Raw genomic sequence first — 56,715 nt, forward strand, 5'->3', positions numbered from 1 at the left:
GCAGGCAGCTATTAATTTGATAGTAAATGTAACCAAGGCACCTGCCGCCTGCTGTCCGCCATGACGCCTCCTTCCCCCGCTGTGTCCTCCGCCGTGCCTGCCGCACGGTTGGCGGGCCTGCCGCCGGTGGTGGGCGAGGGCACGGTGGTGCTGGTGCTGGGCAGCTTTCCCGGCGCAGCCTCGCTGCGCGCGCAGCAGTACTACGCGCACCCGCAAAACCATTTCTGGCGCATCCTGCAGGCGCTGTGGCCGCAGCATGTCCTGCCCGGCCCTGAGGACTACGCCGGGCGCTGTGCCTGGCTGCTCGCGCGTGGCTTGGGCCTGTGGGACGTGTATGGCGCCTGCGAGCGCGAAGGCAGTCTCGACAGCCGCATCCGCAACGCCGAGGTGAACGATTTCGCCGGCCTGCGCCCACGTTGTCCGCGCCTGGCGGCCATCGTCCACAATGGCGGCGAGAGTTTTCGCCACGCGCGCGCCACGGCGCAGCTCGGCGTGCCGGTGCTCAAGCTGCCATCCACCAGCCCGGCGAATGCCTCGTGGAGCTTTGAGCGCAAGCGCGCAGCCTGGGCACAGGCCCTGGCCGCGCACGGACTCCTTTGACAAGAAACGAATGGCCCGCAAGAAAAACACCACCGCCGAACTACCCGAAGTCAGCGTCTCCGACGATGGCGAGGTGCGCCACCTGCACCTGGGCACGCCCTGGATCCAGGGTTCCATGCGCATTGATGCGCCCTTTGACCTGGAGCTTGAATACATCCAGCGCATGATGGCCTGGCTGCTGTTCATGGAGCCCGAGGCCGTGCGCAAGGGCCATGCCATGCAACTGGGCCTGGGGGCAGGCGCCATCACCAAGTTCTGCCACAAGAAGCTGCGCATGTGCGCCACCGCCATCGAGCTGAACCCGCAGGTCCTGGCCGTGTGCCGCGCCTGGTTCAAGCTGCCGCCCGACGGCCCCAAGCTGCGCGTGGTGTTGGCCGACGCCGCGCAGGAAATCCGCAACCCGATGTGGCTGGGCACGGTGGACGCGCTCTGCGTCGATCTGTACGACGACAACGCGGCGGCCCCCGTGCTCGACAGCGCCGAGTTCTACGCCGACTGCCGCGCCCTGCTGAGCGAGGGCGGCTGCATGACGGTCAATCTGTTCGGCCGTGCATCGAGCTTTGCACAGAGCGTGGAGAAGCTGGCGGCAGTGTTTGGCGAGGATGCCCTCTGGGCCTTCAAGCCCACGCGCGAGGGCAACACCGTGGTGCTGGCCCAGCGCACGCCCAGCCGTTTCAAGCGCGGCGAGCTGGCCGCGCGCTGCGCAGACATCCAGGAGCGCTGGGGCATTCCCACGGCCAAGTGGGTGCGCGGCTTCAAGCCCCTGGCCGACTGATTCTTCATCGTTTTCTGCCCACACACCATGCCTCCCCATTCCCACCGTTCCACGACCGCACAGGACAGTGCCCACGCCAAGCACCACGGCCCTCTGGATTGGCGCCGCGTCGTTGAGTGGCTCAGTGCCGATGGCGTGATTTCGCCCGATGAGGCGCAGCGCACCATTGCGCGCTGTTCGCAGGCAGAGAGCCGCCAGAACCCCCTGGTGCGCCTGGCCAACGTCGCCATGGAGCGCGCCAGCGACGGCAAGCCGCTGGACGTGGACATGCTCACCGAGTACCTGGCGCAGCGCAGCGGGCTGGAGTACCTGCGCATCGACCCGCTCAAGGTCGATGTGGGCAAGGTGGCCGACACCATGAGCGCCACCTACGCCGAGCGCCACAAGGTGCTGCCGGTGCAGGTGACGGCCAAGGAAGTCGTGGTGGCCACGGCCGAGCCCTTCATCACCGACTGGGTGGCCGAGGTCGAGCGCCAGGCCAAGCGCACGGTGCGCCGTGTCATTGCCAACCCGCAGGACATCCAGCGCTACACGGCCGAATTCTTTGCGCTGGCCAAATCCGTGCGCGCCGCGCAAAAGGCGGGCGGCACCACGGTGTCCAACAGCTTCGAGCAACTGGTCGAGCTGGGCAAGACGAACAAGCAGCTCGATGCCAACGACCAGGGCGTGATCCGCGTGGTGGACTGGCTCTGGCAGTACGCCTTTGACCAGCGCGCCAGCGACATCCACCTGGAGCCCCGGCGCGAGCAGGGCGTGATCCGTTTCCGCATCGACGGTGTGCTGCACCCGGTCTATCAGATGCCGCTGGGCGTGATGGCCGCCATGGTCGCGCGCGTCAAGCTGCTGGGGCGCATGGACGTGGTCGAGAAGCGCCGCCCACAGGACGGCCGTATCAAAACGCGCAACCAGCGCGGCGACGAGGTGGAAATGCGCCTTGCCACGCTGCCCACGGCCTTTGGCGAGAAGATGGTGATGCGTATCTTTGACCCCGACAACGCCGTCAAGGGGCTGGATGCGCTGGGCTTTGGCACGCACGATGCGGGTCGCTGGGAATCGCTCATCAAGCGGCCCTACGGCATCATCCTGGTGACCGGCCCCACGGGTTCGGGCAAGACCACCACGCTGTATTCCACGCTCAAGCGCGTGGCCACCGAAGAGGTCAACGTCTGCACGGTGGAAGACCCGATCGAAATGATCGAGCCCAGCTTCAACCAGACCCAGGTGCAGCCGCAGCTCGATTTCAGCTTTGCCGAGGGCGTACGCGCCCTCATGCGCCAGGACCCCGACGTCATCATGGTGGGCGAAATCCGCGACCTGGAAACCGCCGAAATGGCCGTGCAGGCCGCGCTGACCGGCCACCTGGTGTTCAGCACCCTGCACACCAACGATGCCCCCAGCGCCATCACCCGCCTGCTGGAGCTGGGCGTGCCGGCCTACCTTATCAGCGCCACGCTGCTGGGCGTTCTGGCCCAGCGCCTGGTACGCACGTTGTGCAAGGAGTGCAAGGAGCCCGACGACCAGCTCTCGCCCGAGGTGCTGGCCGAGGCGGTCAAACCCTGGAAGTTCAGCGGCACCTTCCAGCCCTACCGGCCGGTGGGCTGCATCGACTGCCGCATGACTGGCTTTCGCGGGCGCATGGGCTTGTACGAGTTGCTGACCGTGACCGAAGCGCTCAAGCAAGGTATCACCGCAGAGCCCTCCATCGATGGCTTGCGGCGCCAGGCCGTGCAGGATGGCATGCGACCGCTGCGCATGGCCGGTGCTCTGCGGGCGGCGCAGGGCATCACCACGCTGGAGGAGGTGATTGCCGCCACCCCCAGCCCCACTTCGTACTGAGGGGTGTTGCCGCGATGAATGCCGCTGCTCCCTTTCTCACCTCCCTGCCGCCACAGCACCCGCAACGTGCGCTGCTGCACAACGAGATCCATGCCCGCCCGCCGGAGGCCATCGAGGCGCCGGTGGCCAGCACCCACATCGTGATGTGGACCGACGCCGCCGCGCGCGAGGTCAGCCGTGCCCACCTGGGCACCTTGCTGCGCAACCACCACCAGCCCCAGCCCGATGCGGACACCACGCACCTGCGCGTGGACCTGGGGCCGGTGCGCATTCGCTGGGAAATGCACACCGAATTCGTGACCTGGACCTTCACCGTCCCGCTGCGCACCGAAGGTTTTGGCGACAGCGAGCCGGTGGGCGCGGCCCACAGCGTGCCGCGCGACTGGCTGGCCCAGTTGCCGGGCCATTGCCTGTGCGGCCTGAACCTGTGGGTGCTGCCCACGCGCGAGTTCGGTTCGGGCTCGCTGGTGCGGCATGTGCTCAATGAGGACGCGCTGGTGGCCTCCACCGTGGCCGATGGGCATGGCGAGGTCTATACCGACTTTGCCATCCATCCCGACGGCTACTCGCGCATGGTGCTGCTGGCGGGTGGCATGACGCCCCGGCGCCTGGGCCGCCTGGTGCAGCGCCTGCAGGAAATCGAAACCTACCGCATGGCCGCGCTGCTGGGCCTGCCCGCCGCGCGCGAGGCCGCCCAGGTGCTGGCGGGGGCCGAGCGCGAGCTGTCTGGGTTGGCCGATGCCATCCGCCTGGCCAACCGCGACGATGAGCCCGCGCTGCTGGACCGCCTCACGCGTTTGGCCGGGCAGGTCGAGAGCCAGTACGCCGCTACGCATTCGCGCTTTTCGGCGAGTACGGCCTATTTCGAGCTGGTGGATCGCCGCATCGCCGAGATTGCCGAATCGCGTCTGGCGGGTTTGCAGACCATCCGTGAGTTCATGGACCGGCGCCTGACCCCCGCACGGGGGACCTGCGACTGGGCCGCGCGGCGCCAGGAGGCGCTGTCGCGCCGCGTTTCGCGCATCAGCCAGTTGCTGCGCACGCGCGTGGAGATCGAGCAGCAGCAAAGCAGCCAGGCGTTGCTGGCCAGCATGAACCAGCGCCAGGACCTGCAGCTCAAGCTCCAGTCCACGGTGGAGGGGCTGTCCGTCGCCGCCATCACCTACTACATCGTTGGTCTGGTGAGCTATCTGGCCAAGGGGGCGCAAAAACTGGGCTGGCCGTTGTCCCCCGAAAGCACGGCTGCCATTGCCATTCCGGTGGTGGCGTTCAGCGTGTGGTGGTCGCTGCGCCGCCTGCACCACCGCATGTTCAAACACTGATATTTTTCACCATGCCCCGCATCCAGTTTGCGCTGCCAGAACGCTTTGTCTTTGCTACCGAGCTGCAGATCTACATCAGCCACGTCAACCAGGGCGGGCATCTGGACAACGCCCAGTTGCTCACCCTGGTGTCCGAGGCGCGCGTGCGCTTCTTCCAGGCCCTGGGCTACCGCGAGGCCGGGGTCGAGGGCCTGTCCATCGTGGTGGGAGACATCGTTGCGCAGTACAAGTCCGAGGGGTTCCACGGCGAGGTCATGCGGGTGGAGATGTTGCCCTCGGACTTCAACAAGTACGGGTTTGACATCGTGTACCGCATGACCGAGAAATCCACCGGTCGCGAGGTGGCGCGCGGAAAGCTCGGGGTGGTTTTCGTGCACCCGCAAAACAAGACTGTGGCCCTGGTGCCGCCGCGCTTCATGGAGCGCATCGCTGCACTCCATGCGGGCCTAGTGTCCTGAGTTGGAAATTCGTTTCACAAAAAAGGCCGAGAATCGCCGCCATGCTGCGTTGCAAATCCGCGCGATAGCTACGGCTGTCGCTGTGGCTTGCGCCTTGCCTGGCAACGATTTCGACATTTTTATATCTTCAACGAATCTCCAGCTCAGGACACTAGCGGGGGCTTGAGCGCGCAGGGCGCCGATCCGCTATTTCCTGGCCTTGCGTCCGGCCGCACCACCGTCCTGACCGCCGCCCAGGCGTTGCGCCACGGTCACACCAGGGCCGCCGGTGTAGGGGTCGAGCCTGCGGCCCATGGCCTGTTCCAACTGGTCCAGGCGGGTCTGTGCGGGGGGGTGGGTGGAAAGGGCCAGGGTGAACATGGGGTTGTCGGGCGTGGCCGTGCGCAGGTTTTGCAGCACCGACACCAGGCCATAGGGATCGAACCCGGCGCGGGCTGCCAGGGCCACGCCTTCGCGGTCCGAATGGAACTCGTCGGTCTGGTCCAGGCCGCGGGCGTACAGGTTGCGCCCCAGGGCAAACAGTTGCGAGGCCACCAGGTTGCCCACGGCGTTGGTCTTGATCTGCGATGCCACCAATTGGGTCACCACGCCGGACTGGGCGGTCTTGCGCATGGCGTGCAGGTGGTGCTTGGCGGTCACATGGGTGATCTCATGTGCCAGGATGCCCGCCAGTTCGGCCTCGTCGGCGCAACTGTCGATCAGGCCCTTGGTCACGAACACGTAGCCGCCGGGCGCGGCAAAGGCGTTGTAGCCCTTGTCGTCCAGCACGACGAAGGTCCAGGGCAGGTGGGGGCGCGTGGACTGCAGGCTGATCCAGCGCCCCAGTTGGTTCACATAGTGTTGCAGGCGCATGTCGGGGTGCAGCGGCTTGCTGCCCAGCAGCACCGAGGCCAGCTGGCGGCCGATATCGATCTCGCGCGCCTCGTCGATGTTCTCGACCGAGCGCGACAGCAGGCTGATCAGGTCGTCGCCCTGGGGCTGGGCGCTCTGGCCCGTCACGGCGCCCAGCAGGCCGCCGCCCGACGAGCCACCACCCAGTGAGTTGAGCAGGTTCATCACCCCGCCCTGGGCCAGACCAAGAGCGGGAGCCAGTGACAGCGCAGCGTACAGGGCGGTGGTGCGCAGGCGACTTTGCAGGGAGGAGGGGGCAGTCATGGGGGGCTCCTCAATTGGCATAGGTGGAGTCTGTGGAAGGAGCCGTATTGCCCGAAGCCGGGCGCGGCGGTTCAGGCAGCGCTTCCACGGAACGCGGCTTCAAGGGGGCGGTGCTGGCAAACTGGCGCGCCTGGTCGGCGCTCAGACGCATCTTCTCGGCCTGGGTCACAGCAGCAGGGTTGGGCTGGGCGTTGGCGATGTCCTCGGCGCTCAGGCCGCGGATGCCCACGGTAGCGGTCGCCGTGGTGGTGCTGCCCCCGCCGAACAGGCCGCCCACGCTGCGCAGACCGCTGGCGGTGCTGTTGCTGCTGGCTGTGGCCGGTTGTGAGCCCAGGTCGAACATGTGCACCCAGCCTTCTGTGCCCTGCGGGGTGCGTACCTTGACCCAGGAACCCTTGCGGTCTCCGGTGCGGGCCACGCTGCTGTCGGCCGCCAGGGCGCCCCGGCTGGCCGCCTGGTCTCCCGGCGCTTCGCGCAACTCGGTGGCGCGCTTGATGGTGGCCTCCTGGGCCTGGGCCGAGCCCCACAGCAGCCCGAAAACCACGAACACCCGACTCAGGGCCTGCCAACTCGACGGTTTCATTGGAATCTCCACTTATGATCGCTTGCGCCCTGCCAGCCAGGCTATCGGACGGGGCAAGCCATTGTGACGGGGGATTGTTATGGATTTGGGCATTGCAGGCAAATGGGCCTTGGTGTGCGGCGCCAGCAAGGGGCTGGGGCGGGGTTGCGCCGAGGCCTTGGTGCGCGAAGGGGTGAACCTGGTCATCAATGCCCGCAATGCCGATGTGTTGCAGCAGGCTGCTATTGATTTAATAGCTATTGGCGATGATTCGGAGGGCGCTGGAGCCGTAAAACATCCTAAACCTCAGGTGCTGTGCGTGGCCGCAGACATCACCACGCCGCAAGGCCGCGAGGCCGTTTTCGCGGCACCCGGCGGGCCGGGCAAGGCCTTTGACATCGTGGTGACCAACGCCGCCGGGCCTGCGCCAGGGGATTTTCGCGACTGGGAGCGTGAGGCCTGGCTGCAGGCGCTGGACGCCAACATGCTGACGCCGATCGAGCTGATCCGTGCCACCGTGGACGGCATGGCCGAGCGCGGGTTTGGGCGCATCGTCAACATCACCTCCAGCGCCGTCAAGGCGCCCATCGACATCCTGGGTCTGTCCAACGGAGCGCGCAGCGGGCTGACGGGCTTTGTGGCCGGTGTGGCGCGCAGCCCGCTGGCGGCGCGCGGGGTCACGATCAACAACCTCTTGCCGGGCAAGTTCGACACCGACCGCCTCGCCTCCACCTTTGCCGCTCAGGCCGCGCGCACCGGCCGCAGCCTGCAGGAGGTGCGGGCCGCGCACACCGCGGCCATTCCGGCGGGGCGCCTGGGCGCAGCGCGGGAATTTGGCGCGATCTGCGCCTTTTTGTGCAGCGTGCATGCGGGCTACATTACCGGCCAGAACTGGCTGGCCGATGGGGGCGCCTATCCGGGCGTCCATTGACGGGGCCATGGTGCAGCACAAACGCCACAACGGGGGCCGGGGGATGTCCATCCAACAGCAGATTTTCTCAGTGCGCAGGGCACCATGGGTGGCGCTGGCCCTGGCTTGGGGCCTGCAGTCGGTGGGGCTTGCAGCAGAGCCGCCGCAATACCAGTTCCGTGTGGTGGGCGGGCTGGCGGGGGTCAGCCAGTACACGCAGTGGGAAGAACCGTTCTGGAGCCGTGAGCTTCCGCGCATGAGCGGTGGGCGTTTCAAGGCCGACATCGTGCCCTTTGACCGGGCCGGTGTTCCGCGCGACGACATGCTGCGCTTGTTGCAACTGGGCGTGGTGCCGTTTGGCACGGTGTTGATGGGGTCCATGACGGCCAACTACCCCCAGTACACGGCGCCTGACCTTGCCGGTTTGAACCCGGACAGCGCCAGTCTCAAGCTCAGCGTGGCGGCATTCCGGCCGTTTCTGGAAAAGAGCCTGCGCGAACAGCATGGGGTGCAGCTGTTGGCGCTGTATGTCTATCCTGCGCAGGTCGTGTTTTGCAAGAAGCCGTTCGCGGCCCTGGCTGACTTGTCGGGCCGCCGCGTGCGTGTGTCCTCGGCCGCGCAGGCCGATTTTGTGGGCGCCTTGGGCGCCACACCGGTGCACACCGCGTTCGCGCAGATTGTTTCCAGTGTGCAGGCGGGCAGCATCGACTGCGCCATCACCGGCACGCTGTCGGGCAACGGGCTGGGGCTGCAGGCGGTCACCTCGCACATGCATGCCATGCCCTTGAACTGGGGCGTGGCCCTGTTTGCTGCCAACCTCAGTGCCTGGGAGGCCCTGCCTGCGGACCTGCGCACCCTGCTGCGCAAGGAGCTGCCCTTGCTGGAGGCCGCCATTTGGGAAGAGTCCGAACGCGACACGGCCCAGGGCATTGCCTGCAACACTGGGCAGAGCGCATGTACCAAGGGTGTCAAGGGCAACATGGTGCTGGTGCCCATCTCGGCGCAGGATGAGCGCAAGCGCCAGGACATTTTTGTGTCCACCGTACTGCCGCGCTGGCTGCAGCGCTGCGGACAGCGGTGTGCCGATATCTGGAACAAGACCATCGGGCCTGCCCGGGGATTGAGTGCTCCCGACCGACAATGACCCGCTTCCCACCTGAACGGATCAAACCAGCCCTCTGGCTGCTCGTCGCCTTGTTGGTGGCGGTGCTGGCCGGCGCGACCGCGTGGCAGGTCTGGTCCCTGCGCGAGAGCGCGGTGCGCACCAGCGAGGAGACGGTGGAGCGTTTCGTGTCAGGCGCCGAGGTGGCGCTCAACCACAACATGTTGTCCATCGACCTGTTGCTGTCGGGTGCCCAGGACATGTTGCAACTGCAGCCCAGCGCCGATGTGCAGGCCGAGAGCCGGATGCTGGCTGTGGTGGCACGGGGCAATCTGCTGGTCTCGCGGGTGGCTGTGGTGGACGCCCAGGGTCGGGTGCGAGCCTCGTCCGAACCTTCGGGTGCTCTGCAGGAGATGTCGCTGCCCACGGCTTTCCTGGCCGGTGTGGTGTCGTCGGCCGCGCAGCGGCTGTATATCAGTACGCCCGTGCTCAGTTTTGCCACCACCCAGCAGGTGCTCTACTTTGCCCGGCCTTTGGCCGGACGCGACGGGCAGCGGCTGGCGGCCGTGGCTGAGGTGCCCCTGGCCAAGCTGGCCAACGTGCTGACGCAAGGGCATGAGGTGTCGGGCCTGGAGATTGTCTTTGAGCAGAACGATGGGCGCCGCATGTTGGCCCTGCCCGATTTGCCCGAGGCGGGGCCGATCCCGGCGCTGCGCAACGATGTCCCTTTGCCCGACCGTGCATGGAACATGCCTGCGCGCATCAGTGGCAAGCCCGCATTGGTGGTGTCGCGGCAATTGGTGTATCCCAACCTGCGGGTGTCGGTCAGCCTGCCCGAGGACCAGGCACTGGAGCGCTGGGAGTATGAGCGCAACATGGTGGCGGCTGCGGCACTGGTGTTTTGTGCCATGGTGCTGGTTGCTGCCGCGGTGACTGTGGCGGGGTTCGATCGCATGGCCCAGGTGCGCAAGGACATTGCCGATTCCAAAGCCTTGCTGGACCAGGCGCTGGAATCCATGGTCAGCGGCTTTGTGCTGCTCGATGCGCAGCAACGGGTGGTGCACTGGAATCGCCGGTTCATCGAGTTGTTTCCCTGGATGCGTGGCGTCATTGCGCCCGGCATGTCCTTTCGCAAGGTGTTGGAGCAATCGGTGGTCCACCACCTGCCTGCGGGCAGCGACGCCGAGCGCCAGCAATGGATAGCGCTGCGCCTGGCGCAGCAGCGGGAGGGCACCGGCGCGCACGAGCAGGTTTTGCCCGATGGGCATTGCATCCATGTGCTGGAGCGCGCCACCCCGGAGGGCGGGTGGGTCATCACCTACCACGATGTGACCGATCTGCGCCGAGCCAATGAGGAAATCGAGCACCTGGCCTTCTACGATCCTTTGACCGGTCTGCCCAACCGCCGTCTGTTGCTGGACCGGCTGGGCCAGGCACTGGTGCTGTCCCAGCGCTCGGGCAAGGTGGGCGCCTTGCTGTTTTTGGACCTGGACCACTTCAAGGCCCTCAACGACACCTTGGGGCACGAAGTGGGCGACGAGCTGCTGCAAGCGGTGGCGCAACGCCTGTTGGCCAACGTGCGCGTGGCCGATACGGTGGCTCGCCTGGGGGGCGACGAGTTCGTGGTGATGCTCAGCGACCTCTCCACCAGCACCCAGGAAGCCGCCGCCTTGGCCCAGCGGATCGGTGAAAAGATCCTGCGCGGCCTCTCCGAGCCCTATGTGCTGCGTGGCCATGTCCACCAAGGTGCGGCCAGCATTGGCGCCACGCTGTTTGGCTCCAGTGCGCAGTCGGCCATCGAGTTGCTGCGTCAGGCCGACATTGCCATGTACCAGGTCAAGGCGCGCCGCGGCAATGCGCTGTGCTTCTTCGATCCGAAGATGCAGACCGCCATCAACGACCGGGCCCAGCTGGAAGCTGACCTGCGCCAGGCGCTTATCACCCAGCAGCTGGTGCTGCATTTTCAGCCCCAGGCCAGCTTGCAGGGCGAGGTGGTGGGCGCCGAGTGCCTGCTGCGCTGGCAGCACCCCCAACGCGGCATGGTTCCGCCGGGGCAGTTCATTGCGGTCGCCGAAGAAAGTGATCTCATCCTGCACATCGGGCAGTGGGTGCTGCACAGCGCCTGTTCCCAGCTGGCACGCTGGCAGGATCAGCCGCAGTGTGCGCACCTGCAGTTGTCGGTGAACGTCAGCGCACGCCAGTTCCGCCAGAGCGATTTTGTGCACCAGGTGATCGAGACCCTGCAGGTCACAGGCGCACGGGCGCACCTGCTCACGCTGGAGTTGACCGAGTCTCTGGTGCTCGACAACGTGGAAGACGCCATCGACAAGATGCACCAGCTGCGTACCAAGGGTGTGCGTTTCTCGGTGGACGATTTCGGCACCGGCTACTCGTCGCTGGCCTACCTTACGCGCCTGCCGCTGCACCAGCTCAAGATCGACCAGTCCTTCGTGCGCAACCTGGGGGTTCGACCTTCGGACGATGTCATTGTGCAGACCATCATCGGCATGGGCCGCAACCTGGATCTGGAGGTCCTTGCCGAAGGCGTGGAGACCGAGGCGCAAAAGGCCCTGCTCATTGCCCACGGCTGCGATCTGTATCAGGGCTACCTGCTGGCGCGCCCCATGCCGGTGGCCGATTTCGAGCGCATGCTCAACAGCGGCGCCGCCTGAGCGCCGACTCCGGGCGTCAGCGTCGCGAGGAGACGACGATTCCGCCCACGATCAGCGCAAACGCCAGCGCATGGTAGGCACGCGGTGCCTCGCCCAGGAAGGCTGCCGACATCAGCGCAGCAAACAGCGGTGTGAGGTTGGAGAAGAACCCCGCAATCGCTGGCCCCGCACGCTGCACACCGATACCCCAGCAGCGGTAGGCCACCACGGCCGGCCCGATGGCGATAAAGGCCAGAGCAGCCACCAGCGGCCAGCCCCAGGTGATGTGGCTGGGGGCCAGCGCCCATTCGGCTCCGGCAAAGCCGCCCGACCAGAGCAGGCCGAAGACCATTTGGGCCATCAGAAAGGCCGCCCAGTCGCCACGCACGCTTGCGGGTTCGCTGGTGCGTACCAGCAGCCAGCTGTAAAAGGCCCAGGACACCGTGGCCAGCAGCATGAACACATCGCCCGGTACCAGCCGCAGCGACAGGAGCTGGCTCCACTCCCCACGGCTCAGCACCAGCAGCACCCCGGCCATGGACAGCGCGGCGCCCACCAGTTGCTGGCGCGTGACAGCGGCGCCAAAGCACAGGGCGCCCACGGCCAACATCCAGACCGGCATGCTGGATCCCACCAGGGTGACGTTGATGGGTGTGGAGGTCTGCAGCGCCAGGTACTGCAGTGCGTTGTAGGTGCCAATGCCCAGAAGCCCCAGCAAGGCATAGCGCCGCCAGTACGGCCACACCGGGCTGTCAGGGCGCAGCACCCCATGGGCCAGCGGCAGCAGCAGCCCAAAGGCCAGCAGCCAGCGCAGAAAGTTCAGCGTGATGGGCGGCACCAGCTCGTGCACCAGCCGCCCGACCACGGCGTTGCCCGCCCACATCAGCGGCGCAATCACCAGGAGCACGGCCGTGCCTGGGGTCAGTGTGTGTCTCATACCGCCACTGTAGCGGGCTGCGGCGCGCAAGGCTTGCAGAAACATGGCACGATGCCAGGCATCATTGCCAGAATCCCGAACCACTGCAGGAGAGTGAACCCCATGAGCCTCGCCGTCCAGATCCGCCAGCCCGGTGGCCCCGAAGAACTCCAGCTCGTTGACGTGCCCGTGGGCGAGCCCGGCCCCGGTCAAATCCGCATCCGCCACCATGCCATCGGGCTCAATTTCATCGATGTGTACCACCGCACCGGCCTGTACCCGCTGACCATGCCCGCAGGCATCGGCATGGAGGGTGCGGGGGTGATCGAAGCTGTGGGTGAAGGCGTGACCCACCTGCGCCCCGGTGACCGCGCTGCCTATGCCAGCCAGCCGCCCGGTAGCTATTGCGAGGTGCGCGTGATGCCCGCCCAATGCGTCTGCCGCCTGCCCGATGCCATCGATTTTGCGACCGCCGCAGGCATGATGCTCAAGGGCCTGACGGCGCAATACCTGCTCAAGAAAACCCTGCCCGTCGAGGGGCTGCATGCGGGCGATTACGTGCTGTTCCATGCCGCCGCAGGTGGCGTGGGGCTGATCGCCTGCCAATGGGCCAGGGCCCTGGGTCTGCAACTGATTGCCACCGCAGGGACGGACGCCAAATGCCGCCTCGCGCTGGACCATGGTGCGGCCCATGCGATCAATTACCACACCGAGGATTTTGTCGCGCGGGTCAAGGACATCACCGGTGGCCGGGGCGTGAAGGTGGTGTACGACTCTGTGGGCAAGGACACCTGGGACAAGTCGCTGGACTGCCTGCGCCCCTTCGGACTGATGGCCAGCTTTGGCAATGCCTCGGGCCCGGTGCCGCCCTTTGCCCCTGGTGCGCTGGGGGCCAAGGGCTCGCTGTACGTCACGCGCCAGACGCTGTTTACGCACATCGCCACGCGCGAATCCACCCAGGCCATGGCCGACGAACTGTTCAACGTGGTGGCCAGCGGGCAGGTGCAGATCCGCATCGACCAACGCTACCCGCTGGCCCAGGTGCAACAGGCACACCGCGACCTGGAGGCGCGCAAGACCACAGGATCGACCATCCTCTTGCCCTGAGGTTTGCGGATCAGCAGACGAGGCTACCGTGTCCGGTGGTGATCCAGGGTTGTTGGTTTGGCGGAAGCTGTGAGATTCGAACTCACGAACCCTTGCGGGTTGCCGGTTTTCAAGACCGGTGCAATCGACCACTCTGCCAAGCTTCCTGAACATGAACGCTGCAGCAAGTCCCAGCGGCGGTATTTGCGCCTGTGGCCTGCGAGCGATAAGCCCGCTATTTTAACGGTGTCTATCGGTGGATTGGACGCTTGCTTTCTCTTTGATAATGGCTTGACCGTCACTGCGCGCGGCCTTTGACTCGTAGCCATGGTTACCGTTGCGTCCATCGGGTGGCAATCTGGAGGTTTTATTGATGCAGCACACCGTTGTGAATGATTTTGCCGATTGCTTGCAGGCGCTGGTCCAGAGAGACACCGGGGCGACTCTGTCTGCCCAGGGACTGACCGAGGTGCAGGCGCTGTTGCAGGGGCGGCTGGCGCAGTCTTCGATGCCAGTGGCCGAGGCGGGCGCGCACGAGGTGACCTTGCTGCTTGCCGATCTGCGCGGCTTTGCGGTGCTGGCGGCCACGCGGCCTGCGCAGGAGGTGGTGGCGGTGCTCAACCGATGCCTGGCGCGGCTCAGCGCGGTGGTATTCCGGCACCAGGGCACCATTGAGCAGTTCCTGGGGGATTCGATTCGGGTGGTATTTGCCGACACCCCGGAGCAACAGGACCATGTGGAACGTGCGCTGGTGTGCGCGGTGGAAATGCAGCTGGCCATGCGCGACCTGAACCTGGAGCATTTGCGCGAGCACCTGCCGCAGGTCTATCTGGGCATAGGCATCAACACGGGCACGGTGATGGCGGGGCGCTTCGGGTCGGACCTGTTCTCGCAGTACACCGTGATCGGTGAAGAGGTGAACCTGGCTTCGCGCATCGAGGCGTTCAGCCTGCGCGGGCAGATTCTGATGAGCGAGTCCACCTACCAGCGCTGCTGGAACCTTGTGTCGGCCACCGCGCCCATGCAGGTGTGGGTCAAGGGCCGCAGCGAGCCGGTGGACATGCGCGAACTGGTGGCCATTCCGGCACGCCGGCTCAAGGTGCCGCGCCAGGAATTCCGCCGTAGCCACCGCGCGCAAACGCGGGTGCCTTGCCTGTGCCAGTTGGTGGAGGGCGATGACGTGCAGCCGCGCATCATCCACGCCACCATTCTGGACATGAGCTACCACGGGCTTATGCTGGAGCTGCCCGAGCACATCAATGTGCAGCGCGTGCTGCAACTGGAGTTTGAGCTGGCCCTGGTGGATTACCGGGCGGTGGGCGTGTATGCGCGGGTCATCAAGATCAAGCAGGAGCGCGGCCGCTGGATTGCAGGGATGGAGTTCACCGACATCAGCGAGGAATGTCGTCCCAAGGTGCAGATGTTCGTGCAGTTGCTCGTTGCTTCGCGCTGAGTGCGCCGTCCGCCGCAGCGGACGGCGCAGCCCCGATCAGCGCGCTGCCATGCGCGAGGCGCTGCTGGCCACGGCCAGGGCCGTCATGTTGAGCACGCGGCGCACGGTGGCGGCGGGTGTGAGGATGTAGGCCGTGGCGGCCGCGCCCATGAGGATGGGGCCCACGGTCACGCCGCCACTGGTGGTGGTCTTGAGCACGTTGTAGAGGATGTTGGCCGAATCGATGTTCGGGCAGATCAACAGATTGGCCGAACCGGTGAGCGTCGAATCCGCCATGTAGGTGGCACGGATGTTGGGCTCCAGTGCGGCATCGCCGTGCAGTTCGCCGTCGCACTCGATCTCGGGGTGGCGCGCCACGAACAGGTCGCGCGCCTCGCGCATCTTGCGTGCCGAGGCGCGCTTGGACGAGCCGAAGGAGGAGTGCGACAGGAACGCCACCTTGGCCGGCAGGCCGAAGCGCTGCACTTCCTTGACCGAATGCCAGGCGATGTCGGCCAGTTGCTCGGCCGTGGGGTTCTCGTTCACATAGGTGTCGGCGATGAACAGCGGGCCGCGGTCGGTCATCAGTGCGTTGAGGGTGGCGTAGTCGGCCACGCCGGCCTCGTGGCCGATGATGCTGTGGATGCGCTCCAGGTGCGTCTCGAAGGTGCCCACCAGGCCGCAGATCATGGCGTCGGCGTCGCCCAGCTTGACCATCAGCGAGGCGATGATCGTGTTGGATCGGCGCACGGCAGCCTTGGCCACCTCGGGCGTGGCGCCGTTGCGCTTCATGATCTGGTGGTAGGTCTCCCAGTACTGGCGGAAACGCGGGTCGTCCGAGGGGTCGCAGACCTCTACGTCCACGCCCGGCTGGATGCGCAGCCCGGCCTTGGCGATGCGCGCGGCGATCACGGCGGGACGGCCAATCAGGATGGGGCGGGCGATGTGGTCGTCCACCGCGATCTGCGCGGCGCGCAGCGCGCGCTCGTCCTCGCCGTCGGCATAGGCCACGCGCTTTTGCGCGTCGGGCAGGGCCTTGGCGGCGTTGATGACCGGGCGCATGAGGATGCCGGTCTGGTAGACGAAGCGCGAGAGGCTTTCCTTGTAGGCCTCCATGTCCTTGATGGGGCGCGTGGCCACGCCGGAGTCCGCCGCCGCCTGGGCCACGGCGGGCGCGATCTTGAGGATCAGGCGCGAATCGAAGGGCGTGGGGATGAGGTAGTCCGGCCCGAAGCCCAGCTCCTTGCCGGCGTAGGCATTGGCCACTTCCTCGCTGATGTTCTCCTTGGCGAGCTGCGCGATCTGGCGCACGCAGGCCAGCTTCATGGCTTCCGTGATCTTGGTCGCGCCGCAGTCGAGTGCGCCGCGGAAAATATACGGGAAGCACAGGACGTTGTTGACCTGGTTCGGGTAGTCCGAGCGGCCCGTGGCGATGATGCAGTCGGGCCGCACGGCCTTGGCCAGCTCGGGGCGGATCTCGGGCTCGGGGTTGGCCAGCGCCAGGATGATGGGTCTGGCCGCCATGGTCTTGACCATCTCGGCCGTGAGCACGCCGGGGGCCGAGCAGCCCAGGAACACGTCGGCGCCGTGGACCACGTCGGCCAGGCTGCGGGTCTCGGTCTTCTGCGCGTAGCGCGCCTTGGACTCGTCGTAGCCGCCGGGGCGGCCTTCGTAGATCACGCCCTTGGAGTCGACCATGAAGACGTTCTCGCGCTGCACACCCAGGCCCACCATCACGTCCACGCAGGCGATGGCGGCCGCGCCCGCGCCGGAGACGGCGATCTTCACCGCGGCGATGTCCTTGCCCACCAGCTCCAGGCCGTTGAGCAGCGCGGCGCTGGAGATGATGGCCGTGCCGTGCTGGTCGTCATGGAACACCGGAATGTTCATGCGCTTGGACAGCTCGCGCTCGATGTAGAAGCACTCGGGCGCCTTGATGTCTTCGAGGTTGATGCCGCCCAGCGTGGGCTCCAGGCTGGCGATGATCTCGATCAGCTTGTCGGGGTCACGCTCGGCCAGTTCGATGTCGAACACATCGACGCCAGCGAACTTCTTGAACAGGCAGCCCTTGCCCTCCATCACCGGCTTGCCGGCCAGCGGGCCGATGTCGCCCAGGCCCAGCACGGCGGTGCCGTTGGTGATCACGCCCACGAGGTTTCCGCGCGAGGTGTAGTCGAAGGCTTTGGTCGGGTCGGCCTGGATGTCCAGGCAGGGGTAGGCCACGCCGGGAGAATAAGCCAGGGACAGGTCGCGTTGGTTGGACAGGGGCTTGGTGGGCGTGACGGCGATTTTTCCCCGGCTGGGATTGCGGTGGTATTCGCGTGCTGCGTCACGCAGGGCGGATTCGGCCGCCGAGAGATTCTGGGTCATACAAAGAGCTGGAAAGCCAGGACGGTTGAGCGATGGACAAGCGTAGCTGATGCGGGCGCGGCCACAAGGGCCTGGCCATGCCGATAGGGCATGACGCCAATGTACCCCCTGGAGCCATGGCTGCAAGGGGCAGCGCCAGCGTGCCGTGGGTTTTCGGGCAGCGCGCGGGCCGGGCACAGGTGGGTGCGGGCTTGGCGTGGGGCGCCCGGTTCGCGAAGGTGTCGCGCGGGGCGCCAGGAAAAAACGACCACGGCTGTGGTCAGGGCGCACAGGATAACGGATTTAAAGCACGTGCGTTCACAAAGGTGCCGTGGCACACCTGCCGCAGCAGGGGTTCAGCGGGCCGCTGGTGGGGGCGGCTTGAAGCCCATGGCCTGCATTTCTTCGGGCGACAACTCCAGCTCCGCCACCTCGGGCTGGCGCGGTTCGACGGTGTTGCGCCGCTCGTAGCTGGCGGCGGGCCCAACGTCCTGCTGCCTGCGGTCAGCGCCCGAGCGGCGGTCGGTGGTGGCCTTGCGTTCGTCGGCGGGTGGGGTGGACTTGGTCATGGCGGTGCTCGCGAGAAAACGCTGTTTTCAGTATGCCTCAGTCACGCGCGCTTGGGTAGTCAAGCCAGCAGATCCAGCAGACTGCGCGCGATCACCTGGGTGGCGCGGCGCAGGTCGTCCAGCTCCAGGCGCTCGTCGGCGCGCTTGGCATGGGATTCGAGCACGGTGCGTGGCCCGGCGCCGTAGATCACGCCGGGGATGCCGCGCTCTGCGTACAGCCGCACGTCGGTGTACAGCGGCGTGCCCACGGCGGGCGGCATGTGGCCGAACACCGCCTGCCCGTGTCTTTGCAGGGCCTGCACCAGCGGCGCGTTGCCGGGCAGCGGTGTCATGGCGCGGGCCAGCAGCAGGCGCTGGATGTCGGCCCGCGCCGCACTCTCGCCGTGGTGGCCGCGCTCGGCGTTGAAGCGCTCCAGGGCCTGGGCCATCACGCTGCGGATGCGTGCTTCCACCTCGGCCGGATTCTCCTCGGGGATCATGCGGCGGTCCAGCTTGAACTGCACCTTGCCGGGGACGACGTTGGTGTTGGTGCCGCCTTCGATGCGGCCCACATTCAGGTACGGGTGGGTGATGCCCGGCACCTGCGAGCGCACCTGCCGGTAGGCCTGGTTTTCAGCGTACAGCGCGTTCAGGATGGCGACGGCGGCTTGCAGTGCATCCACCCCGGTGTGCGGCACGGCGGCGTGGGCCATGGTGCCGTGCACGGTCACCTCCATCTGCAGGCAGCCGTTGTGCGCGGTGACCACCTCGTAGGAAAAGCCCGCCGCAATCAAGAGGTCGGGTTGGGTCAGGCCGTGCTTGAGCAGCCAGCCCGGCCCCAGCTCGCCACCAAACTCTTCGTCGTAGGTGAAGTGCAGCTCGATGGCGCCCTGGGTGGGCCGGGCCACGGCCTCCAGCGCGCGCACGGCGAAGGTGAAGCTCGCGAAGTCACTCTTGCTCACGGCGGCGGCGCGGCCGTAGAGCTTGCCGTCCTCGATTTCGGCGCCGTAGGGGTCGTGCGTCCAGCCCTCGCCGGGCGGCACCACGTCGCCGTGGGCATTGAGCGCGATGGTCCTGCCGCCATCGCCATAGGGGCGGCGCACGATGAGGTTGGTGATGGACTGCATGCCGCAGGCCTGCACCTCGGCGGCGGGCACGGGGTGCTTTTCGGCGTGCAGGCCGTAGCCGTGCAGCAGCTCGGCCGTGCGTTCGGCGTGCGGGGCGTTGTTGCCCGGCGGCGTGTCGGTGGGCACGCGCACCAGGGCCTGCAGGAAGCGCACTTCCTCGTCGAAATGCTGGGCTATCCAGGCGTCGAGCCGGGCGTAGATGGCGGTGTCGGTGGGAGAGGTCATGTCGGCTCCATGCATAGCTGCAACAACAGGTGGTTGAAGGCCTCCACGGCCAGTTGCATGTCGTTGTGGGTGGTCGATTCGAGCGGGTTGTGGCTGATGCCGCCGTTCTCGCCGCGCACGAAGAGCATGGCCTGGGGCAGGATCTCGTGCAACTTCATGGCGTCGTGCCCGGCACCGCTGGGCATGCAGTGCACCGGCAGGCCCAGTGCGGCCACGGCGCGCTCCCAGCGCTGCTGCAACTGCGGCGCGCTGGGCGCGGCGCTGGCGCGCATGGTCTCCTCCAGCGTGCAGCGCAGACCGCGCCGCTGCGCGATGCGCAGCAGTTCCTGCAGCACGTCCTGCGCCAGCGCATCGCGCTGCGCATCGGTGGGTGCGCGCAGGTCCAGCGAGAACTGGCAGCGCCCCGGCACCACGTTGATGGAGCCGCCGGGCACGTTGAGCAGGCCGATGGTGCCCACCGAGTCGCCGTCGCGCGCGGCGCGCTGCTCCACGTACAGCGCCAGTTCCGCCACGCCGGCGGCCGCATCGCGGCGCCGGTCCATGGGCGTGGTGCCCGCGTGGCTGGCCATGCCGACCATCTCGCCCACATAGCGCACGCTGCCGTTGATGGAGCTGACCACGCCCAGGGGCAGGTCGAGTTCGCACAGCACCGGCCCCTGCTCGATGTGCACCTCGACAAAGCCCAGGTAGTGCGCCGGGTCGCGCCGCAGCCGGGGGATGTCGTCCACGCACAGGCCCGCCTGCTGCATGGCCTCGCGCATCGTCACGCCGTTGTCGTCCTTCTGCTCCAGCCATTCGGGCTGGAAGTCGCCGATGAGCGCGCCCGAGCCCAGGAAGGTGGCCTTGTAGCGCTGGCCTTCCTCCTCGGCGAAGGCCACCAGTTCGATGCCGAAGGGCAGGCGGCGGCCCGCGCGGTGCAGCTCGCGCACGCAGGCCATGGGCACGAAGATGCCCAGCCGCCCGTCGTACTTGCCGCCGTTGCGCACCGTGTCGTAGTGCGATCCGGTCAAGAGGGTGCTTGCCTGCGGCGTGGCCGCGTGGTAGCGGCCCACCACGTTGCCCACGGCGTCCACCTCCACCTCGTCGAAGCCGCATTCGCGCATCCATTGGCTGATCGTTTGCGCGCAGGCGCGGTGGGCCTCGGTGAGGTAGGTGACGGTGAGCTGCCCCTTCTCGGCATAGCCGGGGTCGGAGTGCTGGGCCAGCCGTTCGTGCCAGTCCCACACATCGCCGCCGATCAGCGGCTCGGCGTTGAACTTGTCGTTCAGCCGGATCTCGGCGATGCGGTGGATGTTGCGCAGCGCCTCGGCGCGCTCGACGTCGGGGTGGTTGTCCAGGCGGCGCGCGAAGGTGTCGATGATCTGCGTCTTGTGGAGCCCCGTGCCGCGCGGCCCGCGCACGGCCAGGATGAAGGGAAAGCCAAAGCGCGCGTTGTAGTCCCGGTTGAGCTGCTGCAGTCGCGCAAATTCTTCGGGCGAGCAGTGCGTGAGGCCTGCCGCGCTCTGCTCCTGCGTGGATTCGGCCGTGAGGCTTTGCGCCACCATGGCCTTGCCCGCCAGTTCGGGGTGGGCGCGGATCAGCGCAAGCTGCGCCTCGGTGCCGGCCTGGCGCACGGCCTGCGCCATGGCGTGCTTGAGGTGCGCGAGCGAGCGAAAGGGCCGCTCGCGCAGCGCGGCCTGCGCGATCCAGGGCGAGTGTTCGTAGATGCCGTCCAGCAGTTGCAGCGCCTGGTCGGTGTGGGCGGTGTTGAGTTGTCCGAGGCTCAAGGGCACTGAAATGCTCCTAAAATGATAGCTTATTGCGCTTTATTCGTAAGCGCTGGAGGCATATTTTGTTCAAATTGCTGGGGCAGGATAGTGGTGCTGCCAGTGGTGCGCGATGTCGATGCGCCGCGCCACCCACACCTGATCATGGCGCTGGATGTGGTCCAGAAAACGCTGCAGCGCCGTGATGCGCCCGGGGCGGCCGAGCAGGCGGCAGTGCATGCCGATGCTCATCATCTTGGGCCGATCCAGGCCGGCGGGGTCGCCCTCGGCGTAGAGCGCGTCGAAGGTGTCCCGCATGTACTGGAAGAACGGCTCGGCGTGCGAATAGCCCTGGGGCAGGGCAAAGCGCATGTCGTTGCAGTCCAGCGTGTAGGGCACGATGAGCTGGGGCACCACCGTGCCATCGGTCCGGCGCACCTGCATCCAGAACGGCAGGTCGTCGCCGTAGTAGTCGCTGTCGTAGGCAAAGCCACCGAAATCGGCCACCAGGCGGCGCGTGCGCGGGCTGTCGCGGCCGGTGTACCAGCCCAGGGCACGGGTGCCGGTCAGGCGCTCGATGATGGCCATGGCCTCCTGCAGGTGGGCGCGCTCCACGTCCTCGGGCACGTTCTGGTAGTGGATCCATTTGAGGCCATGGCAGGCGATCTCGTGGCCCAGCTCGGTGAACGCTGTGCAGACCTCGGGGTGGCGCTGCAGCGCGGTGGCCACGCCGAACACCGTGAGCGGCAGGCCGCGCTGCTCAAATTCGCGCAGGATGCGCCAGACACCCGCGCGCGCGCCGTATTCGTAGATGCCCTCCATGCTCATGTGCCGCTCGGGGTAGCTGGCCGGGTTGAACATCTCGGAGAGGAACTGCTCCGAACCCGCGTCGCCATGCAGCACACAGTTTTCGCCGCCTTCCTCGTAGTTCAGCACGAACTGCACGGCAATGCGCGCGCCGCCGGGCCAGCGGGCGTGCGGCGGGTGGCGGCCGTGGCCGATCAGGTCGCGCGGGTAGGGCAGGGTGGTGTCGTAGGTCATGTTGCAGGCACCGCAGGGAGATGGGGGAATCATAGGCACAGCCGCCCAGGCTGCCTACACTTGCAACATCGCACGCACGCCACCAGGAGACTTCGCCATGGGCCTGAGCACCCACGTACTGGACACCATGCACGGCTGCCCCGCTGCGGGCATGGCCGTGGCGCTGTATGCCACCGAGGGCGAGAGCGCCACGCTGCTTCAGCGTGTGGTGCTCAACCGCGATGGCCGTACCGATGCGCCGCTGTTCGACAACACCAGCCTGCGCGTGGGCACCTACCGCCTGCGCTTTGACGTGGCGGGCTACTTCAGGGCGCGCGGTGTGCAGTTGCCCGAACCCCCCTTCCTGGACCAGGTGAACCTGGACTTCGGCATTGCCCATACCGACCAGCACTACCATGTGCCGCTGCTGGTGAGCCCCTGGAGCTATTCGACCTACCGGGGGTCTTGAGGGTGCTATCAAAAAATGAGCCGCTGGCGCTTGTGTTCAGGCAGATTAGGCATGAAAAGTGCCTAAAGTCGCCTGAAATCAAGCGCTGGGCGCTATGGATTTCAGAGCTGCCCCTCGGTCAGCGTGTCGAGCTGGAAACGCCCGCTCTGGTCCCACAGCCAGGTGTCGGTGTAGGTGACCTTGCCCATGCGTGCAGGCAGCGGAAAGGGCGCCGCAGCGCGCACCGTGCGCTCGATCTCGGCCACCACCTCGGGCGCGTGGCGCGGCGCGCGCAGCCAGCGCACGCCGGTCACACGGCCCTTGCGGTCGATGTCCACCTCCAGCACGCCAATGGCGTAGAGCATGGACGGCAGCTTGCCCTGGTAGATGCGCTCGGCGTTGAGCGCATACAGGTGGGTGGCCGCGTCCTTGCGGTAGTCGCGCGGATTGCGGGCCTCCGAAGGGGGCGAGATCTGCGTGACCGGGCCCAGGGTGCTGGGGCTGTCGCTGCCTGGGTGCTTGCCGGGGGCAATGGTGCTGACCGGCGAGGACTTGCAGGCCGCCACCACGGCGGCCACGCCCGCCATCAGGCCTGCAAGCAGCCAGTGGCTGCGCTTGGTGCTGCGTTGCGAAGGTTTGGGGTCCATGGGTGGGGCGGTGGGCAATGACCAGTAGCGGCGCATTTTTGCACCATTTGCGCGAGGCACTCAAAAAGGCCCCGGCCTGCCTGGTGACCGTGCAGCAGACCGAAGGCTCCACACCGCGCGAGCGTGGCGCATGGATGGCGGTGGCGGCCGATGCCGTGGTGGGCACCATCGGCGGCGGCCATGTCGAGTTCCAGGCCATTGCCGAGGCCCGCCGCCGGCTTGCGGGCGGGCCGGGCGCGGCCGTGCTGCGCTATGCGCTGGGCCCCAGCCTGGGGCAATGCTGCGGTGGCGTGATGCACCTGCGCTACGAGCAGGTCACGCAGGCCGATGCGGCGGCGCTTGTGGCGCGCCTGACGCCACGGCAGGTGCCTGTGGCGCTGTTCGGCGGCGGCCATGTGGGCCAGGCGCTGGCGCGCGTGCTGGCGCCGCTGCCGTTTGCGCTCACCTGGATCGACAGCCGCGACGGCGTCTTTCCGCCCGATGTGGCGCCGGGCGTGGCTTGCGAGCATTCCGACCCCGTGCAGGCCGCCGTGCCGGGCCTGGCGCCGGGCTCGCGTGTGCTCATCATGAGCTTCAGCCATGCTGAGGACCTGGACGTGGTGGCCGCCTGCCTGCGCCGCCAGCGCGAACGCGGCGACCTGCCCTTCATCGGGCTGATCGGCAGCCGCAGCAAGTGGGCCACGTTCCGCCACCGCCTGCACGAGCGCGGCTTTGCCGAAGCCGAGCTGGCGCAGGTGACCTGCCCCATCGGCGTGCCCGGCATTGCAGGCAAGGCGCCCGAAGTGATTGCCGTGGCCGTAGCGGCCCAACTGTTGCAAACCCTGCCGCCTGACGGGAACGAGCGCGCTTGATGCGCTGCGGCCAGAGCCGTGCCGACATTGCGCTCAGGTTTTGCATACACTTTGTATCCTCCGGTCGCAGCGGAGCCTTGGCGGTGCCCCCCGCTTTGGAGCGCGGCCCATGCTGTTCAGAGCGCCCGCAGTGGTGAATGGCGTTTGGCGTCTCGCCAAGGGTTAAACCCATGGAAAGCTACCTTCTCGACTGGGCCAACCTGCTGTTGCGCTGGCTGCATGTCATCACGGCCATCGCCTGGATCGGCTCCTCGTTCTACTTCGTCTTCCTCGACAGCAGCCTCACGCCGCCCGAGGACGAGGACCTGAAGCGCCAGGGCGTCAGCGGCGAGCTCTGGGCCGTACACGGCGGGGGCTTCTACCACCCGGTCAAGTTCAACGTCGCGCCGCCAAAGCTGCCCGGCCACCTGCACTGGTTCTATTGGGAGAGCTACAGCACCTGGCTCAGCGGCTTTGCGCTGTTCTCCGTGTCCTATCTGTGGAGCGCGGGCACCTACCTGGTGGACAAGTCGCGCATGGACTGGGCACCGTCCACGGCCGTGGTGGCGGCGCTGGCTTTCCTGGTGGTGTTCTGGCTGTTGTACGACGCCATCTGCCGTGCCTTCGGCCAGCGCAAGAACGGCGATGCCATCGTTGGCGCGCTGGTGTTCGTGCTGGTGTGCATCGCTTCGTGGCTGGCCTGCCATTGGTTCGCCGGGCGCGCGGCCTTTTTGCTGGTGGGTGCGATGATGGCCACGGCCATGAGCGCCAACGTGTTCTTCTGGATCATTCCGGGCCAGCGCACCGTGGTGGCAGACCTGAAAGCCGGGCGGCCGGTGGACCCCATCCACGGCAAGCGCGGCAAGCAGCGCAGCGTGCACAACACCTACTTCACGCTGCCGGTGCTGTTTGCGATGCTGAGCGGCCACTACAGCTTCACCTGGAGCCACCCGCAGAACTGGCTGGTGCTCATCCTCATGATGGCTGCGGGCGCGGCCATACGGCAGTTTTTTGTGCTGCGCCACGGCTTCAAGCTGGGGCGCAATAGCCACCCCTGGCCGTATGCGCTGGTGGGCGTGGCCGTGTTGCTGGCCGTGGTCGCCTGGCTGCGGCCCGCGCCTACATCGGGAGACGCTATTAAAAATATAGCTATTGGCGCTCAATACACGGGCGCTGGAGCCCCATTTGATACCAAGGAATTGCAGGCCGTGCTGCAACAGCGCTGTGTGCAGTGCCACGGTGCCGAGGTGCAGATGAAGGGCCTGCGCCTCGATGTGCCCGAACAGGTGGCCTCGCGTGCGTCGCTCATCTACCAGCAGGTGGTGCAGCAAAAGCTCATGCCGCTGAACAACGCCACGCAGATGACCGAGGCCGAGCGTGCGCTCGTCGCGCGCTGGTTCCAGGCGGGCGCGCCGGTGCGCTGAGAACAGGTTCTGTCAGGGCCGCAGTCGGATGCCCAGCCCGCACAGGTAGGTGGTGATGGTGCTGCGCCCGGCCTGCACCAGATCAAACGCGCCGGGGTCCAGCAGCCAGCTGTGCAGCAGGCCTTCGATCAGCACCTGCAGCCCCAGCGCCGCCATGTCCGGTGGTACCTGCGCCGGGTGGGGGCTGGCGGCAAAGGCGCGCTCCAGCGCCAGCCGGTTGTGGGCCAGCCATTGGCGGTGCACCTGCAGGTGCCGGGCCTGCACGGCGCCCAGTTCCTCGACGTATTCGATGCGGTAGGTGGCAATGCGCAGCACGCGGCTCAGGGCTTCATCTTCTGCAATGCGGCCGAGCACCTGGACCATGCCGTCCACATAGCCCTGCATGTCGGGCGCGGCCTCGGCGTCGGGGGTCTGCTGCGCCATGTCGTCCAGGTGCGCGGTGGCGCGCTCCATCATGGCGTTGAAGAGGTCGGCCTTGTCCTTGAAATGCCAGTAAATCGCACCGCGCGTGGCGCCTGCGGCCTGGGCAATGTCCTGCAGCGAGGTGCGCGACACGCCCTGGCTGTCGAACAGCCGCTCGGCGGCGTCGATCAGTGCATTGCGGGTGGCCTGTGCTTCGGCCTTGGTGCGTCGTGCCATGGGTTGGTTGGAAAGTCTCGCCGGACACACTATACCGCAACATACATACATCAATGTATGTATAATTGCGCACCCGAAAAGCCCTTCCTGTCCGCGTTCGCAAGGCTTTTATGGACCGATGACATGCGCTTCACATGCCTTCACTAGACTTGCGGGCTTGGCTGTCGCTTCCGCCTCAAAGGATCACCATGCAACTGTTCCGCTCCCCCTCCCATTCAGTGCCACCCGGAGGGTGGCTGGGCGCCTTGGGCGCATCCCCTGCGCCACGCCTGGGCGTGCTGGCCCTGGCCCTGACCCTTGCAGCCTGCGGCCAGGGGGATGGCGGCAAGGCCGCGCAGGGCGGCGGCGCACGCCAGATGCCTGCGCCCGAAGTGGGCGTGCTGACCGTGCAGCCCGGCGATGTGGGCTTGCAGACCGAGCTGCCGGGCCGCCTGGAGGCCTCGCGCGTGGCGCAGGTCCGGGCGCGCGCCACGGGCATCCTGCAGCAGCGGCTCTTTCAGGAAGGCAGCGACGTGAAGGCTGGGCAGGTGCTGTTCCGCATTGACGCCGCACCCTACGAGGCCGCGCTGCAAAGCGCCCAGGCGCAACTGGCGCGTGCCGAGGCCAACCTGTCGCAGGCCCGTGCGCTGGCCGGTCGCTACCAGCCGCTGGTGGAGGCACAGGCCGTGAGCCAGCAGGACTACGCCAACGCCGTGGCCGCGCAAAAGCAGGCCGAGGCCGATGTGGCCGCAGGCACCGCCGCCGTGCGCAACGCGCGCATCAACCTGGGGCACGCCACGGTGACATCCCCCATCGCAGGCCGCGTGGGCCGCGCGCTGGTAACCGAGGGCGCACTGGTGGGCCAGGGCGAGGCCACGCAATTGGCCGTGGTGCAGCAGGTCGATCCGCTGTACGTCAATTTCACGCAGTCGGCGTCCGAGGCGCTGCAACTGCGCCGGGCGCTCGAAGCGGGCCAGCTCAAGGCCGCAGGCAAGGGTGCAGCCGAGGTGCGCGTGGTGCTGGACGATGGCAGTGAACACCCGCAAGCAGGCAAATTGCTGTTCACCGACCTGACCGTGGATTCCGCCACCGGCCAGGTCAGCCTGCGCGCCGAACTGCCCAACCCCGGCGGGCGCCTGCTGCCGGGCCTGTACGTGCGCGTGCGCCTGGAGCAGGCGCGTGCGTCCAACGCCATCACGCTGCCGCAGCAGGCGGTGATGCGCTCGGCCCAGGGCGACGCGGTGCAGGTCGTCACGCCCGAGGGCAAGGTGGAGCAGCGCCGTATCCAGGTGGGTGGCCAGCAGGGCGGGCGCTGGGTGGTGCTCGATGGCCTGAAGGCCGGCGAGCAGGTGATGGTGGACGGCTTCCAGAAGGTGCAGATGCTGCCCCCCGGAACGCCCGTCAAGGCCGTGCCGTGGCAGCCTGCGGGTGCCGCCGCCGCCGCGCCTGCCGCGCCTGTGGCATCGGGCGCGGCCCCTGCGGCCAGCCGCTGAAGGAGCTGCTTCATGGCACGATTCTTTATTGACCGGCCCATCTTTGCGTGGGTCATTGCGCTGTTCATCATGGTGGCGGGGGGCGTGGCCATCACGCAGCTGCCCATCGCCCAGTACCCGCCGGTGGCGCCGCCGGCCATTGTTGTTTCTGCCACCTACCCTGGGGCATCGGCCAAGACGCTGGAGGAAAGCGTTCTGTCCGTCATCGAGCAGGAGATGAACGGCTCGCCCGGCCTGATCTACATGGAGGCCATAGCGCAGGCCAACGGCACGGGCTCCATCACGCTGAGCTTTGAAACCGGCACCAACGCCGACCTGGCCCAGGTGGACGTGCAGAACCGCCTGGCCCGCGCCACGCCGCGCCTGCCTGCGGCGGTGACGCAGCAGGGCGTGCGCGTCGAAAAGTCGCGCAGCAACTTCCTGCTGGTCACCGTACTGTCCTCCGACGACCCGGACTGGGACCCGGTGGCCCTGGGCGACTACGCCTCGCGCAACGTGCTGCCTGAAATCCAGCGCCTGCCCGGCGTGGGCCAGGCGCAGCTGTTCGGCACCGAGCGTGCCATGCGCATCTGGATCGACCCGGCCAAGCTGCAGGGCTACAACCTGAGTGCCACCGATGTGACCGCCGCCATCCGTGCGCAGAACGCCCAGGTGTCGGCCGGTGAGATCGGCGCGCTGCCCAACGTGGCCGGGCAGTCCATTGCCGCCACGGTGGTGGTCAACGGCCAGCTCAGCACGGTGGAGCAGTTCGGCAACATCGTGCTGCGTGCCACCACCGACGGCGCCACCGTGCGCCTCAAGGACGTGGCGCGCATCGAACTGGGCGGCCAGATGTATGCCACTTCGGCGCGCCTCAATGGCAAGCCGTCCACCGCCATCGGCGTGCAGCTCTCGCCCTCGGGCAATGCCCTGGCCACGGCGCAGGCCGTGCGCAACAAGATGACCGAGCTGGAGCGCTACTTCCCCAAGGGCATGCAGTGGGCCGTGCCCTACGACAGCTCACGCTTCATCAAGATCTCCATCCAGCAGGTGGCCATCACCCTGCTGGAGGCCGTGGCGCTGGTGTTCATGGTGATGTTCCTGTTCCTGCAGAACTGGCGCTACACGGTGATTCCCACCATCGTGGTGCCTGTGGCGCTGCTGGGCACATTCGCGTCGCTGCTGGCCATGGGCTTCTCGATCAACGTGCTGACGATGTTCGGCATGGTGCTGGTGATCGGCATCGTGGTGGACGATGCCATCGTGGTGGTCGAGAACGTCGAGCGCATCATGAGCGAGGAAGGCCTGCCACCCCTGGAGGCCACGCGCAAGGCCATGGGCCAGATTTCGGGCGCCATCGTCGGCGTCACGGTGGTGCTGGTGTCGGTGTTTGTGCCGCTGGCCTTCTTCAGCGGTGCGGTGGGCAACATCTACCGCCAGTTTGCGGCGGTCATGGGCGTGTCCATTTCGTTCTCGGCGCTGATGGCGCTGTCGCTCACGCCTGCGCTGTGCGCCACCTTGCTCAAGCCGGTGCCTGCCGGGCACCACCACGAGAAGACCGGCTTCTTCGGCTGGTTCAACCGGGGCTTTTCCCGCACGGCCAAGGGCTACGAGGGCTGGTTGGCACGCTGGTTGCCGCGCGCCGGACGCACCATGTTCGTCTATGTGGCGGTGGTGGGGGCGGCGGTGGTGGTGTACCAGCGCCTGCCCACGTCCTTCCTGCCCAACGAAGACCAGGGCACCATGATCGTCAACGTGCAGTTGCCCCCGGGCGCCACGCGCGAGCGCACGCTGGCCGTGATGGAGCAGGTCGAAGGCTTCGTGCTCAAGCAGCCCGAGGTGCAGAGCATGGTGGGTGTGCTGGGCTTCTCGTTCTCGGGCCAAGGGCAGAACGCGGCGCTGGCCTTCGTCACGCTCAAGGACTGGTCCGAGCGCCCTGGTCCCGGCAGCTCGGCGCAGGGCCTGGCGGGGCGTGCGTTTGGTGCGCTGTCCCAGGTGCGCGACGCATTCATTTTCCCGCTGAGCCCGCCGCCCATCCCTGAACTGGGCTCGTCGTCGGGCTTCACCTTCCGCCTGCAAGACCGCGCAGGCCAGGGGCGCGATGCGTTGGTGGCTGCACGCAACCAGTTGCTGGGCATGGCCTCGCAAAGCAAGGTGCTCACCCAGGTGCGTCCCGACGGCCTGGAGGATGCACCCCAGTTGCAGATCGACATCGATCGGAACAAGGCCCAGGCGCAGGGCGTGGGTTTCGATGCCATCAACGCCGCCATTGCCACTGGGCTGGGATCGGCCTATGTCAACGACTTTCCCGCCGCAGGGCGCTTGCAGCGCGTGGTGGTCCAGGCCGATGCACCCGCGCGCATGCAGCCCGAGGATGTGCTGCGCCTGACGGTGCTGAACAACAAGGGGCAGGCCGTGCCGCTGTCGGCCTTTGCCAGCACGCGCTGGGTGACCGGCGCCATGCAGGCGGTGCGCTACAACGGCTACCCGGCCATGCGCATCACCGGCAGTGCCGCACCGGGCTACAGCACGGGTGCCGCCATGGCCGAGATGGAGCGCCTGGCCGGCCAGTTGCCCCAGGGCTTTGGCTTTGAATGGACCGGCCAGTCGCGCGAGGAAAAGCTGGCGGGTGCGCAGGCGCTCATCGTTTATGCGTTTGCCATCCTGGCGGTGTTCCTGTGCCTGGCGGCACTGTACGAGAGCTGGTCCATTCCCTTTGCCGTCATCCTGGTGGTGCCGCTGGGCGTGGTCGGTGTGCTGATGGCCACGCTGCTGCGCGGCTATGCCAACGACGTGTACTTCCAGGTGGGCCTGATCACCATCATCGGGCTGACGGCCAAGAACGCCATCCTGATCGTCGAGTTCGCCAAGGACCTGCAGGCCCAGGGTCGCAGCGTGATCGAGGCCGCCCTGGCCGCCGCCCACCTGCGCCTGCGCCCCATCGTGATGACCTCGATGGCCTTCACGCTGGGGGTGCTGCCGCTGGCGCTGGCCACTGGGGCAGGCTCGGCATCCCAACGTGCCATCGGCACCGGCGTGATCGGCGGCATGCTCACGGGCACGGCGCTGGCGCTGGTGTTTGTGCCCTTGTTCTTTGTGCTGGTGCGTGGTTTCTTCAAGGGCAGCGCACGCCAGCGCCAATTTGATGCGCAGCATGCGCACCAGACCGGTCTGGAGGACCCCCATGCGTGATTCCATGTCTAAGCCGATGACCTCGCGTCCGGCGCCTGTGGCGGCAGCGCTGGTGGCTTTGCTGCTCGGCGGCTGTTCGCTGATGCCGGTGTACGAGCGGCCTGCCGCGCCGGTGGCCGAGCAATGGCCAGGCCTTGCCGCGCCCCAGGGCGCCAGCGCCCCTGTGGCCATGCCGCCCTGGCAGGACTTTGTGCGCGATGAGCGCCTGCGCGCGCTCATCACCCAGGCGTTGGAGTACAACCGTGACCTGCGCGTGGCCGTGCTGGCCATCGAGCAGGCCCGCGCCCAGCACCAGATCCGCGCCGCCGACCTCACGCCCACCGTCAACCTGGGCGCCACGGGCAGCCGGCAAACGACCTCCCAGGACAACATCAGCAGCGCCTATACCGTGGGGCTGACCTTTGCGTCGTGGGAGATCGACTTCTTTGGCCGCATTGCCAGCCTCAAGGAAGCCGCGCTGGCCCAGTACCTGGCCAGCGAGGAGGCGCGCCGTGCCGTGCAAACCAGCCTGGTGGCCGCCGTGGCCAGCACCTGGCTGAACCTGCAGACCGACGAGGAGCTGCTGGCCCTGACGCGCAGCACGCTGGCCACGCGCGAAGAGTCGCTGCGCCTGGTGCAAATGCGTTACCGGCAGGGCGTGGCCTCGGCGCTGGATCTGCGCCAGGCCGAATCGCTGGTGGCCACGGCGCGTGTCGCCCTGGCGCAGCAGGAGCGCCAGCGCGCGCTCGACACCAATGCACTGACCCTGCTGCTGGGCAAGGCGCCGGCGCTGGCGCTGCTGGAGAGCACTGCCAGCCCGCACGCTGCGCTGGCCGACATTCCGGTGGGGCTCCCCTCCGACCTCTTGGTGCAGCGCGCTGATGTGCGCCAGGCCGAGCACAACCTCCGGGCCGCCAACGCCAACATCGGTGCGGCGCGTGCTGCCTTCTTCCCGCGCATCAGCCTGACGGCGAGCGCGGGCACGGCCAGTGGTGCGTTGTCGGGCCTGTTCAAGGACGGCACCTGGGGCTGGTCGCTCGCGCCCCAGGCCCTGTTGCCGATCTTTGATGCTGGACGCAACCAGGCCGCGCTGGAGTCGGCGCAGGCGGCGCGCAGCATGGCCCTGGCGCAGTACGAAAAGGCCATTCAGACGGCCTTCCGCGAGGTGGCCGACGCGCTGGCCGGTCGCGCCACGCTGGCCGACCAGGTCAGTGCCCAGCAGGCACAGGCCGAGGCTGAGGCCGAGCGCCTGCGCCTGGCCGACCTGCGCTATCGCAACGGTGTGGCCAGTTCGCTGGAGGTGCTGGACGCGCAGCGCTCGGTGTTCAGTGCCCAGCAGGCGCTGGCGCAAACCCGGCTCGCGCTGCGCCAGAACCAGGTCGCGCTGTACAAGGCCCTGGGGGGTGGCTGGGCCGACCAGGCGCCAGAGACCGACTGACAGGCGGATCAGGCCACCAGCGCGTCGGCAGTTTGCGGGGGCGCTGGGGCTGCCAACCCGCGGTCGGGCGCCGTGGCCGGGCAGGGCAGCACGGCGATGCCGCTGCGCGACTGCTTGGCTTCGTGCTTGGCACGGGCGGCCAGGTTGGCCACTTCTTCGGGGTGGCGAAAGCTCCCCGGCAGAATCTGTGCCACGCCCAGCGACAGGCTGGTACAGGGGAAGAAGCGCTGCACCCCGTGGCGGTCTTCGGCGTGGATGCCTCCGGCCTTGCGGCCTGCTTCGTCGTACAGCAACCGGGCTTCGTGCGCGAAGGCGTCCGCAATCGCCTGGCAGCGCAGCAGCCAGTCGTCGCTCTGGAACAGCACCACAAAATCGTCGCCGCCCACATGGCCGACAAAGTCGCGCCGTGCATCGCAGTGCGCCACCACCAGGCGGGCAGCCAGGCGGATCATCTCGTCGCCGCGCCAGTAGCCATAGTGGTCGTTGAAGGGCTTGAAGTCGTTGAGGTCCGCATAGCAGGCCACAAACGGGTTGCCGCTGGCCAGCAGGCGCTCGATGTGCATGCTGATCGGAATATTGCCCGGCAGGAAGGTCAGCGGGTTGGCGTGGCGTGCCGCCTCGATGCGCGACTCCGTCACGGCGCGCACCAGTTGGTCCCCGGTACCCAAGCCCACGTAGCGCCCGTTGTCGGTCACGATGAAGCCATCGCTCAGGTAGCGCTGGTCCTGTGAGGTGAGGATGCCGATGAGCTGGTTCACGTCACAGTCCAGTTCCACAATGCGCGGCGCATGGTTGGCCAGCGTGGTGCAGGGCTTGCGGCCGTGCACTTCGCGGAAGTACAGCGCTGCGTAGTGGTTGAGGAAGTCGTGGCGGTTGATCAGCGCTACCGGCCGCGCACCTTCGACCAGGCACAGCGCATGCAGGGCGTTGTGCTGCATGAACAGTTGCGCCACTTCATCGTTGGTGGTGGCCGGGGTCACGGTAGGGGCTTGCACCACCTGGAGGCCACGCAGAATGCCGGGCCGGATGGATTGCTCCAGTTGCGGCAGCACGGCCACGCGGCGGTCCTGCAGCACTTCCAGGGCGCCCGCTTCCAGCTTGGCGCGTGGTTGCAGGGCCGGGCGCCCGAGCAGCCAGCCCTGGCCATAGGCGATGTCCAGATCGCGCAGCGCACGCAGGTCTTCGGCCGTCTCTATGCCTTCGGCCACCAGCTGGGTTCCAAAGATCTCTGCAATCCCCTTGATGGCGCGCAGCATCTGCAGGCTTTCGGGGTGTTCGGCGAGGTCGGCGATGAAGTACTTGTCGATCTTCACGTACTCGGGCTTGACCTCGGACCACAGGCGCAGGCTGGAGCGCCCGTCGCCAAAGTCGTCCAGTGCCAGGCGCATGCCCGCTCGGTGCAGATGCTGTACCGCCTCGCGCAGGGCGGTCATGTCGGTGACGCGCTCGTGCTCGGTGATCTCGAACACCACCATGCGTGGCGGCAGGCCCAGCGAGCGCAGCGTCTGCAGCAGCAGGTTGGAGCCGCACAGGTTTACGCCGTGCACCAGCGCATCGGCGCTGATGTTGACGAACAGGCGCCCTGGGCTGCGCACCTCCGCCCAATGTTGCAATGCGGTAAACACGCAGACCAACTCGAAATCGGTGAGGATGCGCTCGCAGCGCGCCATGTCCAACAGCGCGTCCGGGCGGTGCAGTGAGGTGCCGACCGGGCCGCGGATCAGCGCCTCATGGGCATAGACATGGCCGGACTGCAGGTCGCCCAGCGGCTGAAACACGCAATGCAGGCGGTCTTCGCGGATGATTTGCGCCAGCGGCCCTTGGCCCTGGCGCAAGGCGGGCGACAGGGCGGCCAGCACCCGTTGGCGCGGGTCGTTGGTGGGTTCGGGCATGGTGGCTTTCAGGTCGGGCCCGGCCGCTGGCGCGGGTGGCGCCGAGGCAAGGCCCCACAGCAGGTGGGTAACAGGTAGTTACGGTATCCGGGCGCGGTGACAGGCGAGTGACACCAGCACAGGGCACGGACAAGTTCTAAGGGTCAACCCGAAGAGCCCTTGGTCGCTGTCTTGACCCAGCGCAAATGCGGGCAAACACACAAAAATGTCTGCGGTTGTCGTTTGATGTGTGTCAATGTCCTGGCCATGCGGGCGCTGCAAAGTCCATCTCCTATGTGGCCGAATCTTTCCCCCGACATGTACTCCGAGTGCGAGACCGCCGCCCCTGGCGACGTCTTGCGGGTGCGTCAGGAGCAGCTCAACTCCGTGCTTTACCTGGTCAGTGGCCGGGTGCAGTTGGGCATCCGTGAGGAAGGCCAGATGCGTCACCAGTTGGGCGTGGTGGAGGGGCCTTTCTGGCTGGATGCCTCCTCGGCGATGCTGAACCTGCCCTGTGTGGTGGACATGGTGGCTGAAACGCGCGTGCAGTTGCGACGCCAGTCGCTCGAGGCATTCCAGCGCGGTCTGGAGTCCTTGCCCAAGTCCGTGCAGGTGCTGTTGCATGACATGGCTGCAGGCTACCGCCAGCAGACCGAACTGGCCATCAGCCGTCTGGCACAGGATGCCGAGGCGCGCTGTGCCCAGTGGCTGCTTCAGCACGCTCAGCACGACGACAGCGGTGCCATGAGCGTGATTCTGAACCAGCGCAAGCGAATCATCGCTGCCCAACTGGGCATTGCACCGGAAACCTTCTCGCGCGTGCTGCGCAACCTGCGCGAGCATGGGCTGATCATGGGCTCGGGCAACGTGCTCAAGCTCCCACAACCCAGCGCACTGGAACTGGTGGCCGCTGGCTGAACTTTCCCGCCGAGTCGGCTGGCTGACTGCGCGGGGCTTTCTGCGCTGCCTCGGAACCACGGCTGAACTCAGGGTTTTTCCTTGCCCTGGGGTGAGGGTTCCACCCAAGACCTGGCGCCAGGGCGCTGCGTATATTCGTTGCATAGCCGCACCGCAACGATGCCCGCCGTCCCCACCGCCCCGTTTCATGCCGCCGGCCCCCTGGCGCAAGGCAGTCTCCCCATTGAGGAGGCGGTGCCTGGGCGTGTGCTGCCTGGCCCCATGGTGCTGCGCACGGTGCTGGCGGCCTTGCTCGCGCTGTGCCTGGCGGCCGGGGCCGCAGGCTGGCTGATGGCGCGTGCCTCGGGTCACGACCTCGTCCAGCGCCTGGAGGCGCAACAGAACGACGAAGTCGAGGTGTTTGCCCGGTTGCTGTCGAGCAAGATCGAGCAGAGCCAGAAGGTGTTGCGCGCCGTGACGGCCGGCATCACCCCCGACATGATGGATTTGCCCTCCACGCTGGAATGGCTGCTCCAGCACGGGCTGCCCTCCGTGCAGTTCTTTGACACCATGCTGGTGGCGCGTGTGGACGGCGAGGTGCGCGTGCACTTGCACCAGGGACGGTTTCAGCGCAACGCTCAGGTGGAACCCCAGGTGCGGGAGGCCCTGGAGAGCACCTTGCGCGATGGCAAACCGCATGTCGCGGAGTTGCTGCAAGGTGGGGTGGACGACGCCCGCATCGTGTTGACCATGCCCTTGCACCGCAGCGACGGCTCCTTGCTGGGCGTGGTGGCAGGCATGCTGCGCCTGCAATCGCAAGGCCTGCTCCCGGCGTCCCTGGCGCTGCCGCAGCGGGCGGATACCCGGCTGCTGGTCTTTACCAAGGGCGGCACCATTGTTGCCCACTCCAATCCTGTGCGGGTCATGGGGCAGGTGCGCGACGAGCCCGGCCTGGCCGAAGTCTGGGCCCAGGGCCAGGGGATGCACAGCGATGCGTCGGTGTCCGGCACCGGCACTACACGCCGTGTGCCGCAGGCCATGGTCAGCCTGGCCGGCATGCCCCTGGCGCAGTGGACCGTGGCCCGTGTGACCGATACCCAGGCGCTGACCGCGCCCTTGCAAGGTGCGCAGCGCCAGGCCTGGGGACAGGTGCTGATGGTGGTGGCCACGTTGGCCCTGATGCTGGTGTTGGCGCTGTGGTGGCTGACGCTGCCGCTGTCCCGCCTGCGCCAGCAGGCACAGCATCTTGTTGGCGAGGGTGGGCAGGAACTGCCCAGCGCTGGCGTGGTACCGTGGCCTCGCGCGGGGGGCGAAGTGGGCCAGCTCGTGCAGGCCTTCGAGGGCTTGCTGGACCAGCAGGCAACACAGTACCAGCACTGGCGCAAGGTGCAGGACCAATTGCAGGCCATGCTGGACCACGCCTCGGTAGGGGTGGCGGTCACGCGCAATGGGCGGCTCGAATCCGTGGGTCACCGCTTGGCCCAGATGCTGGGTTACCAGCCGGCAGACCTGCGCGGGCGACCGGCAGGGGTGGTGTGCACCCCCATGGCGCGCGAAGGCTTGGGCCTGACCCTGGGCGGGCCTTGCGGTCTGCAGGGGCGCATTGACGGGGAGCTGTGTTTGCGCCGCAAGGACGGCAGCACCGTCTGGGTGCAGGCCCAGGCGCGTCCGGTGCGCGACGACGATCCCCAGGCAGGCACGCTGTGGCTGATGGAAGAAACCACCACCCTGCGCCAGGCGCGCCGCCTGGGCGCCTGGGCGCATACGCACGATGTGCTCACGGGGCTGGACAACCGCCAGGGCCTGGAACTGCGCCTGCAGGCCATGGCAGGGGTGGCGCACAGTGCGCCCATGCCGCTGGAGGGCGACCCGCCAGCCACAGCGGTGCTGCTGTTTCTGGATCTGGACCATTTCACCGTGGTCAACGATGCCCTGGGCCATGAAGCGGGCGACGAGGTGCTGCGCCAGATTGGCCTGCTGCTGGCGGCCCAGGTGCGCAAGGCGGGTTGGATTGCCCGGCTGGGCGGGGACGAATTTGCCGTGCTGCTGCCCGATTGCTCCGAAGCGCATGCGCGCAGCCTGGCCGAGCAACTGCGCCACGCCGTGCAGGACTGGCAGCCCACCGTGCAGGGGCGCAGCTTCCAGCTGGAGGTGAGCATCGGCCTGGTGGTGCTCGATGGCGCGGTGCACGATGTGCCGGCCATCCTCCACGCGGCCGACATGGCCTGCTACGACGCCAAGCGGGCCGGGCGCAACTGCATCAAGCGCAGGCCGGTGCTGCGCAGTGCGGTGGTGTAGGGCGCACCCCCCTGAGCCGCCTGCGGCGTCTTCCCCCCTCCTCTCTGCTTCGCTTCGCTCGCGGCAGGGGGACGGTCCCAGCGCCCGCACGTGGGAATACTGGCGGCCCTTGCGCGGGAGCCCTGGCGGGGCCGCGCTCGCCGCAGTCTGCGCGGCAAACGTGAAGACCTCAAAAGCTCACGCCAAGGCGCGCAGCACATGCTCCGGCGTGGCGGGCGCTGTCAGGTGCACGGGGCCTTCGCCGCCGCGGGCTGCCGCCACGGCATTGCGCAGCGCCTCATAGACGCTGATGGCCAGCATGAACGGCGGCTCGCCCACGGCCTTGCTGCCGCCCACGTTGTCCTCGCGGTTGGCCTCGGGCCACAGTTCCACCTGGAAGTGCGCGGGGATGTCGCCCGTGGCCGGGATCTTGTAGGTGCTGGGCGCGTGCGTGGCAAGGTGACCCTGGTCGTTCCACACCAGTTGCTCGGTGGTGAGCCAGCCCATGCCCTGCACGAAGCCGCCCTCGATCTGGCCGATGTCGATGGCGGGGTTGATGCTGTGGCCCACGTCGTGCAGGATGTCCACGGCCAGCACGCGGTTCTCGCCGGTCAGTGTGTCGATCACCACCTCGGTGCAGGCCGCGCCGTAGGCGAAGTAGTAGAACGGCCGGCCGGTGAGCGTGGTCTTGTCGTAGTGGATCTTGGGCGTGCGGTAGAAGCCGTCGCTCCAGAGCTGGATGCGGTTGGCGTAGGCCTCGGCGACCACATCCTCGAAGCGGCGCGTGGTCTTGGGCGAGATCACCTGCCCGCCCTCGAAGCGGATGGCCCCCGCGCCGCAGCCGTCCAGTCCGCAGACGAAGGAAGCGAGGTTGTCGCGCACGTTGCGCGCGGCGAACTGCGCGGCGCGGCCGTTGAGGTCGGTGCCGCTGCTGGCCGCCGTGGCGCTGGCGTTGGGCACCTTGCTGGTGTCGCTGGCCGTCACGCGCACCTGGGCCAGGGGCACGCCCAGCTCGTCGGCCACGATCTGTGCCACCTTGGTGTGCAGGCCCTGGCCCATTTCGGTGCCGCCGTGGTTCACCTGCACGCTGCCGTCGGTATAGACATGCACCAGCGCGCCGGCCTGGTTGAACAGCGTGGCCGTGAAGCTGATGCCGAATTTCACCGGTGTGATGGCGAGGCCGCGCTTGAGCACAGGGCTGGCGGCATTCCAAGCCAAAACAGCCTCTTGGCGCCGCCGGTAGTGCGCTGACAGCTCCAGTTTTGGTAGCAGATCGTGCAGGATGTTGTCCTCCACCGGCATCTGGTAGTGGGTGACGTTGCGCTCCGTGGTGCCGTAGAGGTTGGCCAGGCGCACATCCAGCGCGTCGCGGCCCAGGGCGTGGGCGATGTCGCCGAGGATGGTCTCGATGGCGATCACCCCCTGCGGCCCGCCGAAGCCGCGGAACGCCGTGTGGCTCTGCAGGTTCGTGCGGCAGCGGTGCGATTCGATCTCCACGTGCTCCAGGTAGTAGGCGTTGTCGGCGTGGAACACGGCGCGGTCGCACACCGGGCCCGACAGGTCGGCCGAGAAGCCGCAGTTGGCCGCCATGTGCAGCTTGAGGCCCAGGATGCGGCCGCTGTCGTCAAAGCCCACATCCCAGCGGTAGGCGAAGGGGTGGCGCTTGCCGGTGACCACGAAGTCGTCGTCGCGGTCCAGGCGCAGCTTGACCGGGCAACCGGTTTGGCGCGCGGCCAGCGCGGCCCACACGGCCAGGTGGCCGGCCTGCGTCTCCTTGCCGCCAAAGCCGCCGCCCATGCGCCGGCATTCCACGCGCACCGCGTGGCTGGCGATGCCCAGCGCGTGCGCCACCCAGTGTTGCACCTCGCCCGGGTGCTGGGTGCTGGCGTGGATGTGCCACTGGCCCTGTTCCAGCGGCAGGGCGTAGGCGATCTGGCCTTCCAAGTAGAAATGCTCTTGCCCTCCCACTTCCAGCGTGCCCTGCAACCGGTGCGGGGCGGCTTGCAGCGCCGCCTCGGGTGCGCCCCGGCGCACCGTGACGGGTGGCAGCACGCGGCTCTGCGCGGCCAACGCCTGTTCAATGGTGAGGATGGCGGGCAGGGGGGTGATGTCGGGCCGCACGGCGCGCGCGGCGCGGCGCGCCTGCAGGGCGGTGTCGGCCACCACCAGGCCGATCACCTGGCCTGCGTAGTGCACGGCGTCCTGGGCGAAGATGGGTTCGTCGTGCGCAAACGCAGCCAGGATCGGGTCGCCCGGAATGTCCTGCGCCAGCACCACGGCGCGCACGCCGGGCATCTGCAGCGCGGCGGCGCAGTCCACGCCGTTCAGGCGCCCGTGCGCCACGGGCGAGAGGATGGGCGCGGCGTGCAGCGTGCCCTTCACCTCGGGCAGGTCGTCGATGTAGTGCGCGCTGCCCGCCACCTGCGCCTGGGCGCTCTCGTGCGGGTGGGGCTGGCCGATGGCACGTGGGGTGGTGTTCATGCCAGTTCCTCCCAGCGCAGGGTGTCTAGCGACACGTCGGGCAGGCCCTGGCTTTCCAGCCAGAAGCGCCGCACCAGGCTGCCCATTACGGCGTGCCGGTACTGGCTGCTGGCGCGCAGGTCGGACAGCGGCGTGAACTCGGCCTGCAGCGCCTGGGCGGCCAGGTGTGCTGCGGCCTCGCTCCAGGGCTGGCCGTGCAGAGCGGCCTCGGCCTGGCGCGCGCGCGCCGGCACGGCGGCCACGCCGCCCGCGCCGATGGAGGCGGCCGCGACCTGGCCGCCGTCCAGGTGCAGGTTCAGCACCAGGCAGACGGCGGAAATGTCGTCGTCCTGGCGCTTGGAGACCTTGTAGGCGCGCAGGAATTCGCCCGGCGCCGGGTGCGGCACGAGGATGCGCGCCAGCACCTCGTTGGGTGCCATCACGTTCTGGCGGTAGCCGGTGTAGAGGTCTTCGAGTGCCAGCGTGCGCTCGCCGCGCGGGCTGGCCAGCACCACGCGGGCGCGCAGCGCGATCAGCAGCGGCATGGAGTCGCCAATGGGTGAGCCGTTGGCCACGTTGCCGCCCAGCGTGCCCGCGTTGCGCACGGGCAGGCCGGCAAAGCGCGTGGCGAAGGTCTGCAACTGCGGTCGGCGGCGCACCAGGGCGGCGAAGGCGTCCTCCAGGCGCACGGCGGCGCCGATGGCGGTGTGGTCGGGCGCCTCGACGATGCGGCACAGCTCGGCCACGCGGGTTACGTCGAGCACCTGGGCGAACTGGCGGTGCTGCTTGGTCACCCACAGGCCCACGTCGGTGCAGCCGGCCACGAGCTGGGCCTGCGGGTGCGCGGCGCGCACCGTCAGCAGTTCGGCCAGGGTGGTCGGAGAAATATAAGCAAAATTGGGCTCTAGCGCTTGCTGGTCAAGCGCTAGCAGCTCCAGTTTTTGTAGCAAAACGGCTTCGTCCACCTGCCAGCGCGGCAGCTGGTCCATCTGCTGCGCGGCGTCGAGGATGGGGCGGTAGCCGGTGCAGCGGCACAGGTTGCCCGAAAGGTCCTGCACCGCCTGCGCGCGCGACACGCCACGGCCCTGGCAGACCTCGGTCTGGTACAGCGCGAACAGGCTCATCACAAAGCCTGGCGTGCAGAAGCCGCACTGCGAGCCGTGGTGATCGACCAGCGTCTGTTGCACCGGGTGCAAGGTCCCGGTGGGCGTGGCGGCGTCCTGGGGCCGGACCAGTGGGTCGTGCGCCAGATCCTCGGCCGTCCACAGCGCCTTGCCGTCGATGGAGTGCGCCAGGGCGATGCAGGCGTTGATGGCGCGGTAGCGGATGCGACCACCCTTGGCCTCGCCCACCACCACGGTGCAGGCGCCGCAGTCGCCTTCGCCGCAGCCCTCCTTGGTTCCGGTGTGGCCCAGGTCTTCGCGCAGCAGTTGCAGCAGCGTGCGGTCTGGGGGAACATCGGCCAGTGCGACGGTCTGGCCACGGCGAATGAATTGCAGGGTAGGCAGCATGGCCCCTAGGTTACAGCGATTGGCGCCGATCCGTGCTCCGGGATTGCGCGCCCCGCCAGGCGGTGTGCCGCGAGGGCGCTGGCGGCCCCAGGCTTGTAACATGGTGTTTTAATGCTATAAAAATGGTAGCGCATTGCGCATGTCCATCCTGCCCTGCAGCCTTTTTGAGCCATGGCCCTGCGCATGCAATCACCACAAACTGAGAGACAATCGCCCCCATGAACCCCAACGCCACCCCCGATACCCCAGCCCAGGCGCCCACGCGCCTGCAGCTCTCGGGCATCACCAAGCGCTACCCGGCCGTGGTGGCCAACTGCGGTGTGTCGCTCACGGTGCAGCCCGGCGAGATCCACGCCGTGCTGGGCGAGAACGGCGCGGGCAAGTCCACGCTGATGAAAATCATCTACGGCACGGTCAAGCCCGACGAGGGCGGCGTGCAGTTCGATGGCCGGCCGGTCAGCATCCGCAACCCGCAGGAGGCGCGGCAACTGGGCATTGCCATGGTGTTCCAGCATTTCAGCCTGTTCGACACCCTCACCGTGGCCGAAAACGTCTGGCTGGGGCTGGACAAAAGCCTGTCGCTCACCGAAGTTACGCGCAGCATTGCTGCCAAGGCGGCCGAGTACGGTCTGGAGGTGGACCCACTGCGCCCCGTGCACACCCTGAGCGTGGGCGAGATGCAGCGCGTGGAAATCATCCGCGCGCTGCTGGCCAACCCCCGCCTGCTGATCCTGGACGAGCCCACCTCGGTGCTCACGCCGCAGGCGGTGGACAAACTCTTCGTGGTGCTGCGCAAGCTGGCCAGCGAGGGTTGCAGCATCCTCTACATCAGCCACAAGCTGCACGAGATCCGCGCCCTGTGCAGCGCCTGCACGGTGATGCGCGCGGGCCGGGTGACGGGCGTGTGCGACCCGCGCGTGGAGTCCAACGCCTCGCTCTCGCGCCTGATGATCGGTGCCGAGCCGCCCGCGTTGGAGCACCGTGCCGTGCGCACCGGTGACGCCGTGTTGCGCGTGCAGGGGCTGAATCTGGCGCGCGCAGACCAGTTCGGTGTCGATCTGGTCGATGTGCAGTTCGAGGTGCGCGCGGGTGAGGTCGTGGGCATTGCGGGCGTGTCGGGCAACGGGCAAAAAGAGCTGCTCTACGCGTTGTCGGGCGAAGACACGCGCGCTGCGCCGGCCATGGTGCAGGTGGCAGGGCAGAACGTGGGGCACCAGGGGCCGCGCCAGCGGCGTGCGCTGGGCCTGTATTTCGTGCCCGAAGAACGCCTGGGCCGGGGCGCCGTGCCCAGCATGGGCCTGGCGCACAACCTCCTGCTCACGCGCAACGAGGCGCTGGGTGGCGGCGGCTGGATCCGCATGGGCGCGCTGCAGGCCCAGGCGCAGGACATCATCACGCGCTTTGGCGTCAAGGCCGGGGGGCCGCACGCGGCGGCGCAGTCGCTCTCTGGCGGCAACCTGCAGAAGTTCATCGTGGGGCGCGAGGTGTCGGCGCAGCCCCGGCTGCTCATCGTGTCGCAACCGACCTGGGGCGTGGACGTGGGCGCAGCCCAACAGATCCGGGCCGAAATCCTGCGCCTGCGCGATGCGGGCTGCGCCGTGCTGGTGCTCAGCGAAGAGCTGGAGGAGCTGTTCGACATCAGCGACCGCCTCCATGTGATGGCCAAGGGCCAGATTTCCCCTTCGGTGGACCGCGCCGATGCCACCATGGAACGCATTGGTGAATGGATGAGCGGCCTGTGGCACGCGCAGGTGCAGGCGCACCTGGCCCAAAGCCAAGCGCTGGCAGCGCAAACCCTGGACGAGAATCCCGCATGATCAAGCTAGAACCCCGTCCCCAGGCCTCGCGCTGGTGGACCTATGGCTCGCCGTTGCTGGCGCTGGGCATCACGGTGCTGATGGGCGTGGCCTTGTTTGCCGTGTTGGGCAAAGACCCGGTGCGTGGCCTGCAGGTGTTTTTCTGGGAGCCGCTGCGCTCGCAGTACGCGCTGGGCGAGCTGATGGTCAAGGCCACGCCGCTGCTGCTCATCGCGCTGGGGCTGGCGGTGTGCTTTCGCTCCAACGTCTGGAACATCGGCGCCGAGGGCCAGTTCGTGATGGGCGCCATTGCCGCAGGCGGCGTGGCGCTGATGGCGAGCAAGGACACGGGCGCCTGGATCGTGCCTGCGCTGCTGCTGGCGGGTGTGCTGGGCGGCATGGCCTGGGCGGGCGTTACGGCGCTGCTGCGCGACCGCTTCAACGCCAATGAAATCCTGGTGAGCCTGATGCTGGTCTATGTGGCCTCGCTGTTCCTGAGCTTCCTGGTGTTCGGCCCCTGGAAAGACCCCATGGGTTACAACTTTCCGCAAACGCGCACCTTCGAGAAAGTCACGCAGATCCCGCGCCTCATGGCGGGCTCGCGCGTGCACATCGGCCTGCTGATGGCGCTGGCCGGTGCGGCGGTGTTGTGGGTGTTCCTGTTCCGCTCGCGCGCAGGCTTTGCCCAGCAGGTGGGCGGGTTGGCCCCGGCGGCGGCGCGTTACGCGGGCTTTTCGTCGCGCCGTGCGCTGTGGACGGCGCTGCTCATCTCGGGCGGTGCGGCGGGTCTGGCCGGGGGGCTGGAAGTGGCCGGGCCCATCGGCCAGCTCACGCCCTATGTGCCGGCGGGCTACGGGTTTGCGGCCATCATCGTGGCCTTTGTCGGGCGCTTGCACCCGGTGGGCATGGTGTTCTCGGCCATTCTGATGAGCATGTTCTACATCGGTGGCGAGCTGGCGCAGTCGCGCCTGGGGTTGCCCAAGTCGCTCACCGGCGTGTTCCAGGGGCTGTTGCTGTTCTCGCTGCTGGCCTGTGACACCTTTATTGCCTACCGTGTGCGCTGGGTGCGTGCTGGTGGGGTCAAGGCGGGGGGCTGATCCATGGAATCCTACGCACTCCTGATCGGCGCCACGCTCAATGCGGGCACCGTGCTGGCCATTGCGGCCCTGGGCCTGCTCATCAACGAAAAAGCTGGCATCGTCAACCTGGGCGCAGAGGGCATGATGCTGTGCGCCGCCATTGCCGGATTTGCCACCGTGGTGCACACGGGCAACCCCTGGCTGGGCTTTGTAGCGGGCATGGCTGCGGGCGCGGTGCTGGCGGCGGTGTTCGGCTGGCTGGTGATCTGGTTCAACACCAACCAGTACGCCACGGGGCTGGCGCTGTCCTTGTTCGGCGTGGGTTTTTCAGCGTTTGCGGGCATCAGCTACGTGCAGGCCAAGCTGCCCGAGCTGCCCAAGGCCACGCTGCCGCTGCTGGCTGATATTCCCTTCATCGGCCCTGCGCTGTTCCGCCAGCATCCGCTGGTGTACCTGACCGTGTTGTTTGTGGTTGCGCTGGTGTGGTTCCTGTACCGCACGCGTGCCGGGCTGGTATTGCGCTCGGTGGGCGAATCCCCGCAGTCGGCCCATGCGCTGGGCTATCCGGTGCGGCGCATCCGCCTGGCTGCCGTGGTGGCGGGTGGCGCGCTGTGCGGCCTGGCGGGGGCCTACATCTCCACGGTGTACACACCGCTTTGGGTGGAGGGCATGGTGGCCGGGCGCGGCTGGATCGCGCTGGCCCTGACCACCTTTGCCACCTGGCGGCCCGCGCGCGTGCTGCTGGGAGCCTACCTGTTTGGCGGCGTGACCATGCTGCAGTTCCATCTGCAGGCCACGGGCGTGGAGGTGGCCAGCCAGTGGCTGAGCATGCTGCCCTACGTGGCCACCATCGTGGTGTTGGCACTCATCTCGCGCAATCCGCAGTGGATCCGTGTGAACATGCCCGCCTCGCTGGGCAAACCTTTCCATCCCGGCTCATAATGACCGTTTTTTTCGTCCACCCTCACTTCCCCAGAAGGAACCCGACATGACCGATCTGCACAAACGCGCTCTGATCAAGGTGGCAGCGCTTTCCGCTGTGGCGGCCGCTGCCCTGGTGGGCTGCGGCAAGAAGGAAGAGCCCGCGCCTGCTCCGGCACCGGCTCCCGCCCCCGTCACCGAGGCGCCCGCCCCCAAGGCCGAGCCGCTGAAGATCGCGTTTGCCTATGTCGGCCCGGTGGGCGACGGCGGCTGGTCCTTTGCGCACGACAACGGACGCAAGGCCATCGAGAAGGAATTTGGCGACAAGGTGGTGACCAGCTTTGTGGAAAGCGTGCCCGAGTCGGCTGACGCCGAGCGTGTGCTGCGCGACATGGCCAGCCAGGGCAACAAGTTGATCTTTGGCACCACCTTTGGCTACATGGAGTCGATCCAGAAGATCGCACCCGACTTCGCCGACGTGAAGTTCGAGCACGCCACCGGCTACAAGACGGCCGCCAACGTGCGCACCTACGACAGCCGCACCTATGAAGGCGCCTATATGGCGGGCATCATCGCGGGCGCCATGACCAAGAGCAACACGCTGGGCGTGGTGGGTTCGGTGCCGATCCCCGAGGTGCTGCGCAACATCAACAGCTTCACGCTGGGCGCGCAGTCGGTCAATCCCAAGATCAAGACCAAGGTGGTTTGGGTGAACGAATGGTTCAGCCCCCCGAAGGAAACCGAAGCCGCCACCAGCCTGATCAACGGTGGTGCGGACGTGCTGTTCCAGAACACCGACTCGCCCGCCGTGCTCAAGACCGCACAGGAGAAGGGCAAGCGCGCCTTCGGTTGGGATTCGGACATGACCGCCTACGGCCCCAAGGCCCACCTGGCGTCGGCCGTCATCAACTGGGGCCCGTACTACATCAAGGCCACGCGCGACGCGCTGGAAGGCAAGTGGGAAACCGGCCAGGCCTGGTGGGGCGTGAAGGAAGGCGCGATCGACATCGTGTCCATTGCCGAGGATGTGCCCGCTGACATCAAGACCAAGGTCGAAGAAGTCAAGAAAGGCCTGGCAGACGGCAGCTTCGTGATCTGGAAGGGCCCCATCGCAGGCCAGGACGGCAAAGAAGTGCTGGCCAAGGATGTGGTGGCCGATGACAAGTTCCTGGGTGGCGTGAACTTCTACGTCAAGGGCGTGGAAGGCAAGGTGCCCGGCGCCGACAAGAAGTAAAGTCTTCGCCACTGGATGCAAAGGGCCGCCTCAGTGCGGCCCTTTGCGTTGGGCGCGCAGCGGTGCATGATGTACCCCAGACATTCCATTCCCCACGAGGTCTGCCATGTTCAAGATTCCCCCCATCGCCCCCGAGCGCCTGCCCGCGCTGCTGCGCGCCATTCCCAAGGCGGAGTTGCACATCCATATCGAAGGGTCGCTGGAGCCTGAGCTGATCTTTGCCCTGGCGCAGCGCAATGGGTTGTCTCTGCCGTACCCCAGCGTGGAGGCCTTGCGCAGCGCCTATGCCTTCACCAACCTGCAGAGCTTTCTGGACATTTACTACGCCGGTGCCAGTGTGCTGCTGCACGAGCAGGACTTTTACGACATGGCCCGGGCCTACCTCGCGCGTGCAGCTGCCGACAACGTGGTGCATGCCGAGATCTTTTTCGACCCGCAGACGCACACGGCACGTGGTGTACCCATCGAGACCGTCATCAACGGCCTGCACCGTGCCTGCGAGGACGCGCGCACCCTGCTGGGCATCAGCGCCAGCCTGATCCTGTGCTTTCTGCGCCACCTCAGCGAGGAAGAGGCCTTTGCCACGCTGGAGCAGGCGCTGCCGCTGCAGGACAAGTTCATCGGTGTGGGGCTGGACAGCAGTGAGCTGGGCCACCCGCCCGAGAAATTTGCGCGTGTATTTGCCCGTTGCCGCGAACTGGGCCTGCACCTGGTGGCCCATGCGGGCGAGGAGGGGCCGCCCGCCTATATCTGGAGCGCGCTCGACGTGCTCAAGGTCGAGCGCATCGACCATGGTGTGCAGGCCTTCCAGGACAGCGCGCTCATGCAGCGCCTGGCGCAGGATCGCGTGCCGCTCACGGTGTGCCCGCTGTCGAATCAGAAGCTGTGCGTGTTTCCGGATCTCAAGAACCACAACCTGCGCCAGTTGCTGGACGCCGGGCTGTGCGCCACCGTCAACTCGGATGATCCGGCTTACTTTGGCGGCTATATCAACGACAACTTCACCCAGGTCTTCGCCGCCACCGGCATGACGGCGCGACATGCCTACCAACTGGCCAGCAACAGCTTCGAGGCCAGCTTTGCCAGCGAGGCCGACAAGCGCATCTGGCAGCACAAGCTCAAGGAGTGCTTCGAGCGATTTGTCGAGTACGACTGAAAGGCTGTTTTGCGAGACCCCTCGGCTGGGGGCTCGCAATTACTTCCACTGTTTTAGTTGAATTGGATGTTCAGGAACACCTGTCGTCCATTGCGGTCCACGTAGGTCAAACCCCACTCGGCATAGTTTGTTGAGGAAGCGCCTTCGGGTTTGCCGCCAATAGGCAGTGCGCTTGCGGTCGCCCCTGACGCCAGTGGCATGCTGCCAGTCGCCCGTATGGTGGGGTAGCCTCCGCTGCCCGTGGCACTGGGGCCCTGGCGGTAGAAGTACAGATCCGACGCCACCAATGGCCGGCCGCCGCTAGGTGGTTGGGCCGCTGTCCAGCTCAGGGTGGTGCTGCCGCCGCTGCCCTTGGCCGCCGCGACGATGTCGGCATTCGACAGCGAACTGCCCGTCGGCAATGGGTAGGCGGCAGGGGCGCCGGCCATGTCCGCAAGAGCATGGGGCATGTTTTTGAGTTTGGTCTTGTAGGTGGCGATCGGTGCTTTTCCTTGCTGCCCATTCACGGTTTTCCAGCCGTCGTCTGCATAGATCTGAAACGTGACCTCGGTGTTGGCATCCGGTGCCCATGAAGCAAAGCGTTGGTCTGCAGCGACTAGTTTTTCCTGGGTGTATGGTGTGTTTTCCCAAGAACCCCAGTTTTCCGCTGTGACCCCGAACTGTGTGCAATCGGCAGTTGCAGCGTTGGCCGTCGAAAAATTGGATTCCGATCCACAAATGCGGAATGGGTCGGTGTCGGCGTAGGTTGCGTTGCCGGGTTTCCCCGCCATCTCGGGCGCGTCGCGGGCGATGCGCGGCGAGAGCAGCTTGAGCGACCTCGGCCCGCTGGCACTGGCCCAGCTGACCACTGCGTGGCTTGCTTTGTTTCCGGGATCGTTCACGCGGAAGCGGATTTCGCGCCGAACCTGTCCGGTGCCTCTGGGCTCTCCATCAGATAGGCGGTGGAACATGCGGCTGATATTGCGAGACACCAGTTGCACGCTCACGACGCGCTGGTCGCCCAGAGCCCGCAAGTCTGCTGCATTTTGTGGCGTGGCGCAGGTCCCGCTGGTGCTGCCAGCCACCAGTGTTTCGGTTTGACCTATGGCGGTAGTGCCATCGGTGTATTTTTCATCGAAGCGAACGTCCACCTCGTGCCGGGAAGAACCGTCGGCATTGGTGGTCTTGCGCTCGTTCACGATTTCCACATTGGTGATGGTGCGACCCACCAGGTGTGCTGAGAAGGCCTGTGTGGTGGCGTCCCAACCGGCGATCAGGCTGGCCTTGGTATTGCCCTGTCCCAGATAGCAGGCATCCAGCAATGCGAACCTCTCTGCCCCGGTGCCGGGCAACTGCTTGGCGGTGAGGTCCTGGGTGGACTGCACGTACTTCTGAACCATTTCCAGCGTGGTCGGCTGGGGGGCCGGCGGAGGGGTGGGCGTCTCGTCGTCTCCTCCACCGCAGGCGGTGAGGGCGAGCGCTGCGCTGGCGATGAGTGCGTGGTGCCACGCGGCGGGGTGTGGGGTCATGGTATGTCTGCCTTTCTGGAGCTTGGAGTCTGGGCGGATGGATGCAATGCCTCCCTCTTCCGCCTGTGTGGCAGTTTGTTCAATACCGCAGGCGAAGGCCATACCGCAAATGCAGTACGCAGGTGCGCCAAGCTGTTTGCCCGTGCGTGGTTGAAAGCGCCGGATATGGCGCCTCCATTGAGCACTTGACCACTACTGGAGTGGTGATGGGCAGTGTGTGACGAGCGTTCAGTGTTGGATCAGTGACTGTACGAGGTGAACCAGTTCAGCCTGCCGGTGGCAGCCTGTTTTGCGCAACAGGTTTCTGGCGTGTGTGCGTGCGGTATGCCAACTGCATCCCTGGGTCACCGCGAAATCCTTGAGGGACTTGCCCGTGGCCAACGCCAGTGCCAGTCGGGCTTCCGTATCGGTCAATCCCAGAGCAACACGCAAGGGCTCCGTGTGTTGCCATGGATTGTGATGGGCCCACACCAGCAAGGAGTGTGGTTGGGCAAGCTGCAGCACTGCCAGGGGGTGGTTAGCCTTCAGCGGCAGCACATGGATGGTGGTGTCTGGTGCGCATTGGAGTATTCCTGCTCGGGCGGTGTCATCCTGACGGCAGGCAGCTGCCACCGATGCGCACAGGCGCTCCTGTGCCTGCGGGTATTTGCAATACAGCTGACCGTGACGGACCGCCAAGTATGGTGACTTGTCCAGTGCATGCCGCGCCGCGTCGTTCAGATAGCGTATCCGGAGGTGGGTGTCCAGCAGGGCCACGCATTGGGGCAGCGCGTCGAGTGCCGCCGTCCCCAATGCTGCCTGATCGGCCAGGCGAGTGGATTGCGAACGCATACGCGCGGCGCGCGAAAGATGGGGCAGAAGATGCTCCATGAATCGACGGTCGTCCGTGCTGTAAGCGTGGTGATCAGAAGGTCGGATGATGCTGAGGAATTCACGCGTCGTCCCATCGTCATGCAAGGGCAGACTCATCGTGTGCCGATAGCCGATGGATGGAAGCCAGTCGCTGTAAATGAAACTGTTGGACAGTTCGCGAGCCGAGAAATGCTCATGGTCGAACATCATTTCTCCAACAGCCAGGCCCATGACGATGGGCATGCGCTCGTCGTCGCGGGCGTGGTGTAGTTCGTAGTCTCGGACCTTGTCGGCGGGTACCTCGACGTTCTGGTGGCTCGATACGATGGTCAGGCTGCTTTTGTCCACAGCGAAGTGGTAGAAGAGCCCGCCCTGCATGCAGTTGCGGATCGTATCCAGACCGGCTCGCCAATCAGAGGGAGACAAAATCCCTTCGTAGAGGAGACTGGCGATATGGTCGACGTGGTCTTGCATGGTCTCCCCCTCGAAAAATTGGATTGGGCCAGTGAATTGGTATGTTCGATATCCGATCAGTGAACACGCCGCAATACCAGCTTGGGTGAGCGTGCCATACCCTATATTCCTGCGGTCTGGTGCGCGGTGTGGCGTGCCTGCCGGACGGCAGATACTGCGTTTGGGGTATGGTAAGAAAGTGTACGGTTTTACACAATTCGACCAGTTCTGAACTCCTGGGAGGATTGGCCATGAACCATTCCACGCACCTGTTGGCAGCCCATGTCTTTGCATCGATGAGCATGGGTCTGCTGGCACATGATGCCCTGGCGCAAGGCAGTGCGACGTCGCCAAATGAGGCGCCTGCGTGCGCGGTCCGTGCAGGCGCGCCCGAGTGGATGCCTTGTGGCGCCAACCGCACATTGAGCGATGCGGATCTCAAGGCGCACATCGTGAGGGACGGCATGATTGCGAAGCTCAGCGTCACGGGCGGTCAGTCGGGCACCAAGTTCTTCAACCATTTTCTGCCGGGTGGCAAGTTCGAGGGGGGTATGCAGGGCGGGCGCAACATCGGCAAGAGCTGGGTGCAGGAGGGCAATCGCCTGTGCCGTGCCTTTTATGCGCCCATCAGCGCCACACAGTGCGTCACCTTCGAACTGACGGATGCGGGATTGCTGCTGGTGGACCATGATGGCAGCAAGAGTCCGGTGACGGCCATCGAGTTCAGCAAGCCCTGAGGCTCGGCTCAGGCCAACTTTTATCAGCCCAAGGAGCGCTTCGAGCACTTGGTCGAGTACGACGGAGTGCCTGCTGTTCTGCTGCCCTGATGGCTCAGGGTGCGGGTGCAATGGCTGCTGCCAGCCGGTCTGCGTAATCTTTCAGCACGGTTGCGTCGGGGTTCTTGCGCGGCCAGGTGAAGGTGATGCCGTCCTGTGCGTGGCGCGGCACCACATGCATGTGGAAGTGGAACACGGTTTGGTCGCCCTCGCGGCCATTGGCCTGCAGCAGTGTGATGCCGGGCGGGTCGAACACCTCGCGGATGGCACTGGCCACGCGCTGCGCCGTCTGCATGACGGCGGCGGCCTCTTGCGGCGTGATGTCCAGCAGCGTGGTGGCGTGGCGTTTGGTGGCCACGAGCACATGGCCGGGGGTGACCTGGCCGATGTCCATGAAGGCGATGGTCAGCGTGTCTTCGTACACCCGTGCGGAAGGAATCTCTCCCGCCACCAAGCGGCAGAAGAGGCATTGGTCGGGGGGCGAGGTATCGACAAACATCGGCATGGGAGGCTCCTGGATGGCGTCAGAGGGGGATCTCTCAGTGTAGGGTGGGGTCGGCTGCGGATTGTCGCAATGCCTTCATGTGGCTGGCCACCATGGCCGCCACAAGTTGCGCCACGGCGGGACCAGGCAGGTCTTCGTCAAACAGCATTTCCACGGCAGCGTAGAGCAGTTCCACAGCCGTGCGACTGACCAGATAGAGCTGCTCCTGTGGGGCGTGGGGCAGGGCCTGGGCGAGCAGGGCGGTTTGCTGGGTTGTGATTGTCTGGTGCGAATCCAGGCGCACCTGCGCCAACGTCGGGACGGCACGCAAAGCGCGCATGACCCATACGCCGCCAGGGAATGCGCGGGTGACGTCGTAGGTATCCAGGATCAGCCCCGCCAGCGCTGCCTCCAGCGCCTCGGGGGGGCCTGAAAGCACCTCAGGGGTCATCCAAACCGCCACGCGCTCGTTTTGTTGCTGCATCAGCCTTTGCCCCAATTCGTACAGCACGGCGTATTTGTTGGGGAAGTATTGGTACAGCGCCGGGGGGGTCAGGCCTGCCTTGCTGCAGATCAGATTGGTGGACAGGCGCTCGATCCCCACTTCTGCCAGCAAGGCCGCAGCCACCTCCAGGATGCGCTCATAGGTCTCGGCGCCGCGCTGTTGCGCGGGTTGCTTCTTGGCGGTCAGTGCAGGGGCCTGGGGCTTTTTCCGGGTGGGGGGCATGGCTTTGGGGTGGGGTGGCTCAGGGATTATCCTCATCCTCATAAATATAGTCATCACTATAAGATAGCAATCGCTATGGTTGACCATGGCGCGAGGGATTGCATACAACAACGAAGGAGACAGCAATGCGAGCAACTTGGTGGAGTGCCGTGCTTGCCAGCGTCTGTGTAGTGCCTGCGGCGGCTGTGGAGCCGGCAGACGTGCACGGTCTGTGGCTGACGGCGCAAGAGGATGCAGTGATAGCGTTCGGCCCGTGCGAAGACCGGGTGCAGGCACTGTGTGCGCAGGTGGTGTGGGACAAGGATGCCGGTACGCCCAAGGACACCTGTGGCGTGAAGGTGGCGCGGTTGGAGCGATTCGCTTCCGATGCCTGGCGCGACGGCTGGGCATTTGATCCGCGCGACGGCAAGAAGTACAAGGCCACGGTGCGGATCCAGGAGGGTGCGCTCTTGCTGCGCGCCTTTGTGGGTGTGGAGGTGTTGGGCCAGACCGAGAGGCTGAGCCGGATTGCCAAACTGCCTGAGCAGCCGGTCTGCCAGCCCGTCCAACGTACAGGAGCCGCATCATGAATTTTCGTGTTCTTCTCGGGTTTGTCGTGTCCATGTTGGTGGTGCCTGTACAGGCGATGGCCCAGTCGGCACCCGATGACATCATCAGCCATGCCATTGATGCGGAGCTTCGGGCCGTGACGGATCAGCGCACGCGCGGCATATCGGATTCGCTGCTGCGGCCAGGGGCCAAGCTCAGCATCCAGGCGGCCCATGAAAGCGGTCTGATCGGGCTGATGGAGGCCGCCACGGTGAGCAAGAAGCAGTTCCAGGGAAGCAACGGCCTGGCGCTGACCGTGGCGGGGGGCTACCGCTTTGGCGACCCGGACGCCTGGCATTTTGGTGTCGGCATGGCGGCCGAGGTGTTGCCGGGGGCACGTTTCGATGCGCCCCATGGCTTTGATGTGGAAACCTTCTCTCCCACTACCGTGCGCAGCACGCGCTATGACACCGCCTTTGCGGTGTTCGAATGGGGCTATGGCGCGCTGGAGGGACGGGTGATGCGCGTCATGTCCAAGAACTACCGGGGCATCAGCACCGGAGGGGTGTGCGGCACCCTGTTGTCCCTGTCCGCAGACCCAACGCGGGCGCTCGATTGCTATGCCCGTGGCGACCATGGTGCGCGCGGCAGCTGGCTGTTCGATCTGGACTACAAAATCCCGCTGGATGGACTCACCACCTTGGTGTTGCATGTGGGCCATCAGCGGATCGCGCATTTTTCTGAAGCCAACTACACCGACTACCGCATCGGCCTGACACACCGCCGTTGGGGCTTTGAATGGGGCATCGATTGGATCGACACCCATGTCAAGGAACGCACGTTGTTCCAGACGCCGGACGGCGACCGCCTACGCGACACCGCCCGTGGGCGCCTGGTGCTGTCGGTGGCACGCAGGTTCTGAGCATGGTGCAGGAACGACCAAGAACGGCCTTGCAGTGGCGGTGGTGGGCGCTCGCCATGCCTGTCCTGGTGGGGGCATGCAGCGGGAGCAGCGAATGGGACGGCCTGCCACCGCCCGACCTGCGGCAGATGGGGCTGTACCAGCGCAGCTGTGTGCACTGCCACGAGGTGCCCGGTTCCGGCGCGCCGCAGCGTGGTGACCGTGCGGCCTGGTCGGCGCTGGAGCGCCAGGGCCTCGATGCCTTGGTGCGCAGTGTGCGCGAGGGCAAGGGGGCCATGCCCAGCAGGGGCTGGTGCCCTGAGTGTTCCGACGCAGATTTCAGCGCATTGATCACCCACATGCGAAAGGCGCAACCATGAGTCGGCGGCAATTTCTTCAATCCATGACAGCAAGCGGCATGGCGCTGGCCATGCGCCCGGTCGCTGCGGCGGCGCCGCAGCCTGGCGCCACGCCGTCTGTGCCGACCGCCGCTGCTGCACCCGCTGCCTGGCGCAACTGGTCCGGCATTGCACAGTGCCAGCCTGCCGCATGGGCCGTCCCGCGCAGTGAGGAGGAACTGGTAGCCCTGCTGCGCCAATCCCCTGCGCCCTTGCGTGCGGTCGGGGCGGGGCACTCGTTCACGGCGCTGGTGCCCACCGAGGGCACGCTGTTGTCCATCGATGCGCTGTCCGGTCTGAGTGCCCATGCAGCGCAGCCTGCCCCCACGGCCACGCTGCAGGCAGGCACGCGTTTGGCCACGGTGTCCCGCCTGCTCGATGGCGTGGGCCTGGCCTTGCGCAATGCGCCCGACATTGACGCGCAGACCCTCGCAGGCGCGTTGGCCACCGCTACCCACGGCACCGGTGCGGATCTACCCGCCCTGCACGCCGATGTGCAGTCGCTGCGGCTGGTGGCGCCCACGGGCCAGATCCTGAGCTGCAGCGCCCAGGACAATGCCGAGGTGTTCCACGCGGCCCGCGTGTCCCTGGGGGCGCTGGGCGTGGTCACCGAGATGACGCTGCGCGTGCGCCCGCGCCATGTGCTGCAGCGCCGCGTATGGCTGATGCCGGTGGACAGCCTGCTGCGCGACCTGGATACGCTGGCCCGCAAACACCGCCAGTTCGAGTGCTACCTGCTGCCGCACACCGGCTATGGCGCCGTCATCGTGCACGACGAACACCCCGGCCCGCCGCAGCCGGTGCCGCATGTCTCCGCTGACGAGGACGTGCTGCGTGACCTGCGCCGCCTGCGCGACTGGCTGGGCTACGCGCCATCGTTGCGCCGCTGGGTGGCGCAACGCTTGATCGATCCCGCGCAGACGGAGCAGCGCACCGACTGGTCGTACCGGCTCCTGTCCACCCAGCGCCCCACGCGCTTCAACGAGACCGAGGGGCATGTGCCGCGTGCCAACGGCCCGGCCTGTTTGCGTGCGGTGCTGGACTACCTGGAGCAGCGCAACGACGTGTACTTTCCGGTGGAATTCCGCTACGTGGCGCAGGACGAAGCTTGGCTTTCGCCCTTCTACGAGCGCGACAGCTGCTCCATCGCTGTGCATGCAGCGCACGACGAACCGTGGGACTACCTCGTCAAGGACGTGGGGGCCCTCTTTCGCCGCCATGGCGCCCGCCCGCACTGGGGCAAGCTGCACGACCGCAGCGCCCAGGAGTTGCGCACGCTGTACCCCCGCTGGAACGACTTCGACCGCGTGCGCCGCCACCTGGACCCCCAGGGGCGCATGCTCAACGCCTACCTGCGTCCGTGGTTTGAGAGGAGCAATGCATCATGATCCGTCGCCGAATGCTCTGGACGGCCGCCGCCGTGGCGGCAGGGGCCTGGTGGTCGCGTCCTGCCGATCGGGGTGGTCCACCAGACGAACGGCTGGCAGCGCTGGTGCGCGCCCTGGCCGATGTGCCGCAGCAGCCCGTGTTGGTGCTCGACCGCGCACGCTGGCGGGCCAATCTGGCACGCATTCGCCGCCTGGCCCATGCGGCACTGCCCTTGCGCGCGGTGGCCAAGTCGCTGCCCTGTGCGCCCTTGCTCGACGAGGCACTGCGCGCCTGGAACACACAGCGCGCCATGGTCTTCAACGCCCGGCAGGCCGAGCTGGTGGCCCAGGCGCGGCCCGACGCCGACCTGCTGCTGGGCAAGCCTTTGCCTGCCAGCGCTGCGCATTGGGTGCTGCCGCGCCTGGCCCGCGCGCGCCTGGATGCGCCGCGCCAGGTGCAATGGCTGGTGGACACGCCCGAGCGCCTGGCCGAGTACCGCGCCCTGGCGCGGGCCCAGGGTGTGCCTTTGGGCATCAACATCGAGATCGATGTGGGTCTGCACCGTGGCGGCGTCGAGTCCACAGAGATGCTGGCCGCCATGCTGGATCTGCTGCGCGACGAGCCGCTGTTGCTGCTGCGCGGCTTCATGGGCTACGACGCGCACCTGGCATCCATTCCCGACCTGCCGGGCAACCGCGAGCGCGCGCTCGCCCACGCCCGGGAGCGTTACGCCACCATGGTGGCTTTGGCGCGCAAGCGACTGCACACCGATGGGCGCGACTGGACGCTCAACACCGCTGGCTCGCCTACGCTGTACCTGCACGATGACCAGCACACGCCGAACGAGCTGGCCGTGGGTTCGGCAGCGGTCAAGCCTTCGCACTTCGACCTGCCTTCGCTGGCCGAGCTGGAACCGGCGCTGTTCATCGCCACGCCCATCCTCAAGGTGATGGAGCGTTTTCGGCTGCCCGTGGGCGCCGAACCGATCTCGGATGCTGTGCGCTGGTGGGACGTGAACCAGCGCCAGGGCCTGGCCATCCACGGCGGGCACTGGCTGGCCGATCCCGTGCACCCGCAGGGCGTGGCGTCCAGCGGCCTGTACGGCCCGTCGTCGAACCAACAGGTCATGGTGGCATCCCCTTCCACACCCCTGGCTGTGGGCGACTGGATGCTGTGGCGGCCCTGGCAGAGCGAGGCGGTGATGACCCAGTTCGACACCTTGTGCGTGGTGGACGATGGCAAGCTGCAGGCGCAGTGGCCGGTGATGCCTGTGAATCCCTGAGCAAAGGTTCCGTGGGCCCGAGCAGGTAAAATCCTGCGCAAAGACCGCTGTCCCGGCGGTCTTTTGTTTTTTTGTCTTCGGGACCATGTAGAGGAACACCATGTACAAAAACCTCGCTGCCGCGCTCGCGGCCGCCTGTTTTTTCTCCCCCGTTTTTTCCCAGACCAAGGTGCCTGCCGAACCCGTGAAGGCGGGCTTCGTCTATGTCTCGCCCATCACCGAGGCCGGTTGGACGCGCCAGCACGACGAGGGTCGCAAGGCCGTCGAGGCCGCGCTGGGCGCGGGCGTCAAGACCACTTTTGTCGAGAACGTGCCCGAGGGGCCGGACGCCGAGCGCGTGATCCGCGACCTGGCCGCCACGGGTCACAA

The 56,715-nt window shown here is 66.8% G+C and carries 47 protein-coding genes and 1 tRNA gene (1 of these 48 cut by a window edge); 30 read left to right on the forward strand and 18 right to left on the reverse strand.

Annotated features, from left to right (window positions below; translation table 11 throughout):
- The first annotated feature begins 60 nt into the window (after window positions 1-60).
- The 5 genes from MJ602_RS03795 to MJ602_RS03815 are packed head-to-tail and all read left to right on the forward strand — an operon-like array spanning window position 61 to window position 4,991.
- Complete coding sequence (locus MJ602_RS03795) at window positions 61-600, forward strand: DNA-deoxyinosine glycosylase (RefSeq protein WP_243019455.1); 540 nt, start codon at window positions 61-63, stop codon at window positions 598-600.
- 10 nt (window positions 601-610) lie between these two features.
- Window positions 611-1,375: a class I SAM-dependent methyltransferase gene (locus MJ602_RS03800; RefSeq protein ID WP_162017135.1), complete on the forward strand. Its 765-nt coding sequence runs from the start codon at window positions 611-613 to the stop codon at window positions 1,373-1,375.
- Window positions 1,376-1,402: 27 nt separating this feature from the next.
- Window positions 1,403-3,211: a type IV pilus assembly ATPase TfpB gene (gene tfpB / locus MJ602_RS03805; protein WP_243019456.1), complete on the forward strand. Its 1,809-nt coding sequence runs from the start codon at window positions 1,403-1,405 to the stop codon at window positions 3,209-3,211.
- Window positions 3,212-3,225: 14 nt separating this feature from the next.
- On the forward strand, window positions 3,226-4,533 hold the full coding sequence (locus MJ602_RS03810) for a DUF3422 family protein (protein ID WP_162017133.1): 1,308 nt from the start codon (window positions 3,226-3,228) through the stop codon (window positions 4,531-4,533).
- Between the two features lie 11 nt (window positions 4,534-4,544).
- Complete coding sequence (locus MJ602_RS03815) at window positions 4,545-4,991, forward strand: acyl-CoA thioesterase (RefSeq protein ID WP_162017132.1); 447 nt, start codon at window positions 4,545-4,547, stop codon at window positions 4,989-4,991.
- Between the two features lie 186 nt (window positions 4,992-5,177).
- Here MJ602_RS03815 and MJ602_RS03820 read toward each other — a convergent pair whose 3' ends face one another.
- Together MJ602_RS03820 and MJ602_RS03825 are read right to left on the reverse strand one after the other, a co-directional pair.
- Entirely contained in the window at window positions 5,178-6,146 is a 969-nt protein-coding gene (locus MJ602_RS03820) for a M48 family metalloprotease (RefSeq protein WP_243019457.1), read from the reverse strand.
- 10 nt (window positions 6,147-6,156) lie between these two features.
- Complete coding sequence (locus tag MJ602_RS03825) at window positions 6,157-6,729, reverse strand: SH3 domain-containing protein (RefSeq protein WP_243019458.1); 573 nt, start codon at window positions 6,727-6,729, stop codon at window positions 6,157-6,159.
- 79 nt (window positions 6,730-6,808) lie between these two features.
- Between MJ602_RS03825 and MJ602_RS03830 the strand changes: the two genes are divergently transcribed.
- From MJ602_RS03830 to MJ602_RS03840, 3 genes are read left to right on the forward strand one after another with little or no spacing between them, the layout of a single operon-like run.
- Entirely contained in the window at window positions 6,809-7,639 is an 831-nt protein-coding gene (locus tag MJ602_RS03830; RefSeq protein WP_243019459.1) for an SDR family oxidoreductase, read from the forward strand.
- A 7-nt stretch (window positions 7,640-7,646) separates the two neighbouring features.
- Window positions 7,647-8,762, forward strand: a complete 1,116-nt coding sequence (locus tag MJ602_RS03835; RefSeq protein WP_243019460.1) for a TRAP transporter substrate-binding protein — start codon at window positions 7,647-7,649, stop codon at window positions 8,760-8,762.
- Window positions 8,759-11,392, forward strand: a complete 2,634-nt coding sequence (locus MJ602_RS03840; RefSeq protein ID WP_243019461.1) for a bifunctional diguanylate cyclase/phosphodiesterase — start codon at window positions 8,759-8,761, stop codon at window positions 11,390-11,392. The genes MJ602_RS03835 and MJ602_RS03840 overlap by 4 nt, the downstream gene beginning before the upstream one ends.
- A 16-nt stretch (window positions 11,393-11,408) precedes the next feature.
- On the opposite strand, the gene MJ602_RS03845 is transcribed toward MJ602_RS03840, so the two are convergent.
- Window positions 11,409-12,308: a DMT family transporter gene (locus MJ602_RS03845; RefSeq protein ID WP_243019462.1), complete on the reverse strand. Its 900-nt coding sequence runs from the start codon at window positions 12,306-12,308 to the stop codon at window positions 11,409-11,411.
- 102 nt (window positions 12,309-12,410) lie between these two features.
- On the opposite strand from MJ602_RS03845, the gene MJ602_RS03850 reads away from it, so the two are divergent.
- On the forward strand, window positions 12,411-13,394 hold the full coding sequence (locus MJ602_RS03850; protein ID WP_243019463.1) for a quinone oxidoreductase family protein: 984 nt from the start codon (window positions 12,411-12,413) through the stop codon (window positions 13,392-13,394).
- Between the two features lie 58 nt (window positions 13,395-13,452).
- On the opposite strand, the gene MJ602_RS03855 is transcribed toward MJ602_RS03850, so the two are convergent.
- Window positions 13,453-13,540: transfer RNA gene (locus MJ602_RS03855), tRNA-Ser, on the reverse strand.
- 206 nt (window positions 13,541-13,746) lie between these two features.
- Between MJ602_RS03855 and MJ602_RS03860 the strand changes: the two genes are divergently transcribed.
- Window positions 13,747-14,826, forward strand: a complete 1,080-nt coding sequence (locus MJ602_RS03860) for an adenylate/guanylate cyclase domain-containing protein (protein ID WP_243019464.1) — start codon at window positions 13,747-13,749, stop codon at window positions 14,824-14,826.
- 36 nt (window positions 14,827-14,862) lie between these two features.
- Here the strand turns inward: MJ602_RS03860 and MJ602_RS03865 are convergent, their stop codons facing one another.
- The 5 genes from MJ602_RS03865 to puuE all read right to left on the reverse strand — a co-directional run bounded on the left by MJ602_RS03865 (window position 14,863) and on the right by puuE (window position 21,840).
- Window positions 14,863-17,175 carry an NADP-dependent malic enzyme gene (locus tag MJ602_RS03865; RefSeq protein WP_243019465.1) on the reverse strand — a complete coding sequence of 771 codons (2,313 nt, stop codon included), beginning with the start codon at window positions 17,173-17,175 and terminating at the stop codon, window positions 14,863-14,865.
- Window positions 17,176-17,510: 335 nt separating this feature from the next.
- The gene (locus tag MJ602_RS03870) at window positions 17,511-17,723 is read right to left on the reverse strand and encodes a hypothetical protein (RefSeq protein WP_162017122.1); all 213 of its coding nucleotides are present in this window, start codon (window positions 17,721-17,723) and stop codon (window positions 17,511-17,513) included.
- 59 nt (window positions 17,724-17,782) lie between these two features.
- Window positions 17,783-19,054: a M20 family metallopeptidase gene (locus MJ602_RS03875; protein WP_243019466.1), complete on the reverse strand. Its 1,272-nt coding sequence runs from the start codon at window positions 19,052-19,054 to the stop codon at window positions 17,783-17,785.
- Complete coding sequence (gene uraD / locus MJ602_RS03880) at window positions 19,051-20,826, reverse strand: 2-oxo-4-hydroxy-4-carboxy-5-ureidoimidazoline decarboxylase (RefSeq protein WP_243019467.1); 1,776 nt, start codon at window positions 20,824-20,826, stop codon at window positions 19,051-19,053. The genes MJ602_RS03875 and uraD overlap by 4 nt, the downstream gene beginning before the upstream one ends.
- 63 nt (window positions 20,827-20,889) lie before the next feature.
- Entirely contained in the window at window positions 20,890-21,840 is a 951-nt protein-coding gene (gene puuE / locus MJ602_RS03885) for an allantoinase PuuE (protein WP_243019468.1), read from the reverse strand.
- Between the two features lie 97 nt (window positions 21,841-21,937).
- Here puuE and uraH point away from each other — a divergent pair, with 97 nt between their 5' ends.
- Window positions 21,938-22,288: a hydroxyisourate hydrolase gene (uraH, locus tag MJ602_RS03890; RefSeq protein ID WP_243019469.1), complete on the forward strand. Its 351-nt coding sequence runs from the start codon at window positions 21,938-21,940 to the stop codon at window positions 22,286-22,288.
- A 101-nt stretch (window positions 22,289-22,389) separates the two neighbouring features.
- On the opposite strand, the gene MJ602_RS03895 is transcribed toward uraH, so the two are convergent.
- Complete coding sequence (locus tag MJ602_RS03895) at window positions 22,390-22,914, reverse strand: energy transducer TonB (protein WP_423246684.1); 525 nt, start codon at window positions 22,912-22,914, stop codon at window positions 22,390-22,392.
- 17 nt (window positions 22,915-22,931) lie between these two features.
- Between MJ602_RS03895 and xdhC the strand changes: the two genes are divergently transcribed.
- Together xdhC and MJ602_RS03905 are read left to right on the forward strand one after the other, a co-directional pair.
- Window positions 22,932-23,765: a xanthine dehydrogenase accessory protein XdhC gene (gene xdhC, locus MJ602_RS03900; RefSeq protein ID WP_243019470.1), complete on the forward strand. Its 834-nt coding sequence runs from the start codon at window positions 22,932-22,934 to the stop codon at window positions 23,763-23,765.
- Between the two features lie 170 nt (window positions 23,766-23,935).
- The gene (locus MJ602_RS03905) at window positions 23,936-25,168 is read left to right on the forward strand and encodes a urate hydroxylase PuuD (protein ID WP_243019471.1); all 1,233 of its coding nucleotides are present in this window, start codon (window positions 23,936-23,938) and stop codon (window positions 25,166-25,168) included.
- Between the two features lie 12 nt (window positions 25,169-25,180).
- Here the strand turns inward: MJ602_RS03905 and MJ602_RS16720 are convergent, their stop codons facing one another.
- Window positions 25,181-25,807: a TetR family transcriptional regulator gene (locus tag MJ602_RS16720; RefSeq protein WP_162017114.1), complete on the reverse strand. Its 627-nt coding sequence runs from the start codon at window positions 25,805-25,807 to the stop codon at window positions 25,181-25,183.
- Between the two features lie 188 nt (window positions 25,808-25,995).
- Here MJ602_RS16720 and MJ602_RS03920 point away from each other — a divergent pair, with 188 nt between their 5' ends.
- Genes MJ602_RS03920 through MJ602_RS03930 form a run of 3 tightly spaced genes read left to right on the forward strand, consistent with a single transcriptional unit; the run spans window position 25,996 to window position 31,867 of the window.
- Window positions 25,996-27,279, forward strand: a complete 1,284-nt coding sequence (locus MJ602_RS03920; RefSeq protein WP_243019472.1) for an efflux RND transporter periplasmic adaptor subunit — start codon at window positions 25,996-25,998, stop codon at window positions 27,277-27,279.
- A 12-nt stretch (window positions 27,280-27,291) separates the two neighbouring features.
- On the forward strand, window positions 27,292-30,450 hold the full coding sequence (locus tag MJ602_RS03925) for an efflux RND transporter permease subunit (RefSeq protein ID WP_162017112.1): 3,159 nt from the start codon (window positions 27,292-27,294) through the stop codon (window positions 30,448-30,450).
- A gap of 16 nt (window positions 30,451-30,466) precedes the next feature.
- On the forward strand, window positions 30,467-31,867 hold the full coding sequence (locus MJ602_RS03930; RefSeq protein ID WP_243019546.1) for an efflux transporter outer membrane subunit: 1,401 nt from the start codon (window positions 30,467-30,469) through the stop codon (window positions 31,865-31,867).
- Between the two features lie 8 nt (window positions 31,868-31,875).
- On the opposite strand, the gene MJ602_RS03935 is transcribed toward MJ602_RS03930, so the two are convergent.
- Entirely contained in the window at window positions 31,876-33,759 is a 1,884-nt protein-coding gene (locus tag MJ602_RS03935; protein ID WP_243019473.1) for an EAL domain-containing protein, read from the reverse strand.
- A 273-nt stretch (window positions 33,760-34,032) separates the two neighbouring features.
- Between MJ602_RS03935 and MJ602_RS03940 the strand changes: the two genes are divergently transcribed.
- Window positions 34,033-34,656 carry a Crp/Fnr family transcriptional regulator gene (locus MJ602_RS03940; RefSeq protein ID WP_243019474.1) on the forward strand — a complete coding sequence of 208 codons (624 nt, stop codon included), beginning with the start codon at window positions 34,033-34,035 and terminating at the stop codon, window positions 34,654-34,656.
- 159 nt (window positions 34,657-34,815) lie between these two features.
- Entirely contained in the window at window positions 34,816-36,933 is a 2,118-nt protein-coding gene (locus tag MJ602_RS03945) for a sensor domain-containing diguanylate cyclase (protein WP_243019475.1), read from the forward strand.
- A gap of 177 nt (window positions 36,934-37,110) precedes the next feature.
- On the opposite strand, the gene xdhB is transcribed toward MJ602_RS03945, so the two are convergent.
- Both xdhB and xdhA read right to left on the reverse strand, forming a co-directional pair.
- On the reverse strand, window positions 37,111-39,393 hold the full coding sequence (gene xdhB, locus MJ602_RS03950; RefSeq protein WP_243019476.1) for a xanthine dehydrogenase molybdopterin binding subunit: 2,283 nt from the start codon (window positions 39,391-39,393) through the stop codon (window positions 37,111-37,113).
- Window positions 39,390-40,883 carry a xanthine dehydrogenase small subunit gene (gene xdhA, locus MJ602_RS03955; protein ID WP_243019477.1) on the reverse strand — a complete coding sequence of 498 codons (1,494 nt, stop codon included), beginning with the start codon at window positions 40,881-40,883 and terminating at the stop codon, window positions 39,390-39,392. Before xdhA ends, xdhB begins: the two co-directional genes overlap by 4 nt.
- 218 nt (window positions 40,884-41,101) lie before the next feature.
- Between xdhA and MJ602_RS03960 the strand changes: the two genes are divergently transcribed.
- The 5 genes from MJ602_RS03960 (at window position 41,102) to MJ602_RS03980 (ending at window position 47,069) form a co-directional block, all read left to right on the forward strand.
- Window positions 41,102-42,700, forward strand: coding sequence for an ABC transporter ATP-binding protein (locus MJ602_RS03960; protein ID WP_243019478.1), 1,599 nt, complete (start codon window positions 41,102-41,104; stop codon window positions 42,698-42,700).
- Window positions 42,697-43,776: an ABC transporter permease gene (locus MJ602_RS03965; RefSeq protein WP_162017105.1), complete on the forward strand. Its 1,080-nt coding sequence runs from the start codon at window positions 42,697-42,699 to the stop codon at window positions 43,774-43,776. The genes MJ602_RS03960 and MJ602_RS03965 overlap by 4 nt, the downstream gene beginning before the upstream one ends.
- Before the next feature lie 3 nt (window positions 43,777-43,779).
- Entirely contained in the window at window positions 43,780-44,700 is a 921-nt protein-coding gene (locus tag MJ602_RS03970) for an ABC transporter permease (protein WP_162017104.1), read from the forward strand.
- A 46-nt stretch (window positions 44,701-44,746) separates the two neighbouring features.
- Window positions 44,747-45,913 (forward strand): BMP family ABC transporter substrate-binding protein, encoded by a 1,167-nt coding sequence (locus MJ602_RS03975; protein WP_162017103.1) that lies wholly within the window; start codon window positions 44,747-44,749, stop codon window positions 45,911-45,913.
- Window positions 45,914-46,019: 106 nt separating this feature from the next.
- Window positions 46,020-47,069: an adenosine deaminase gene (locus MJ602_RS03980; protein WP_243019479.1), complete on the forward strand. Its 1,050-nt coding sequence runs from the start codon at window positions 46,020-46,022 to the stop codon at window positions 47,067-47,069.
- Window positions 47,070-47,122: 53 nt separating this feature from the next.
- Here MJ602_RS03980 and MJ602_RS03985 read toward each other — a convergent pair whose 3' ends face one another.
- Together MJ602_RS03985 and MJ602_RS03990 are read right to left on the reverse strand one after the other, a co-directional pair.
- On the reverse strand, window positions 47,123-48,577 hold the full coding sequence (locus MJ602_RS03985) for a hypothetical protein (protein ID WP_243019480.1): 1,455 nt from the start codon (window positions 48,575-48,577) through the stop codon (window positions 47,123-47,125).
- Window positions 48,578-48,805: 228 nt separating this feature from the next.
- Window positions 48,806-49,903, reverse strand: coding sequence for a helix-turn-helix transcriptional regulator (locus MJ602_RS03990; protein WP_243019481.1), 1,098 nt, complete (start codon window positions 49,901-49,903; stop codon window positions 48,806-48,808).
- A gap of 230 nt (window positions 49,904-50,133) precedes the next feature.
- On the opposite strand from MJ602_RS03990, the gene MJ602_RS03995 reads away from it, so the two are divergent.
- A complete protein-coding gene (locus tag MJ602_RS03995; RefSeq protein WP_243019482.1) occupies window positions 50,134-50,619 on the forward strand; it encodes a hypothetical protein in 486 nt (161 codons plus the stop codon).
- 94 nt (window positions 50,620-50,713) lie between these two features.
- Here MJ602_RS03995 and MJ602_RS04000 read toward each other — a convergent pair whose 3' ends face one another.
- Window positions 50,714-51,163, reverse strand: a complete 450-nt coding sequence (locus tag MJ602_RS04000) for an HIT family protein (RefSeq protein WP_243019483.1) — start codon at window positions 51,161-51,163, stop codon at window positions 50,714-50,716.
- A 34-nt stretch (window positions 51,164-51,197) separates the two neighbouring features.
- Window positions 51,198-51,869 carry a TetR/AcrR family transcriptional regulator gene (locus MJ602_RS04005; protein ID WP_243019484.1) on the reverse strand — a complete coding sequence of 224 codons (672 nt, stop codon included), beginning with the start codon at window positions 51,867-51,869 and terminating at the stop codon, window positions 51,198-51,200.
- A gap of 125 nt (window positions 51,870-51,994) precedes the next feature.
- Here MJ602_RS04005 and MJ602_RS04010 point away from each other — a divergent pair, with 125 nt between their 5' ends.
- The 6 genes from MJ602_RS04010 to MJ602_RS04035 form a co-directional block, all read left to right on the forward strand.
- Window positions 51,995-52,438, forward strand: a complete 444-nt coding sequence (locus tag MJ602_RS04010; protein ID WP_162017099.1) for a DUF2147 domain-containing protein — start codon at window positions 51,995-51,997, stop codon at window positions 52,436-52,438.
- Window positions 52,435-53,319, forward strand: coding sequence for a TorF family putative porin (locus MJ602_RS04015; protein ID WP_243019485.1), 885 nt, complete (start codon window positions 52,435-52,437; stop codon window positions 53,317-53,319). Before MJ602_RS04010 ends, MJ602_RS04015 begins: the two co-directional genes overlap by 4 nt.
- Before the next feature lie 56 nt (window positions 53,320-53,375).
- Window positions 53,376-53,678 (forward strand): c-type cytochrome, encoded by a 303-nt coding sequence (locus tag MJ602_RS04020; RefSeq protein WP_162017097.1) that lies wholly within the window; start codon window positions 53,376-53,378, stop codon window positions 53,676-53,678.
- Window positions 53,679-53,701: 23 nt separating this feature from the next.
- On the forward strand, window positions 53,702-55,084 hold the full coding sequence (locus MJ602_RS04025; RefSeq protein WP_243019486.1) for a D-arabinono-1,4-lactone oxidase: 1,383 nt from the start codon (window positions 53,702-53,704) through the stop codon (window positions 55,082-55,084).
- On the forward strand, window positions 55,081-56,346 hold the full coding sequence (locus tag MJ602_RS04030; RefSeq protein WP_243019487.1) for an alanine racemase: 1,266 nt from the start codon (window positions 55,081-55,083) through the stop codon (window positions 56,344-56,346). The genes MJ602_RS04025 and MJ602_RS04030 overlap by 4 nt, the downstream gene beginning before the upstream one ends.
- A gap of 100 nt (window positions 56,347-56,446) precedes the next feature.
- Window positions 56,447-56,715: the 5' end (the start) of a BMP family ABC transporter substrate-binding protein gene (locus MJ602_RS04035; protein ID WP_243019488.1), read on the forward strand. The gene runs 820 nt beyond the window's last position; the window shows 269 of its 1,089 coding nt (coding positions 1-269); its start codon is at window positions 56,447-56,449; its stop codon lies off the right edge, out of view.

The organism is Simplicispira sedimenti, from assembly GCF_022760965.1.
Classification (GTDB): domain Bacteria; phylum Pseudomonadota; class Gammaproteobacteria; order Burkholderiales; family Burkholderiaceae_C; genus Simplicispira; species Simplicispira sedimenti.

Coding starts and splice junctions, on each gene's coding strand:
- MJ602_RS03795 (WP_243019455.1), top strand. CDS start 61: ATGACGCCTCCTTCCCCCGCTGTGTCCTCCGCCGTGCCTGCCGCACGG.
- MJ602_RS03800 (WP_162017135.1), top strand. CDS start 611: ATGGCCCGCAAGAAAAACACCACCGCCGAACTACCCGAAGTCAGCGTC.
- tfpB (WP_243019456.1), top strand. CDS start 1,403: ATGCCTCCCCATTCCCACCGTTCCACGACCGCACAGGACAGTGCCCAC.
- MJ602_RS03810 (WP_162017133.1), top strand. CDS start 3,226: ATGAATGCCGCTGCTCCCTTTCTCACCTCCCTGCCGCCACAGCACCCG.
- MJ602_RS03815 (WP_162017132.1), top strand. CDS start 4,545: ATGCCCCGCATCCAGTTTGCGCTGCCAGAACGCTTTGTCTTTGCTACC.
- MJ602_RS03820 (WP_243019457.1), bottom strand. CDS start 6,146: ATGACTGCCCCCTCCTCCCTGCAAAGTCGCCTGCGCACCACCGCCCTG.
- MJ602_RS03825 (WP_243019458.1), bottom strand. CDS start 6,729: ATGAAACCGTCGAGTTGGCAGGCCCTGAGTCGGGTGTTCGTGGTTTTC.
- MJ602_RS03830 (WP_243019459.1), top strand. CDS start 6,809: ATGGATTTGGGCATTGCAGGCAAATGGGCCTTGGTGTGCGGCGCCAGC.
- MJ602_RS03835 (WP_243019460.1), top strand. CDS start 7,647: ATGGTGCAGCACAAACGCCACAACGGGGGCCGGGGGATGTCCATCCAA.
- MJ602_RS03840 (WP_243019461.1), top strand. CDS start 8,759: ATGACCCGCTTCCCACCTGAACGGATCAAACCAGCCCTCTGGCTGCTC.
- MJ602_RS03845 (WP_243019462.1), bottom strand. CDS start 12,308: ATGAGACACACACTGACCCCAGGCACGGCCGTGCTCCTGGTGATTGCG.
- MJ602_RS03850 (WP_243019463.1), top strand. CDS start 12,411: ATGAGCCTCGCCGTCCAGATCCGCCAGCCCGGTGGCCCCGAAGAACTC.
- MJ602_RS03860 (WP_243019464.1), top strand. CDS start 13,747: ATGCAGCACACCGTTGTGAATGATTTTGCCGATTGCTTGCAGGCGCTG.
- MJ602_RS03865 (WP_243019465.1), bottom strand. CDS start 17,175: ATGACCCAGAATCTCTCGGCGGCCGAATCCGCCCTGCGTGACGCAGCA.
- MJ602_RS03870 (WP_162017122.1), bottom strand. CDS start 17,723: ATGACCAAGTCCACCCCACCCGCCGACGAACGCAAGGCCACCACCGAC.
- MJ602_RS03875 (WP_243019466.1), bottom strand. CDS start 19,054: ATGACCTCTCCCACCGACACCGCCATCTACGCCCGGCTCGACGCCTGG.
- puuE (WP_243019468.1), bottom strand. CDS start 21,840: ATGACCTACGACACCACCCTGCCCTACCCGCGCGACCTGATCGGCCAC.
- uraH (WP_243019469.1), top strand. CDS start 21,938: ATGGGCCTGAGCACCCACGTACTGGACACCATGCACGGCTGCCCCGCT.
- MJ602_RS03895 (WP_423246684.1), bottom strand. CDS start 22,914: ATGGACCCCAAACCTTCGCAACGCAGCACCAAGCGCAGCCACTGGCTG.
- xdhC (WP_243019470.1), top strand. CDS start 22,932: ATGACCAGTAGCGGCGCATTTTTGCACCATTTGCGCGAGGCACTCAAA.
- MJ602_RS03905 (WP_243019471.1), top strand. CDS start 23,936: ATGGAAAGCTACCTTCTCGACTGGGCCAACCTGCTGTTGCGCTGGCTG.
- MJ602_RS16720 (WP_162017114.1), bottom strand. CDS start 25,807: ATGGCACGACGCACCAAGGCCGAAGCACAGGCCACCCGCAATGCACTG.
- MJ602_RS03920 (WP_243019472.1), top strand. CDS start 25,996: ATGCAACTGTTCCGCTCCCCCTCCCATTCAGTGCCACCCGGAGGGTGG.
- MJ602_RS03925 (WP_162017112.1), top strand. CDS start 27,292: ATGGCACGATTCTTTATTGACCGGCCCATCTTTGCGTGGGTCATTGCG.
- MJ602_RS03930 (WP_243019546.1), top strand. CDS start 30,467: ATGACCTCGCGTCCGGCGCCTGTGGCGGCAGCGCTGGTGGCTTTGCTG.
- MJ602_RS03935 (WP_243019473.1), bottom strand. CDS start 33,759: ATGCCCGAACCCACCAACGACCCGCGCCAACGGGTGCTGGCCGCCCTG.
- MJ602_RS03940 (WP_243019474.1), top strand. CDS start 34,033: ATGTGGCCGAATCTTTCCCCCGACATGTACTCCGAGTGCGAGACCGCC.
- MJ602_RS03945 (WP_243019475.1), top strand. CDS start 34,816: ATGCCCGCCGTCCCCACCGCCCCGTTTCATGCCGCCGGCCCCCTGGCG.
- xdhB (WP_243019476.1), bottom strand. CDS start 39,393: ATGAACACCACCCCACGTGCCATCGGCCAGCCCCACCCGCACGAGAGC.
- xdhA (WP_243019477.1), bottom strand. CDS start 40,883: ATGCTGCCTACCCTGCAATTCATTCGCCGTGGCCAGACCGTCGCACTG.
- MJ602_RS03960 (WP_243019478.1), top strand. CDS start 41,102: ATGAACCCCAACGCCACCCCCGATACCCCAGCCCAGGCGCCCACGCGC.
- MJ602_RS03965 (WP_162017105.1), top strand. CDS start 42,697: ATGATCAAGCTAGAACCCCGTCCCCAGGCCTCGCGCTGGTGGACCTAT.
- MJ602_RS03970 (WP_162017104.1), top strand. CDS start 43,780: ATGGAATCCTACGCACTCCTGATCGGCGCCACGCTCAATGCGGGCACC.
- MJ602_RS03975 (WP_162017103.1), top strand. CDS start 44,747: ATGACCGATCTGCACAAACGCGCTCTGATCAAGGTGGCAGCGCTTTCC.
- MJ602_RS03980 (WP_243019479.1), top strand. CDS start 46,020: ATGTTCAAGATTCCCCCCATCGCCCCCGAGCGCCTGCCCGCGCTGCTG.
- MJ602_RS03985 (WP_243019480.1), bottom strand. CDS start 48,577: ATGACCCCACACCCCGCCGCGTGGCACCACGCACTCATCGCCAGCGCA.
- MJ602_RS03990 (WP_243019481.1), bottom strand. CDS start 49,903: ATGCAAGACCACGTCGACCATATCGCCAGTCTCCTCTACGAAGGGATT.
- MJ602_RS03995 (WP_243019482.1), top strand. CDS start 50,134: ATGAACCATTCCACGCACCTGTTGGCAGCCCATGTCTTTGCATCGATG.
- MJ602_RS04000 (WP_243019483.1), bottom strand. CDS start 51,163: ATGCCGATGTTTGTCGATACCTCGCCCCCCGACCAATGCCTCTTCTGC.
- MJ602_RS04005 (WP_243019484.1), bottom strand. CDS start 51,869: ATGCCCCCCACCCGGAAAAAGCCCCAGGCCCCTGCACTGACCGCCAAG.
- MJ602_RS04010 (WP_162017099.1), top strand. CDS start 51,995: ATGCGAGCAACTTGGTGGAGTGCCGTGCTTGCCAGCGTCTGTGTAGTG.
- MJ602_RS04015 (WP_243019485.1), top strand. CDS start 52,435: ATGAATTTTCGTGTTCTTCTCGGGTTTGTCGTGTCCATGTTGGTGGTG.
- MJ602_RS04020 (WP_162017097.1), top strand. CDS start 53,376: ATGCCTGTCCTGGTGGGGGCATGCAGCGGGAGCAGCGAATGGGACGGC.
- MJ602_RS04025 (WP_243019486.1), top strand. CDS start 53,702: ATGACAGCAAGCGGCATGGCGCTGGCCATGCGCCCGGTCGCTGCGGCG.
- MJ602_RS04030 (WP_243019487.1), top strand. CDS start 55,081: ATGATCCGTCGCCGAATGCTCTGGACGGCCGCCGCCGTGGCGGCAGGG.